Here is a 45,404-nt window from a genome sequence, read left to right as displayed (position 1 = left end):
ATAACAACGAAAGAATTAAATCAAATCTAAACAAAATGAGCCCGATAAAATATCGAGCTCATTATTATCAAAATTAAGTTTAAATTTGTCTAACTTTTTGGGTGCAGTCTAGATTAGGCTCTTTTTTTATGTAAAAATTAATTATAATCCATTATTCTACAACTAATTTAGCTGTATATAGCTTTCTTGAATGTATTTTTATGATATACACCCCTTTAGCCAAATCTTGAGTGATTAAAGAATATTTATTGTTGTTAATATTATGGGTTTTGTATAATAATTTTCCTTGTAAATCAAATAATTCGATAGCATCTATTGGATAATCACATTGTAAGATGGTTTTATTTTGGTTATTTGTTGGATTAGGAAACATACTAATCCCTTTATCAATAGCAAAAGCCTCTTTATCCAAAGTATCCATCATTTGAAAAGAAACACGATTAGAGACTTCGTTGTAAGAATCATTAGTAAACATTACTATATAATAATTACCTGCTGTAGAAGGCATATTTTCTGAAGTTATGGTTGCACTACCTTCAGCAACACCATTAAAATACTGATAACTTATTAAAGGATCACTATTGGGATCGTCTCCTTCATTATAAATACCCAACCAATCTTTTACAATTCCTGGAGCATCTGTCCAAGACGCATTAATTTGTTCTCCTAAATCATAGACAGGACTATCAATCCATAGTTCCGTTACCAAATCACCAACTTTAAAAAAGACTTTTTCTCCAATAGCATTATAGCTATCTTGAATATAATACTGAGCATAGTAGTATCCTTTAGGTAAATTACTAAAGGTTTTACTACCATTAATAGTTGTTACATATTGCCAAGCAGCAGCAGGTGCATCTCCTGCATCGATTCCCATCTTATAAATACCTATCCAGTCGTTTGAAAGGTTTGGCCCATTGGTAAACGAAATAACAACCTCTTCTCCTACAGCATATTCTTCTAGATTAGAAGTTAAAACAGGAATAGCACCCACATAGAAATAGACTCTATCAGCAACTTCTGTATACCCATCATTTTCAAAGACTGCTGCAAAATAACGACCACTTTGAGTTAATCCAGAAGTAAAGTTGGCCGTCCCTGTAGCCGTACCATTTGTATATTGCCACATTTGAGAAGCTGGTCCACCGGGTGTTTGACCCTCTTTATATATACCAATCCAAGTGTCATTTGCTGCTGGTACATTTACATAATTCACTGCGATGGCTTGGTTATTTGCATAAGTAAATGTTGGGCTGTCGATTGTAATTTCAGGGTTAGCAACATTACTATTAATGACATCAAAACGCACCACATCACTCCATTCTGACCATTCTAAATTTCGATCACGATAGCGAAGTCTGGCATAATGAGTACCATTATCTAACGAATTAGACAGAACATTAATTTTGGTTATATCCACTCCTAAATTAATATTTACGGTAGAATCGGTTTGCGTAGCATATTTACCGAATAGATTTTCATAATCGCGATAATATTCTTTCTCTAACGTATTGAAATCATTAAACTTAGAAATTTGAAATTGAGATGTATTTAAGAGTTCGTTTTCAGAAGTTGCAAAGTTGCTACCTTCTAGTACGATTGGCAATTCGATAGGTTGTGAAAAAACATTGGTTATACTTGGTTTTTCAGGAGCATTTTTATTTTTGTAGCGATGAAAAGTATCCATCAACTGGTTGTTTTTCCATCTAAAGATACTTCCGATGGAATAGCTTTCCACATCCATTTTCCCATTGATTACGTCGATATCAACAATTTGGTACATCCAATTACTGATTGTTTTTTGTACATCTTCAAAATCTTGTTCCGTAGACATTGACCAATATTGATCCCAAGCTGTTCCACCAGAGATAATTTGATAAGCTGGAGCATTTTTTAATTGCCCTCTATGATACAAATGATGGTGTGCTCCAATGTGCATAATATATTTATCTGAAGTAGTTAAAAGGGGTACAGCGGTTTGCCTTACCCAATTAGATATATCTCCTACATATTGCTCCGCTTGATAGGGACGATGGCTCAAAGAAAAAATCCAATCAACAGTTGGGTCATTTTCAGCTGCAGCAAGCACTTGTTGCAACCAAGCATATTGAGTGGCTCCTGTATGTTCTGAACTCATACTAATAAACAAAACATTCCCAGCTTGTTGGGCATAATAATTTTCGGTATTAGAAGAAATGCCTTGGTAAGACAGTTCACTCATAAAAAAATGACTGTAATACGAATTCATTCCAAGAGTACCATAGGTTTCGTGATTACCAACTGTAGTTTGAATTGGAATATTACCTGATAAACCCCTATTCTTTTTAAAATGTACATGCTCATAATGGTCTAAAGTACCAACATCTACTTGGTCACCCACCATAAAAGTCATGGCAATATTATCATCAGGAGATAGCGCATTTCCCCATTTTTCTTTAATCTTTCGCTTTGCAGCTGACACTAACGAATCATAACGTGGTTCATTTTTTAATTGATTATCACCCATAATTAAGAAACGAATATGACCATCAGCAGTAGCAGCTTCACCAGGATTTGGCAATGTCTTAAAAGAATACACTGCCGATTCGCTAGCACCCGTTCTGATTTTATAATAGTATTTTGTATTAGGCGTTAAATTAGTCAGTTTAGCAGAATGATAGTAGTAATTTCCAGGATAACCAGAATCGGTAAAAATATTGGTGTTACCCGTTAACGTTACATTTAAGTTTGCGGCATCTAAACCATATTCTACAATTGTTTCAGAATTAGCATCCGTTTTCCAACTTACATAAATTGAATTTGGAGTTACATTTTGCAGATAAGGATACACTATTTGAGAGAACCCTGAAAATGTGATAAAGAAAAAGAATAAGAAAGTAGTTTTTTTCATAATAGTTTGTTTATAAGCTATTGCAAAACTAAATCCATCCTTCTTCTTAGTTGTTTTTATAAAGTTATTTAATAATAAAGCTTATATTAGAAAATTGATAAGATTGTTAAGTATAGGTTAATCTTGAAATCAAAAGAACGATTTTATTTCATTGACAACCTTATCTAAAGCTGCATTAAGCGTATCATTTTTTCGAGACAACACATATACCGAAGTACTTGGCATTTTAGGACTATCCCAAAGCATTTGAATATTACCTTCGTTTATAAAAGCTTTGGCATTGATATTCCAAACGATTGCTAAACCCGTATTCCTAGATAATGCTGTAAGCAATTCGTTTTCAGAAGGAATGATATAATTTGAAATTAATGTGGGTCGTTTTTTATCAAAAACATGTAACCAAAATAATTTCACATGTGGAATACGTGCATCATAATTGTACCATTTTTGTTGGTTTAACCATTGCTCAATGACACTATAGTTTCCGACTTCTATTTCCTTTTTACAAAGAGTTATATCTAAATCAGGGCTTGCAACAATAATTTGTTTCATGGTACCCAATTCTTTTTGAATGGTATCGAAGGTGTCAAATTTCTTGGTAACTATTGCAAAATCCACCTTTTTTGCATCTACTAATTGAAATAATTCGTCATTTTCGGCAAATGTGAAATCGATAAATTCAAAATGCGACAATAATTGGTTCCCAATGCTTAAAAACAAATGTTTCGAGATACCAACAGAAACCAATTGATTGGAGTTGAAAGCCTTTTCACGAAATCCGTTTTCTACATTTTCCAATCGATCCAAAGCTTCAATAATGAGATTATTGAGTAGTTTGGCATATTCTGTAGGTTCCACTCCTTTGGATTTTCTGTTGAATAGTTTATACCCAACATGTGCTTCTAACATGGCGATTTGCTGACTTACTGCGGGTTGGCTAATAAAAAGTTCTTTGGCAGCGTTGGAAAAATTGCCATTTTTATATACTGATTTAAATGTGCGATACCATTCTAAGTTGACCATGATATAAAATTATTTATTACAAACATAATTTAAATTATTTTTACTAATACCATTTTAGTTGTAATTTTGATAAAAAATTTAAAAAACATGAAACATATACTTGCTACCTTATTGGTAATTTTAAGTTTGGGTTGTAAAGAAAAAGAAACAACAACTCAAGAAGAATCAACAGTACAAACAACAAAAAAAGAAACTATGAAAAAAGTATTATTTGTATTGACCAGTCATGATGATTTAGGCAATACTGGAGAAAAAACAGGATTTTGGATTGAAGAATTTGTTGCGCCTTATTATGAATTAGCCGATCAAGGAGTGGAAATTACTTTAGCTTCGCCAAAAGGAGGACAACCTCCAATTGACCCAAGAAGTTCGGATCCTTCAAATGCTACCGAAGACACCAAACGTTTTGATAATGACGAAGCCTTACAAGAAAAACTAGCACATACCCATAAATTGGAAGATGTAAATCAAGCTGATTATGACGCTGTTTTTTACCCAGGAGGCCATGGCCCGCTTTGGGATTTAGCGTCTAGTGAAACTTCTCAAAAATTGATTACTTCTTTTTATACCAATAATAAACCAATTGCTTTTGTTTGTCATGCTCCAGGGGTTTTAAAAGATGTAAAAGTTAATGGTGATTATTTAGTAAAGGATAAAAAAGTAACCGGGTTTACCAATGCTGAAGAAGAAGCTGTAGGTTTAACCGATGTAGTTCCTTTTCTTTTAGAAGATGCCTTACAAGCAGATGGTGCTATTTATAGTAAAGGAGACAATTGGGCACCTTATGCTGTGGAAGACGGCTTGTTAATTACAGGACAAAACCCAGCTTCATCAAAATTAGTCGCTCAAAAATTATTACATCAATTAAATTAAGTTACAAATGCAAAATTTTGAATTATATAACCCTGTAAATTATGTATTTGGTAAAGGCCAAATAGAAAAATTAAAAAATTTAGTTCCCGAAAACACCAAAATATTAATCGCCTATGGAGGGGGAAGTATTTTTAAAAACGGTGTTTATGATCAGGTAAAAGCTGCTTTATCCAAATCATTTAAAGCTAACCATATAGTAGAATTTGGAGGTATTGAACCCAATCCAAGATACGAAACCTTAATGAAAGCCGTTGCTGTTATTAGAGAAGAAAAAATTGGATTTATTCTGGCTGTAGGAGGGGGAAGTGTTATTGATGGCGTGAAATTTATTTCAGCAGCCGTACATTATGAAGGCGATGCAGCAGATATCTTAAGAAAACGCATTTTATTTAAAGACGTTTCACAAGTAATCCCTTTTGGAACTGTATTAACATTACCAGCTACTGGTTCCGAAATGAATTCAGGAGCCGTGGTTACGATTGAAGCCACACAAGAGAAATTGACATTGGGAGGAAGTGCTTTATTCCCGGTCTTTTCCATTGTTGACCCAACCGTTATTACCTCTTTACCAAAAAGACAATTACAAAACGGAGTCATTGATGCTTTTACACATGTAATGGAACAATACTTAACCTATCCTCATGATGCGATGCTTCAAGATCGAATTGCAGAAGGTATTTTACAAACCTTAATAGAAATTGGTCCAGATGTAGTAGAAAATCCATCCGATTATAAATTAGCCTCCAATTTTGTTTGGAGTGCCACTATGGCATTGAATGGATTGATTCAAAAAGGAGTGCCATCTGATTGGGCAACTCACATGATTGGACATGAATTGACAGCGTTGTATGAAATTGATCATGCTCGTACTTTGGCGATTATTGGTCCCAATTTATACCGTGTGATGTTTGACACCAAAAAAGAAAAATTAGCCCAATATGGTAAACGTGTATGGAATCTTACAGGAGATTCTACTGAAGCGATTGCAGAAGAAGCGATTGAAAAAACGGTAGCTTTTTTCCATACTATGGGAATGAAAACTAAGATTTCAGAAAACACCGATAATTATGAAAACACAGCCGACTTTATCGTGAATCGATTTGAAGAGAGAGGTTGGAAAGCTATGGGTGAAAAACAGAATATTACTCCAGAAAAAGTAAGAGAAATAGTAGAAATGAGTTACTAAACAATTTCATTTCTTTACAAAAAAAGCCAGATGTAAACCGTTCATCTGGCTTTTTTATCTTATCAACTGAAAAAAAGAAAATACTCATTTCTAAGTATTTTTAAATGACAGTCATTTTTTATATTTGTTTTAAGCTCTTGAATGCGAGTTATTTTAAAAAACAACAAACAAATAAATAATTATGACAAATTCATTAAGTTTTGACAAAACCTTGATGACTTCCTTAGAGACGAAGATAAAAGTCGAAAAATGGAAAGAATCATTAGATGCTTACAAAGCCGATCAGTACAAAGCGTCATTTTTAACTCTTTTAGATTATATCGACACCGATATAAGAAAGCAATATGGAAATGCTGGAGAGACTTCCTTTAAAATTCCACATGGATCTATTGTGGTTGAAATTGAAATAACCGACACTTTATTAAAAATTAAAGCCCCTTTTTTAAAAGTTGGGAACACACATAAAATACCTGTTTTCAGAAGAATTGCAGAGATTAACTTTTCACCCTTAAATTTAGCTCAAATCCGTTATAATAATGACGAATTAGATTTTTATTACGAAGCTCCTTTACATTTGTGTGAACCGTACAAAATCTATTATGTTTTAGAAGAAATTTGTCATAAAGCAGATAATTATGATGACGAATTTAAAGCTGCTTTTGATGTAGACTCTTTACATGAGCCTAAAATAACTCCTTATAGCTCAGAAGTATTAGAAACCATTTGGAGTACATTTAACCGATTAATTGCAGAAGCAGAGCACTATTTTGAATATTTTGATAGAGAGCGAATGAGTTATTTTAATTGGGATGTAATTAATATAACACTAAAAAAAATAGACTATTGTATGTCTCCTCAGGGGAAATTACGAACAGATGTAGAGCGAGAAATTGTTAATTTGAGCTCGCAAGACTCTATTACCATTAAAATTCAAAAAGGAAAACAGTTTTTACAAAGTTTAAAAGCCATTTCAAAAGAAGCCTTATTGGAAGATTTTTATATTGCCGAAACTTTTATTCCTATCAAATCGAGAAGTGAAATTGAGCATTTAAAGAAGAATTTAGAACATACTTTAAAAGTTGCTAGCGAAGAAATTCATAAAGGAGACCAAATTGGTGCAACCTTTACCTTACTTTTAAGTTTTTACGACATGTTGTATTACAATATGGTTCCTAAAGAAGTATCTACAAAAACACAAACTACTCTTGAACAAGCAGCGAATCAACCTTGGAAAGAAGCGGCAAGCATCTTATTTAAAGGGATGACCGCTATTATGAACGAACAAGAGTTGCCTTTTCAATCGGAACAACCTAAGAAAAAAGGCTTTTTTTCCAATTTATTTAACTAAGAAATTATGCAAACATTAGATAATCTTAAAAACGCTACTTTTAAAATTCTTACTTCATCTTCAACAGGAAGTGGTTTTTATTTTAAAAATGAAGATATTATTATTACCAATCATCATGTAGTACAAGGCTATAAAAAAGTAGCTATTGAAGATGCCAATCAAAATAGAACTTTGGCAAAAGTAATTCTTATTAATCCAGACATTGACATTGCCGTTCTTAAAACAGAAGCACCTCTAACTATTGAAGATTCTTTTTCAATCAACAGTTCCTTAACTTTAGCTACACGTCAAAAAGTATATGCTTTGGGGTATCCATTTGGAATGCCATTTACGATTACCGAAGGAATTATTTCCAATCCAGAACAACACATGAACGGAAAGCATTTTGTACAAACGGATGCCGCTATTAATCCTGGTAATAGTGGAGGCCCATTGGTTACAGAAGAAGGATTTTTAGTTGGAATTAATTCCTCCAAGTTCAACAATGCAGACAATATGGGTTTTGCTATCCCAGTAAAAGAAATTATTGCCGCAATTGAAAGCGTAAGTTCGAATACCAACCATCAGTTTTCGTTACAATGCCCTTCTTGTCATGCCTTAACTTATGAACCTGTTGATTATTGTAATAATTGTGGTTCTCAATTATTAAAAGATGAGTTTATGGAAGAAGAATTAGGAGATTTAAGTAATTTTATTGAGCAAGCAATTTCAGAATTAGGCATCAATCCTATACTAACAAGAGCGGGTTATGAATATTGGAATTACCATCAAGGAAGTTCTGAAATTCGTATTTTTATTTATAAGAGAGATTATCTGTATGTGACTTCACCTATTAATAGCATTCCAAAAGAAAATTTACTCGATTTATATACCTATTTAATTTCTAGTGATCACAAACCATTTAAACTTGGCATTTATCAAAATAACATTTTCATTTCTTATCGTGTTCATATATCTGATATTTTTAAAGATGAAGTAAGTCAGAATGATGTAAAAGACAAGATTAAAGAATTAGCTTTAAAAGCAGATGAAATGGACGATTATTTAGTAGATGAATTTAATTGTCCGATGTCTACCTACGCTAAAAAAGATTTAAGAAGATAACAGAATAACCTCATTCTTGTTTTACTACACGAATGGTACTATTTGTAAAATTTGATTCCAATTTAAGAATGTAAATACCTTTCTCAATTTCAGAGAAATTAATTTGAAACACCTCTTGATTTGGAATCATTTTTTGTATGAGTTGACCCAAAAGAGTGTAAATCTCAACCTTTGTTATGGTGCTTTTCGCTTTAACATTTAGAAAATCTTGTATTGGATTTGGATAAATTTGAATTATATTCTTTTGAAATTCAGTAGTACTTAAAGCACCTACTTCAATATTCAGTACAAAACTACTAGTTCCTTCTGTATTAGATATCGTAACCGTATAATCTGTGGGCGGACTAACAGTTGCAGGTGTTCCCGAAATGGCTCCCGTTGCGCTATTAAAAATTAACCCTGTAGGCAAACTAGGAGAAATGGTATAATTAAAATCATAATACGTGGTCTTTTTTATTTTATGATTCCCATAATCTGTTATATATAGGGTTCCAGTTTCGTCAATTGCAATACTAGAAGGGTTTTTTAATTTGGCTAAAAGCAACTCATCATCATGGTCACCTAATGCACCCGAACCGCAAAAAGTACTTACAGTTCCTGTTGTATCAATTATTTTGATTTTATTGTTGCCATAATCTGTTACAAAAAGAGTACCTGATACATCTATGGTAGAAATTGTTGGATTTTTAAATTTAGCAACAGCTACATCACCATTTATATCTCCTGAACCGTTACCCGCTATTGTAATAACTTGACCCGAAGGAAGTATTTTTTTAATCCTATGGTTTCCATAATCTGTAACAATGATATTGCCCAAACCATCTAAACAAACTCCAGTTGGACTATTAAATCTAGCTTGGCTACCTATTCCATCTAAATTTCCAATTACACTTCCGGCAAGTGTTGAAACTACTCCCAAAGGAGTAATTTTACGTATTCTATGATTATAATAATCTGCAACGTATATATTATCTTCACTATCAATGGTAATTTCATCTGGATAATAAAATTTTGCCGCAGTACCTACTCCATCTTGAAAACCACCCACACCACTTCCTGCAAAGGTAGAAACTATTCCATTTGTATCAACCTTTCTAATTTTGTGATTGCTTTGATCACATATAAATAAATTCCCATTGGAATCTTCTACAATACTTGAGGGGAAATTAAAAGTCGCTATTTCAGCGGGGCCATCTAATGAACCCATCACTCCACTCCCTACTAAATTAGAAACCAAGCCATTGGAATCAATTTTTTTTATTTTATGATTGCCTCTATCCACAACCAAAATCGCATTATTATGGTCTAAAATTGCAGTTGTAGGGAAATTAAATTGAGCCGTCGTTCTATCACCAACCGTGTCTCCTTGTAAACCAGTTCCTGCATAGGTTATAATTCCATAACCATTAGGAATTGATCCACCTGCATTAGTAGGTAAAAGAGGAGTAATTGTTTCATTAACAGAAAAAATATTAGGTGTAGGATAACTAATATTAGGTGCTTGAGCAATTGCAAGTAGACTTTTAAAAAAAATAAGAAATAAAATGTAATTTATTTTCATAACACCCTTGTAACTAAACAAAAGTAAAACAAAAAAGCGTTCAAAATACAATTTTGAACGCTTTTAACTAACCAACCAAAAACTAAATAATTTAACCCAAATTATTTAAAAATATATCTATAAAACGTACTCGGTCAAGATTAAATTGCATGGAAAAAATTAAAAAAATGTTAAAGTTACAAAGTCCTTATGTATTCTTAGTTTGTAAGGATTTTATATATTAAAAGGAATTCTTTACCTTTGGATTTCCTAAAATAATAATCAATGGAAAAACCAAAATTTGCTGTCATTGGAGGAGGAAGTTGGGCAACAGCTATTGCAAAGATGTTATGTGCAAATCAGGAAAAAATTGCATGGTACATGAGAAGTACTTATGCATTAGAATGTATAAAACATCAAAAACACAATCCAAACTATTTAAGTTCGGTAGAGTTTGACAATAATAAATTATTTCTAACCAATGATATTAATGAAGCAGTAGCATTTGCAGATTATATCATATTTGCCATTCCATCTGCTTTTTTGAGTGCTGAGTTAGAAAAATTAACTGTTTCCCTTTCAGATAAAATAATTTTTTCAGCTATCAAAGGTATTGTTCCTGAATCGAGTTTAATTGTTGGGGAACATTTTAATACAAAATACAATATCCCTTTTGATAATATTGGTGTCATTACAGGTCCTTGTCATGCTGAAGAGGTCGCTATGGAACGTTTATCGTATTTAACAATTGCGTGTAATGATCGCGCCAAGGCTAAATATGTAGCTAAAAATTTAAGTTCGTATTATATCAAAGCCAAAACAACTGATGATATTATTGGTACCGAATACGCTGCTGTGCTGAAAAATATTTATTCTATTGCTGCAGGAATTGCTCACGGTTTAGGATATGGAGATAATTTTCAAGCCGTTTTAATGAGTAATGCCATTCGAGAAATGAAAAAATTTATTCGAAAAGTACACCGAATGAAACGTAACATTAATAATTCGGCATATTTAGGAGATTTATTGGTAACTGGTTATTCTGTATTCTCTAGAAATAGAATGTTTGGGAACATGATTGGCAAAGGATATACTGTGAAATCGGCTCAAATGGAAATGAGTATGGTAGCAGAAGGATATTATGCAGCAAAAAGTGCCTATTTATTAAATAAAGAATACAAGGCAGATACACCTATTATTGATGCTGTTTATCGCGTTCTTTATGAAGGGAAAGAGGCAAAATCTGAATTTAGAAAATTAACTGAAAAATTAAATTAAATTTTAACTTTTCATTAGAATATTAAAAAAATAAACCTATATGCTTGATTTATAGTAATATAGGTTTTTTTGTTTTAAAAAACAGAACAAACAAAAAATTGATTATCAGATAGTTATCCCGATTTCCCTTGGAGTTAAAAATCAAACTTACATTCGCAAACCAAAATATAAAAACATGGATTCATTAATTCAACATCCCGTTATAATAGCTGTTTTTACCATTGTCATTTTAGCAATGTTAGTTTTAGATTTAGGAGTGTTGAACAAGAAAAGTCATGCCATAACCAGTCGAGAAGCTGCCTATTGGTCCATTTTATGGATTTCTTTATCCATGGGCTTCAGTGCTATCATTTATTACTATTTAGGTTTTGAAAAATTTTCCCAGTTTCAAGGAGCCTATTGGATTGAAAAGGCGTTATCTGTAGATAATTTATTTGTTTTTATTTTAGTATTTGGCTATTTTAATGTAGGCAAAGAGCTACAACATAAGGTTTTATTTTGGGGCGTAATTGGAGCATTAGTTTTTAGAGCTATTTTTATTTTTACAGGGGTTTGGCTTTTACATTATACTAATTTACCTGAAATGGAATTATTTGGCCAAACCGTTACTATAAATTATTTACTCACTATTTTTGGAATTGTACTTATAGTAGCCGGAATAAAATCTTGGTTTAGTACTAATTCTGATGATGGTGACCAAGATTTTTCAAAAAGCCCTGGAGCGCGCTTAGTACATCGCTTTTTTAAAGTGAGCCCAAAATTTGATAGCGACAAATTTTTTACAATTCAAAACGGTGTAAAAATGGCAACACCTTTATTAGTTGTTCTTGTAATTATAGAATTTACCGATTTATTATTTGCTGTAGATAGTATTCCTGCCATATTTGCCATTGCACCAGAGGATCCTTTTATATTATATACTTCCAATATTTTTGCCATTTTAGGATTGCGTTCGTTATACTTCCTACTCGCTAATTTTATGTATATGTTTAGTCGTTTACATTATGGATTGGCCATTATACTAGCTTTTATTGGAGTTAAAATGATTATCGCACCTTTTTATCACATCTCTTCTTTAGTTTCTTTAAGTGTAGTAGGTGGTATTTTATTAATTTCAGTGCTTTGGTCCCTATTATTTCCTAGTAAAGATTAGTTGATAACGTCACTTTTTTACACAGGTAACGGTTACATTTCAATGTTTTTACACAATTTCTTTTAAAGCTAAAAAATCATAACTATCTAAAAAACAAAAACTTAACATTTATAGATCTACTCTTTTTTGTATTGGCACACTTTTTTCAATTAGTTAAGCAACTAATAAATAATTAAATTTTAAAAAAGTAAGTTATGAAAAAAGTAGTTTTAACAGCCGTATTCGCATTCGCAACATTAACAACATTTGCAAACACAAACACAAATGTTATTCCCGTACAAAAAGTAATCCTTCAAGAAGAGTACAAAGAATTACCTGCTGAAGAATTACCAAATGCAGTACAAGAAGCTGTAAAAAGAGATTTTAAAGATGCTAAAATTCAAAAAGCATTTGTAAATGAAAGCAAAGAATTTAAGTTAGAGTTACTAGTTGGTCAAGCTACACAAACTGTTTATGCTGATGCTAACGGAAATTGGTTGAAAAAGGAGTAATATAATTTCACTTTCCTTTTACAAAAATGCTATCTCTTTTTGAGGTAGCATTTTTTATATTATTTTTAAGAAGAATATACCTAGAAAACGCTATTTTTATTTAAAAAAAGAATGCCAAAGATATTAATTGTTGAAGACGACACTACATTTAACCAAATGCTTTTACAGTTTTTAAAGCGAAATAATTATGACGCAACGCCTACTTTTTCTGTAAAAGAAGCACTTATACAATTAGAAAATCAAACATTCGACCTCATCCTCTCCGATTTACGTTTACCAGATCAAGATGGTTTGGCACTGCTTTCTATTATAAAAGCACAAAATAAAGATATCCCTTTTGTATTAATGACCGCCTATGCAGATGTAAAAACTGCAGTAAAAGCCATGAAAACAGGTGCAGCTGATTATATTTCAAAACCTTTCGTGCCAGAAGAAGCTTTATTGGTCTTGCAGAAAATTATATCTACTGATAAAAAACAAGTTGTAATTTCAAAAAAAGAGCTGGCAACCACTATGCCATCTGAATTTTATTGGGGAAAAGGAATTGCTTCCATAAAATTGAAAAAACATATCGATTTAGTGGCACCCACTCCTCTTTCTGTTTTAATTACAGGAGAAAACGGAACGGGTAAAGAAGTAGCTGCTAAAACGATACATGAAAGAAGTAATCGAAGCAATGCTCCATTTGTAGCCGTAGATTGTGGTGCTATTCCTAAAGATATTGCTGGCAGTGAATTTTTCGGACACATTAAAGGTTCGTTTACAGGAGCGATAAATGATAAAGTAGGCTGTTTTGAAGCGGCTTCAGGTGGTACCTTATTTTTGGATGAGATTGGAAATTTAACTTATGAAAATCAGGTATTATTACTTCGCGCTATTCAAGAACGCAAAATTAAACCCATTGGTTCTAACAAAGAAATTGAAATAAACATTCGATTGATATGTGCTACAAATGAAGATTTAAAAACAGCAGTAAGTAATGGTAGTTTTAGAGAAGATTTATACCATAGAATCAACGAATTTTCAATTGGAATTCCGTCTTTACGCGATCGAAAAGAAGATATTGAAGCATTTGCCTCACTATTTTTAGAAAAAGCTAGCAATCAATTGAATAAACCCGTAAGGACAATCTCTAAAGAAGCCTTACAAATACTACAACAATACAATTGGCCTGGAAATTTAAGAGAATTACAAAATTACATTAAAAGAGCTACTTTATTAGCTACTGACGGAACTATAACAATAGCCGATTTACCTGAAGAAGTAACGAGTGCTACAATTCCGTCTATTGATTTAGGTTTGCGAGATGAAGCAGAGAAAAAAGCCATTCTAGATGCCTTAGCCATGACCAATGGTAACAAAAGTAGGGCTGCTGAAATTTTAGGAATTTCTAGAAAAACAATGTATAACAAGATTACGCAATATGACTTGTAACCAGTTTCTCTTTAAACTGATTTAGTTTTTGGAGTAGGTTTTCAAAGGGAAGTAGAATTGCATTCTCTTTGGCTTGCATTTCCAAAGTTTGCAAACTCACAAACAATTCTTTTTCTTCCAATTGACCAATCATGGTTTGCATTTTATGGCTTATAATGGCCACTTGATTCCAGTCTTGATGGTTATATGCTTCGTTCAAACTATGAATATCTAAATTGAGGTCGTTTGTATATTTAGCTATAAATTTTTGAATTTCCTCTGGGTGGTTCCCAATGTACCGCTCTAAAATTTTCACATAGGATCCTTCTTCTTCGACAATAGGATTCATTTTATTACCACTTATTTTAGATAGAAGCGCTAAAAGTTGGTTCGGAGTGTATGGTTTTAATAAAAAATCGTGATAGAGTTTTGTAGTAAACTCTTTTTCATCTGGCACTTGTCCGCTGATAAACACAACAGGTAGCTTTTCTGTATTTGGTAATTCTTTCAATTGGGACACAAAAGTATACCCATCCATTTCAGGCATTTGAATATCAGTTAAAACAATTGAGGGCAGTTGTTTGCTACAGAAGTCTAATGCTTTTTTTCCAGAAGAAAAAGTATAGATTTCTTCAAAATAAGGCTCTAATAAGGATTTTGTTAAATCAATTTGAGACGCATCATCATCTAATAATACAATGCTTTTTAAATCAATGGCATCTTGTTGTTCTCTTTCAGGTTCAGATTGAAATGGTAAAGTAACTGTAAAAATTGCACCTTCGCCTAACTGACTTTCCACATGGATTTTCCCGTCTAATAATTGCACCAAACGCTTGCAAATAGACAACCCTAAGCCAGTTCCTCCATATAAGAGTTCAATGGTATCATTTTCTTGGGTAAAAGATTCAAATATTTTTTCAAAAGCATCCGAAGCAATACCTGCACCGGTGTCTTTTATGGCAATCGTAAGTGTTTCATTTTGAAGTTGGGTCTGAATCGTTACACTTCCTTCAGTTGTAAATTTAAAAGCGTTTCCAATTAAATTATACAAAATTTGCCTAATTTTATTGTAGTCACTATAATACAAAAGACCTTCTGTTTGCTGAATATCATAATGCAAAACAACAGGCTTCTCATGATGTAAATCGGCAATACTTTGAGCCGTTTCTTCTAATAATTCATTCAATTCAAACTCTTGAGAAAAGACTTTAATCTTTCCTTTTTCCATTCGTACATAATCCAATAAATCCAAAACCAACTGCTCGATGTAATGGGTGGCTGATTTAATCTTGATAAGTTTCTCCCTATTTTGTAACGTATTTTCCCTTTCTAACAATTGCGCACTATAGCCTATAACCGATTGCAAAGGCGTTCTAATATCATGACTTACAGCAGCCATTAATTGCTCTCTCGATTCTAATAAGACTTCTGTTTTTTGCTTTTGCAATTCCAATTCTTCTCTATAATTCTTATTTTTAAGAAAATCGGTTGATAATAAAACAAAAAAGAATACTACTAACAACAAACAAACAATTGCAGCTATAGTTAATAATTGCACTGATTTTTGCTGATTTTCGACCTTAGTCTTTCTAATTTTTTCTTGTTCGGCTGTTATTTTTTCTCTTAATTTCAGAATAATATCCGATAATTTTTGAGCGATAAACAACTCGTTTTTAAGCAACTCCACCTCCTTATTCTTAATTGCCATGGTTTGCGCGTTGCTTTTCTTTTGCGATTCTATCAAAATAATTTTGGAAGCGGTAAGGATAGAATCGGCTTCTTGAATAGAAATCGTATTGCTTCTGTCTTTTGGAACATTTTCATTCAAATAATCGACGTAATCTTGTGCGACTCTTTTTTCGTACGGACTTAAATCTTTAGCATTTTTAAATAAATGTTCGATTTTTAATTTCCCTTTGATTTTTTCAATATTTTCAATTTTAGAAACGATTTGCTCAATGGGTAAATCGGTATTGGTTTTGTTTTGAAGTTTTAAAAGACCTAAAACATTTTCCCTTTTATAGACTAAAAACTGTTTTAAACTATCAATAGTTTGGGTATCCAAAGTCAATACTTTAGTTTTTAAACTATCCAATTTCAAGATAATTTTATCATTTTTTTCTAAAAAGGCATTTACATTCTTTTTGCTTTTGGTTTGAAGCGCAATTCTGGAACGATTGTCAGTTTCGTATAAATCTCGAATTAATTCGGTGTACACCAACTGACTTTCATCATTGGTATCCGATTTAAACAATTGATTTAATTGCGATTGCTGATGCAACAAATACCAAACGGCAAAAGCCATTAAGCCCAGCAATAAAAAATAACTGAGCAAGAGCTTGAAAGAAGTATATTTTGATTCTTGTGCCAAAAAATGTTGGATTTAAAACCTACTATTGAAACGCAATTAATTGACGGTTATTTCATCAATAAAAATAAAAGCATCACCATCATAAGGGTGTCCTTGATGCCATTCGGGTAGTTTTCCAAAGTTTTTAGCAACCACTTTCAAATATTTAGCTTTGGTTTGAACCAAAGCCGTAAATTCTTTCAAAACCACTTCATATTCTTTTGGATCTACACTATTCTGTATTGTAGCCGCTTTTATAAAATTTTTACCATCATTTGAAGTGTAAAATTCCACTTCGGTTGGCATCAAAATCCATGCTCGAGTGTCTTGTAGAAAATGTGCACTTATTTTTTTGATTTTTGTTTCCTTTTGTAAGTCAATAACCGCTTCAAAATCCTGAGATTGATACCCTTGCCAATCACCTTTTCTCCAATTTTCGGAACCCAAAATACCGTCTAACAAACCTTCTGGTCCACCGGCGTGATATTGCGGATTGTATTTTGATTGTATATCGATAGTATAATTGTTTGGTTTTTTGAAGAAAGTTGCGGAAATAGTGTTGCTTTGTCCTTGATTCGTTTTTACATAAGCTTCTACAGTTGAAGTCTGCAATATTTCAAAAGGTTTTGTGTATTTAACGAACACTTTCTTTGCCAAATAGTCATCTTCATTATTAATTATAAAATAAATTTCATCATTTGAATTTTGAGATTTTATTTCAATCTTCAATTTGTCTTTAAAAGATTTACTTTCTGCTTGAATTACGGGAACTGGAATAATATTGTAATATTTAGAATAGTTACTGCTCTTAATTGCTTCTTCATAAAAACCACCAATTCTATTTAATTCTTGAGCTGTTGTTAGTTGACTAATTTCATTAATCTTTTCATTGTCAATATTGAATTTTATTCTTTTAAAATATGGAGTTGTTGTTTCCCATTTTGGAATTCCTGGTGTCACTTGATAAATACCCATTGAACTCAACACATACCAAGCACTCATTTGGCCGCAATCTTCATTTCCTATTAAACCATCGGGAGCATTTTTGTAAAAATTGTCTAAAATGTATTTGACTTTTTCTTTTGTTTTTTTGGGTTTCCCAATATAATTGTACAAATACGCCATATGATGACTCGGTTCGTTTCCATGCGCATATTGCCCTATTAAACCCGTAACATCCACTTGTTCGCGACCCGTGGTTTTGCTTTCGCTGTTGAACATTTTGTCTAATTTGGCTTCAAATTTTTCAGGTCCGCCATAAGCATGAATCATTCCTTGAATATCTTGTGGCACGAAAAACGTGTATTGCCAAGCATTACCTTCGGTAAAGTTATTATTCACTTCACGAGGGTCAAAAGGTTTGTCCCAACCTCCATTTTTCTTTGGTCGAATAAAGCCAATCTCCCAATCGAACAAATTTTTCCAGTTTTGAGAACGTTTCATGAAATACTGATACTCTTCTTTTTTATCTAAAAGCATAGCCATTTGTGCAATACACCAATCGTCATAAGCATATTCTACGGTTTTAGAAACACTTTCATGGTCATCATCTATCGAAATAAATCCGTTTTTTTTGTAGGCTTCTAAGCCCAAAACATCTCTCATAGCTGAAGCTTTACTGGCTTCAAAGGCTTTTTCGTAATCAAAACCTTCGATGCCTTTTACCATGGCATCCGCAATCACTGAAACCGAATGATAACCAATCATACAATCGGTTTCATTTGACGCCAATTCCCAAACCGGTAATCTACCACCTTGTTCATACTGCTTGATGAACGTATTAATGTAATCCGCAGTTCGTTTTTTATCAATTAAGGTGTACAATGGATGTGCGCCTCTAAAGGTATCCCAAAGAGAGAAAACCGTGTAGTAATCAAAACCTTCCGCTTGATGGATTTGGTTATCCCGACCGCGATATTTCCCATCAATATCTTGTGCAATATTCGGTTGCATCATGGTGTGATACAAAGCCGTGTAGAAAATGGCCAACTTATCTTTATCATCTGAAGTTACTTCAATTTTATATAATTCTTTGTTCCAAAGTAGTTCTGCGTCTTTCTTGACTTTTTCAAAATCCCAATGTTTGATTTCCGTACTGTTTAATTTTGCGCCTTCATATCCTGTTGGTGAAAGCGATACTTTTACTACTATTTTTTCTCCTTTTTTGACTTTTTTTGAGAAACTAGCTTTTGTAATATTTCCTAAATATTCTGAACTAGCAAAAGCTTTAATCATTTCTAAAGGCACATTAAATTCTATTCGAGCATACACATATTGATCTCGTGCCCATGCCTCACTTCTTCTTAAAATCTCAATAGTTTTATTATCGATAACACGAATTTTTCCATCTAATAATTTATCTCTATGATGTAAATCGAGAATAATATTGGCTTGACCTGCTTTGTTAAACGTATATTCATGAAAACCTACGCGTGTTGAAGCTGTTAATCGAACATCAATGTTGTGTTTGTCTAATTTTACGCTGTAAAAACCTGCGGAAGCTTTTTCATTCGCATGCGAAAAAGCCGAAGAATAGCTTTTATTATCAAAGGAAGGTTCGCCCATGGTTGGCATTAATAGGATATCACCATAATCGGAAACGCCTGTTCCATTCAAATGCGTGTGTGAAAATCCATAAATGATACTATCTGAATAATGATATCCTGAACAACCGTCCCAACTACCATCGATTCGAGTATCAGGAGATAATTGTACCATTCCATAAGGTGTTGTGGCTCCAGGAAAAGTATGTCCGTGACCTCCAGTTCCAATAAATGGATTAACATGTTTGGCATAATCTTGTGACCATGCAAGATTGACAAAGAAAAACAATGACAAAAGAAAATTCCTCATTTTAAAGCTAAAATTAGACTATAAAATTGAGGAATTTTTATGAAGATTGCAATACTTTAGTAGGAGTAATTCATTTGTTTTAGGTTCTCGACTCCACTCGAACCGACAATCTATTAAGCTATAGAATAGATAATTATATGTAAATTCTAAATTTATAATTTAGTCTTTTGTAAAAATAACTTCTATTATATACGTATAATTACTCAACATCTTTGTCAGGTCGAGCGGAGTCGAGACCCTTATTTCTGAAATGAGTTTCGTTTTTACATGTTGCTAATAAAGGTAATAAATCAAAATTATCATTAATTAAAGCTTCTTTCTTAGCTCTACTCCATTTTTTGATTTTCTTTTCAAAATATATTGCCTGATTAGGTTCTGAAAATTCTTGATACCAAGTTAATACAACTGGCCTCCTCTTAAATGTATATGAATCTCTATGAAAGCCTCCATTATGTTCCAAAAGTCTTTTATTCAGATTTGATGTAAAACCTACATAGTAAGAGTCATCTGAACATTTTAGAATATAAACATAATAAAATTTCATGTTTTTAGGCTCTATTTTTAAGGTAAATTATAAATAATCAAATTGCTTTTCATAAGGTTCTCGACTCCGCTCGAACTGACAAAGTCGATTAATTTTGAAATCACTATCTACTTTCTGTTCAAAGCAAAATATAATAAAAAGAGAATATTAAATAATAATTCTCAACTCCGCTAGAACTGACAGTAATCATTTAAAAGCAACTGGATTCTTTAACCTCAAAATCTTAATCTTTTTGAGAAGTAAAGAAACCTAGTAACAACTTAATACAAATAGCTTTTTTTATGTTCGCGACTCCGCACGAACCACTATAAAAACTAAACACCCATAACACCGCGTTTCCCTATTACAGGTAAATCAGTTTGAGCTCTTTCATTAATACTGTTTACTTTAAACATGAATTTTTTATCAAACATTTGGTTGCCAATAAAATAAGACAACATAAATTCGTTGTTCAATTGTAACACATTGTTTTCTAAAAATTCGATTTTTACAGCTGATTTTGGTTCTACTTTAGCAAATGCATGACGCAATTGCATGGTATTTCTGTTTTCTCCATTAATAAGTCCGTAAGCACGAGAAACAATCATTGCCATTTCTAGCGTTTCATTAGTAGCATTTAATAAATAGGCATACCAACAATTTTCTTGGAAATCGTCGCTCCATTCTTGAATAGCAACAATGTGTACATTTTCTACTTTTGGAATTACTATATCTTTTTTCATTACTAAGTCTTAAAGTTTGAAAGTCGAAAGTCTTAAAGCAAAAGAGTTCAACACTCCCAACTTTAAGACTTTCTAATTTTTTTATTTATTTTAAATCGATGATTTGAATTGCTCTAGGAAGCGCACATCATTTTCGTAAAACATGCGAATATCGCCAATTTGATACAACAACATGGCAATACGTTCGATTCCCATACCGAATGCAAAACCAGTATATTCATCAGGATTGATATTACAGTTTTTCAAAACATTTGGGTCTACCATTCCACAACCCATAATTTCTAACCATCCTGTACCTTTGGTAATACGGTAATCAATCTCATTATTCAATCCCCAATAAATATCTACCTCAGCACTTGGCTCGGTAAATGGAAAATAAGAAGGACGCAAACGAATTTTAGATTTCCCAAACATTTCCTTTGTGAAATACAACAACGTTTGTTTTAAATCAGCAAAAGAAACATCCTTGTCGATATATAAACCTTCTACTTGATGAAAAATACAGTGCGAACGAGAAGAAATGTCTTCATTACGGAAAACGCGACCAGGAGAAATTGTTCTGATAGGCGGTTGATTGTTTTCCATATAACGTACTTGCACAGAAGACGTGTGTGTACGCAGTAAAATATCCGGATTCGTCTGAATGAAAAAGGTATCCTGCATGTCTCTTGCAGGATGATATTCTGGTAAATTTAAAGCGGTAAAGTTGTGCCAATCGTCTTCGATTTCTGGACCTTCTGAAACATTAAACCCAACGTTAGAAAAGATATCAATAATTTGATTTTTTACAATTGAAATTGGATGACGAGAACCAATGTTGATTGCCTCACCGGGTCTTGTAACATCTCCGTAAATACCCTTCACCTCTTCTTTACTTTCTAAAAGGTCTTGAATACTCGCTACTTTTTCTTCGGCTGTAGTTTTCAACTGATTGATTACTTGTCCAAATTCTTTTTTCATTTCATTCGGAACGTTCTTAAAATCAGCAAATAAATCTTTTAATATACCTTTATTTCCTAAGTATTTAATACGGAATTCTTCTAATTTCTCTTTATTGTCAGCATGAAAAGCCTTTGCTTCTTCAATATGACCTTTAATCTTGTCTATCATTGCAAACTTAAAATGGTTCGCAAATTTACAAATTATATTTTTTTGTTCTAGTGTAATTCTAAAGTTTATCGGTGAAAGGAAAAAATCTCTTTTAACGAGACCCTTTTTCGTTACCTAATGTAGAAGCGATAAAGCTAATTATAAAAATTTGCATCGCATGGAACAACATGAGTGGTAATAAAATAATACCTGTTGCTACATTAGAAGGAAAAAGAATTTTAGAAAAAACGGTTCCGTGTACCAATGATTTTTTGGTACCGCAAAATTGTGCTGTAATTTGATCTTCTTTGCTAAATTGGAGTTTTTTAGAAACAAAACCTATGCATCCATAAATAAGAATAAAAAGCAACAAGTCAAAAATAAAGAGGTATGTCAAATCGATTAAGCTTACCGAAGCAAATACTTTTTCTTCAAAAGATTCTGAAAAACTTTTGTAAATGATGAGTAAAATAATCGATTTATCAAACAAGGTCAATTGCTTGTTGCATTGTGCTACATATTTCCCTAAAAAACGTTGCAACAAGATTCCAAGGAATACAGGTAATAAGATTTCAGTGCTTAATTTTATATAAATACTTCCTAAATCAAAAGCAACCTCATTTTGTTGTAAAAAAAGACCCATCCAAAGCGGTGTAATCAAAATACCAATTAAACCTGAAATACTGGCATTAAAAATCGCTGCAGGAATATTTCCATTAGCAATAGAAACCATAACAACCGAAGACGAAACAGTTGAAGGTAAGGCCGCTAAAAAAAGAAAAGCTAACCAAATTAATTCTTGTTCTTCAGAAACCAAAAAAGGTTTTGCTACCAAAACTATTATTGGAAAAAGTAAAAAAGTGGATAGTTGCACTAAAAGATGCAATTTCCAATTTTTGAGTCCGCTTTTAATTTTATCGGAATGTAATTTTAATCCATAAAAAAAGAATATCAAGGCTACTCCAATACTTCCTATTAAAGATAAAGGGATCGGACTATTTTTGGATCCAAATTGTGGAAAAAAATAAGCCAATAGGACCGTTCCTAAAATAGCTAAAAGAAACTTATCAACTTTCATACTCCAACCGACTAATCGATGAGTTCTTTTTCTAAAAAGTAGTTGACAATAGCATCTTTCATTAATACTGTTTGTTCTCCGGCTTTTAAAGAAGGTAACTCTTCTTTTACTTTGTAATGTGGCCAACCCTCATTATCGAAATATTCAAATTCGTAATATCCATAAGGTTCTAAGAGACGACAAATGGCAATATGCATCAAATTAACCTTCTCGTCTTTTTTAAATTCTTGTTTGAATTTTCCTAATTCTTGTATACCAATTAAATAGATGATAGATTCTAAATCGAGTTCATCTCCATCGGCAAATTTATCTGATATTATTTTAACCACGTTTTCCCAACGTGCTTTTAATTGTTCGTCTCTTGACATGATTCCAAGTTATAAGTTATAAATTGTAAGTAACCTGAACAGCTAACATAATTTTTTTACAAAGATATAGCTGAAATTTGGTTTTAAATAATTTCTAGTATCTTTATTCTTTGAACTATTGTATTCCAACATGAATTTTATCGATATTGTATTTGCCGTTTTATTGTGTTATGCTTTGTACAAAGGAATTAAGAACGGACTGTTTGTGGAATTGGCCTCCTTGGTTGCTTTAGTAGCTGGAATTTTTATCGCTATCAAATTTTCTTATGTGCTAAAAAACATTTTAGAAACCAAGGTGAGTTGGGAACCCAAATATATCGAAATAACGGCTTTTGCTTTAACTTTTTTACTTGTTGTGATAGCTATTCATCTTTCCGCTAAATTATTGACTAAAATTGCTGATTTTGCTTATTTAGGCTGGATGAATAAGTTGGCTGGAGCTGTTTTTAGTACGTTAAAAACCATTTTATTGTTAAGTATTGTGATTTTATTATTTGAAAAAGTAAACAGCAACAATATATTGGTTAAACAAGAAACTTTAGATGAATCTATATTTTATTCTCCTACCAAAGAGATTGCTGCTTTTATATATCCTAAAATTGAAGAGTGGTACACTGATTTTAGTGAAAAGGAAAAAGTGAAAAGTGAAAAGACTGAAAATGAAGAAAAAGAAGCTAATAATCAACCAACTGATACAGTGCAGGAATAATTATAATTTTTAACTTCCACATCCACCACAACCGCCTCCACAAGAACTTCCACAACTAGAGCCACAAGAACTTCCACAACTTGAACCACAACTTGTACCACATCCTGAAAAATAATTGGAACTCGTATATGTATTTGCTATTGGAATGAATGCGGCTGAAAGTAAGGCTATTCCATTTAAAAAATAATTCCATTCCCAATCGGAAAATTCAGCCTTTGATTTTGGAATAATTTCATTTTTAAAATAATCTGGAATTCCTTTGTAAATCATTATATTCCATGTTTTTTTTAAGAAAAGAAAAGACAAATATAAAGCCAACACTAATAGGAGCACTAAATACATCACGGGTTTATTTCTACCCAATCCAATTATCAATCTTGTCAATCCAATTGCTAGAAACAACACTGTAAACATGTAGTTAAAAAGGAATAACTTTATATTTTCTTTTGAGAAATTAATAGCTTCTTTAATTGTATTTGCTGCTTTGGGAATTTTTGAAAAAATAGGTTTACTCAATAATACCATCAATAAGTGACTATATTTTACACTACTTTTTGAATCAAAAGAATCTAAAATACAGTTTTCTAAAATACTATCTAATTTTTTACCTCTATTTGACTTTATTATTTCTTTAGAATCTGTAATTTTTAATTTTTTTTCTACTAAAAGGTAATTCACATAACCGTGAATAACAACTTTCAATTGATTCGTTTTCAAATAAATTAATTCACTTGCCGTTAGGTTTTTAATAATTTCATTACTTACAATTTGCTTTCGGTTTTTTCCAATTGTAATTTCATTATAAATGTTCAAAAAGAGATAAAATATTATTCCTAAAGAAACATACATTATTAAAAATATGGGATTGTCAATAGTTACAAATACATCGTAAAGAACAACTCGAAACAATACAACTAAAATGAGCAATGTTAGCAAACCAATAGCTATAATAGAACTAAAATGTATTTTTGATTTTTCAATTTCTAATGCTGCTGCAAAGGAATTGTATTCCCAAAATAGTTTAGGCTGTTTACCAAAATTACTTTCATAAATCGCAGTCGTGTGTGTTTTTGCGGTTAGAAATTTATCTTGTTCTTCTTTGTTATGTGTGGAAGGAATATGCTGAATTTTCTTACCTAAAAGCGCACAAAAATCAGTATATGATTGTGTAAAAATTAAGTGTTGGTGCCAAACTATGTCTACAATTTCAGAAGGGGAAACCATTTGATTAGAAGTTGTCGCTAAATACATAAACTTCTTGTATTCTTCAATGGCTTTTTTAGTAAAATATTCGGTCCATTCGTTTTCATAAGCCAAACGAGTAGAAAACCCATATTCGGAAACAGGAAAATCAAAATCAAATTTTTCGATGGTTTCCCAAAGTTCTTTATTCATGAAAAATAAATTTCTATTTACTCAAAAATAGAAAAAAAACTAATCTTTCAATTCTCTAATGGCCTCTTTTTTAATCCAACCTTCCGATTTGTCAGTAAGCTCAATACGTTTCCAGTTTTCTAGAGTTTCTTTTACAAAAACTTTAGTTCCCTCGTGTAGCATAAAAGCATTTTCCGAACTGGTTTTGGGTTCTGTTTTTACATTAACTAATTCCTCAAAAACAATAGCGGGTCGAATGACTTTATCTTGCCTGTTCAACACATAAGCAAACAACACACTACAAAATAGAAATGCTAAAATGAAAAACATCCCTACAAAAAATATTCTTTTGATTAAGGCAGTTGCAGAAAAATAGTAACCAATAAAAAACAATAGAAAAAAGACGGAAAAACCAACCGCTAACCACGCCCAAATTGTTACATTAAAAAAACCTATCGTTTTTAAAAAAAAGTTAGAAAAACCCACTTTAGGCGATACCTTAATATCATCTATGGCTCTATTTTGTGCAAAGGAAAGATTCGTTTTTATCGCTTCATCAGAAGGATTTAAAAGGAGTGCTTTTTCAAAATTATAAATCGAAGGTGCTATTTTACCTAACTTATAATAGCAATTCCCTAAATTAAAATACAATTCAGAAGATTCTAGTTGATTTTGATTGAGAATGCTTTCATATTTTTCAATTGCCTCTGTATATTTTTCTTTTCTATATAAATCATTTGCCGCGTCAAAAAGTGCCGTAGCATTATTTTGTCCAAAAAAGAATGGGCTTATTAATAAAAACAAATACACTATTTTCTTCATTTTCATTACAATTGTTTTTCAAGTTCGGAAATTAAGGTTACCGCTTTTTCAAAGTCTTGCTGCATCGCTACATCAGTAGAAGGTGCATAGCGAGCAAACTCACAATCATTCATCAATTGAATAAATTGTGCAATCGTTTCTCTCTGTGCTTGTTTATTCTCTAATATTTCTTGGATATTTTCTTTACTCATTTCGGAAGTCTCAATATGCAATTTTGCTTTCAAGAAATTATGTAACGCTTTTTCCATTGCCATGTAGAATGGAATTTTATTGCCCAATTGTTTTTTAGCTTCAGAAAGGTATTTTTTAGCCAGTTTATTATTTCTTCTGATTTTATTCCCAAATTCATCCGCATCAATCGCTTCTTTTTTCTTTCTACCCAATACAATTAATGGAATGAATAAAAAGGGAGCTATCACTAAACCATAGAATAATTGGGTTCCAAAAAAGGCTTCTTGATTTTTCGCAACAAAATCAGATTTCAATTTAATAAATTGAAAGGTATTATTTTTAACTACTTTTTGCTTATTTTCATCCGTAGAAGCTACATCTTGTTTAGAAGAGGTAAAGTTTGGATTATCCAAAACATTGATTGTAATTGCTTCAGAAGAAATGGTTTTGTAAGATTTCGAACTCAAATCGAAATACGAAAATTCTATAGGTTTTAAAGTGTATTTCCCTTTAAATTGAGGAATAATGGTGTACTTGTCTGAAATAGTACCGTTCATTCCAGATAAAGGCGTGTTTACTTCTTCTTTATGTTCTGGATCGAAAACTTCAAAGGCACTTGGAAATTCAGTTTTAGGCAAAGTAAATAACTTTAAATTACCTGTACCCGTTACCTTAATTTCTAAATCTAAAGATTCTCCTGCTCTAAGTTCTGTTTTAGAAGGTTGTACTTCAAAATTAAATTTACCAACCGCTCCGCTAAAACTAAGTGGTTTTCCAGCATCAGGTAGCGGTTTCACATTTATAGTTTTGGCACCTGCAGAAATTGTTTTGGTTACCGATTGATATTCTGGTTCCATGAAGAAATTTCTTCTTCCAGTTGGCACATCTATATCTAAATTAATAGTCAAGGGTTCAAGTGGTTTTGCGCCTGATTCTTGAGGATAAAGAATTACTTTTCTCCAAACTACCAAAGCATAATCTTGACCTTCATATTTTCCTTGAACGGCTTCTAATTTATCAATATTAATTTGTTGGCTCCAAAACCCATTGTATTTTGGATTGTCTACTTCTTGTACATTTCGAACTTGAAATCGAGGATTAAAGTACAGTTTATAGATAACAGTAACAGGTTCGTTTAAATACGGGTTTCCATTTGAAACCTCAGCTACTAAATGAACGCCCTCACCTACTTTATAATCTGGATCATTTGGATCTTTAGGTAATTCCACTGCATCTGTTACGGTAACTTTTACAGGTAAGGTTTTGTAGGTTTGTCCTTCAAATTCAATAATACCTTGTTTGATAGTTAGCGTACCCTTTTGAGTAGGCTGTAAGACATAAGCATAACTTCTACTAAATGATTTCACACCATTTACCCAAGAAAAATTGGTAGATTGAAATGGGCCACCCACAACTCTGAATCCTTCAAAATTAGGTGCTTGAAAGTTATCACCATCTTCATTTATTGCAAATGTTACTTGCAAACGTTCATTCAAACCAATAGTAGACTTACTCACTTTAGCTTCAAATTTAATTTCTTGAGCTAAAAGAGCTGTTTGTATAAAAAGTAATAGTATAATAAAAACTCTTTTCATTTTACCAATCTTTTTCATTTGTTGCTGGAACGGCTTTTACTTTTTTTGCATTTAATTTATCTTGAATTTTCTTTTCTGCATTGTTAACTGCGTCCAATAAATTTTCGATTTGTTGTTTGTTTACACCAGAAGGTTTTGGATTTCCTTTCTCATCTTCTTTTTTGTCTCCATTTTGATTGTCTTTTTTATCATCTCCTTCTTTATTTTTATCTTCTGGATCACCCTTGTCAGAATCTTTTTTATCTTTATCCTGACCCTTATCTTGTTTGTCTTTTTTATCTTGATTATCTCCCTTATTGTCTTTTTGGTCTTGTTTTTTATCTTTGTCCTTATCTTTGTCTTTATCTTTTTTAGGCGGATTTTCTTTTTGCTTTTTCTTTGCTAAAGCATAATTATAACGTGTTTCTTCATCATAAGGATTATTTCTCAAAGCATTTTTATAGGCTTCTGCTGCTGCTGAATAGTTTTCTTCTAACATGAATGCATTTCCTAAATTATGGAAAGCCTTGTGTTTTTCTTCTTTAGTTTTCGCACTTTCAATGGCATTTAAAAACTTATATTTTGCTTCACTTGGCTGATTTTGTCTATAAATACTATTTCCAAGATTATAATTTGCGACTGCTTTTTTGGATTCGTTTGTTGCTTGTGAAACTCTAAAATCACTTTCAGCAGCTATGAAATTTTTATTGCTAAAAAGTTCCGTTCCTTCGTATAAATTTTTGTCTTTGTTCTGACTAAAAAGCAACGACGTAATACATAATGCGATTCCAATAATTATCCTTTGCATACTATCTTTCATTAAATAAGTTCAACTTTTGCAACCATGCTGTTTTTCGTTCTAAAAAGAAAACATCTATTAACAATAGGAAAAACGCAACTCCTAGAAACCATTGGAATTGTGTTTGATATTCCGCTATTTCTTGGGATTCAAATTCTGTTTTCTCTATAGTATCTAGTACTTGTTTTATTTCTTCTACTACTTGTTTTGTATTCTTTCCTTCAATATAAGCAGATTTGGTATTTTGAGCAATATTTTGAAGCGTCTCAGGGTTAAGTTTTGTAATTACAACCTGACCTTCATTGTCTTTTTTATATTCTGAAATTACACCATTATCTCCTTTAATTGGGATTGGTCCGCCATCTAATGTACCTACACCAATTGTAGTAATTTTAATTCCTTTTTCTTTCGCTATTTCACTTGCTTCTGCAGCTCCATCACCATGGTCTTCACCATCGGATACTAAAATTATTAATTTACTAGTATCCACAGCATCAAAATAAGTGGTCGCTAAATTAATAGCGTCATTAAGAGCTGTACCTTGAGAAGAAACCATATTGGTATTCATGTTTTGCAAATACATTTTAGCAATACTGTAATCGGTTGTCATAGGTAAAACGGGATAAGCACTTCCTGCATAACCTACGATACCAATTCGATCATTCCCTAAGCTATTGATTATCTGATTAATTAATTGTTTTGACTTTTCAAGGCGGCTTGGAGCAATATCTTCTGCTAACATACTTTTTGAAATATCTAAAGCAAAAACGATATCAATACCTTGTCTTTTAACCGTTTCCATTTTGGTTCCAATTTTGGGATTTACCAAAGCCAAAATTATACCTGTTAAAGCCAATACAACAGTTGCAAATTTTAGAGCAGGTTTAAATGTAGATTTTTCAGGACTTAGTTTTTTTACCAATTCCAAATCACCAAATTCTTTTTGCTTTTTCTTTTTCCAATATACCTGAAACAAGAATAACACTACTAAAAGGGGAAGTATTAGTAATAAATATAACAATATTGGTTCTTCTAATTTATGATACATTATATATTTTTTTAAACAAAACCTTTAAAAACAGTATTTTTCAAACCGATTTCTATTAAAACAAGCGCAAAAGCCAACCAAACTAAAGGTTTAAATTTTTCATCATAATTGAAATATTTTTTTTCTTCAATTTCAGTGGTTTCAAGCTTATTAATTTCAGCATAGATTTCTTCTAGCTTTTTATTATTCGTTGCCCTAAAATATTTTCCGTCAGTCGTTTTAGCAATTTCTTTCATTAAATCCTCATCTATTTCTACTTTCATGTTACGAAATAAAAATTGCCCGTTTGCTGTTTTTGTATAAGGAAAAGGAGCCATCCCATTGGTACCAATACCGATAGTGTATACTTTTATACCATATTGTTTTGCAATATCTGCAGCCATTCTTGGGTCAATCGTTCCCGCATTATTCACTCCATCAGTCAAAAGGATAATAATTCTACTTTTTGCTTTACTATCTTTTAAACGGTTAATTGCCGTGGCCAATCCTACTCCAATTCCGGTTCCATCAGCAATGATAGAATCATCATAATTTACAGTTCTTAAGGATTGCAAAACTACCGTTTTATCTGAAGTAACAGGAGTACGTGTATAGCTTTCTCCTGCATATACCACTAAACCTATTCTGTCATTTACTCTGTCTTCAATAAATTTTGCTGCCACTCTCTTTAATGCATCTAAACGATTGGGCTTTAAATCTTTGGCCAACATACTTCCAGAAACATCTATTGCCATGACGATATCAATACCTCGAGTAGTTCTTGATTTTTGGGTTACATCAACGCTTCTTGGTCGTGCTAAAGCTACAATAATGGAAGCAAGAGCCAAAATTCGCAATCCAAAAAGCAGCGGTTTTATTCTAGATAAAAGGGTTCTACTATTCGCAAATGGAGCTAAAGAACTCATTTTAATCGTCGCTGTTTGTTTTCTTATAGAATAGAAATACCAAGCAATTGCAATGGGCAAGGCTAAAAATAACCAGAAAAACTCAGGGTTTAAAAAAGTCACATTTTTCATTTTTCGGTTGCTTTTCTAAGTTCGACAGATGCAATCACACGTTCCATAATTTGTTTCGCATATTCATCCTCATTTCTGTAAATTAAGAACAATTCTTGTGCGCCTCCTGGTTGAGAAAACACATACAGTTCATAATTCATGAGTTGATTTTCTTTTTCCAATGGGTTTTGAACTGAAAAACTACCATATGCTTTTTTCCCAGTTAAACCTTTTGGATCTTCATAGTCTTCTTCCTTAACCGTAATGTTTTTTGCTCCTAATAATTCCATATTCTTCAAATCATATTCCACGACCTGATTCAAATCTACATTGGTAGTATCTTTGAAAGCTGTAGTGTTTAGAATTATTGAAAAATTATCCAATAGACTTCCATACATAAATTTTGCATTGGCTTTTACATGTGCTGGTAAGTTGTTTTGAATACGTTCATCAGAAACGCGTTTTAAAACTTTTGGAGTTGCTATAACAATGGCAGGATCTCCGTATTCAGAAGTAATCCATTCTTCATTTAGTAAAGATTTCGCACTATGTCCTATCCAATTGTTTCTAATATAATCGGTTCCTTTGGTTATCCCAATGAAAACACCTCCAATTAACAACAAAAAGAGTACTAAGGTTATCGGTATACCAATACGTTTTAATTTTTGTGAACGATTTCTTTTGCGTTTTAATTCTTCTGTAAATAAATTCTCTTTTTCTTCATCTGTTCTTGGAATCGCCTTATCAATTGAAATTAGAAATGAATCAATCATTTTTTTATCATTTTCAATTTCAAAATCCAATGGTTTTGATTTCGCAAATTTTACTAAATCAGCATTAGCCATTACTTTTTTGAATTTATCTAAAATGTCTTGACTTAGTTTAATTTTTTTCTTTTGAATGGTTGTTTTTAAAGTATCAAACAATTCATTTGAAGTACTTTCCATCGCTGGAATTTCAACCGCTTCTTCCAAATAATATCTCGTAATATCCGTCAATTCGGAATAATAGGCTTTGGTTTCACCTTTTTGCCAAAGTTCTTTTCCTTCTAAATTTTGTAATTGAGATAATGCTTTTTCAATTGGTGATGCAAAAAGAATTTCATCCGCTTCGTTCTTTTTAATTTGCTTCTTTTTGATCAAATAATACACTAGAAACCCAATAATAAGAATACCAACAATTCCTAATAGAACATATAACCAAAAATAATTGGTGGGCTGCTCTACCGTAATAATTGACTTAATATCATACATTTGTTGTTTTAGCGTATCTACAATTACTGGATTCACTGTTATTGCAAAAGAGTCCGTTTGAACCGCTTTATTATTGATAATAACTTGTAAAGCTGGAATTACATATCGTCCTGAATCAAATTGGGTTAGCCCATATTTTTTAATTAATTCTAGTTTATCATTATTTTTTATAGAATCTACAGCATAGGATTCTAAAACTTCAACTGGTCCAAAAAATTGTGCTTCTGGAAAAACGACTTTATCTTTTGAAGTAACGTTCGCTTTAATCGTCAAATTAAATTGAGAACCTATTTTAATTTGAGTAGAATCTATAGTAGATTGAATCGTTTGAGAAAAAACGATTGAAGTAAATAAAAAACAAAGGAGTATTTTTAAATTCTTTACCATTTTAATTTCTTGCTTTAAAATAACCCAGCAATTTGGTTACATAACTTTCATCCACCCTTGCGCTCACTGTTCCTGCTCCACATTTTGAAAAAGTATCTGTAAAATATTTTACATTGTCTTTATAGTATTTTTCGTAATTCATTCGCACACTTTTGGAATTCGTATCTACCAAAAATGATTCCCCTGTTTCTGCATCTAACATATTCACCATACCCAAATTTGGTATTGTTTCTTCCCTTTGATCATATACTCTTATTCCAGTAACATCATGTTTTTTGGAAGCAATTTTTAAGGTTTGTTCGTACTCTTTTACCATAAAATCGGAAATTAGAAATACGATTGCTTTTTTCTTCATTACACCCGATAAAAATTTTAATGCTTGGGCTAAATCAGTTTTTTTACTTTTCGGTTTAAACTCAATTAATTCTCTGATGATTCGTAAAACGTGAGATTTTCCTTTTTTAGGAGGAATAAATAATTCAATTTCGTCTGAAAAGAGAATTAGACCTACTTTATCATTATTTTGAGTTGAAGAAAAGGCTAATGTGGCGGCAATTTCTGTTACAATTTCATTTTTAAATTGATTTTTAGAGCCAAACGATTCCGAACCACTACAATCTACCATAAGCATCATGGTCAATTCCCGTTCTTCTTCAAAAACTTTAACATAAGGCTCATTATATCTTGCCGTAACATTCCAGTCTATGGCACGTACATCATCTCCATATTGATATTGACGCACTTCAGAAAAAGTCATCCCTCTTCCTTTAAAAGATGTATGATATTCACCAGAAAAGATATGATCGCTCAATCTTCTGGTTTTAATTTCAATTTTTCTTACTTTTTTGAGTATTTCTTTCGTTTCCATTTTTTTAGTATTCAGTGATCAGTTAAAAGTTTTCAGCAAAATTCAAAAATGACTTACTGCTACTGTTTACTGCCTACTAATTTTAAGGCACCTCTACTTCGTTCACAATTTTGTTAATGATATCGACTGAAGTGATGTTTTCAGCTTCAGCTTCATATGTAATTCCAATTCTATGACGTAATACATCGTGAACCACAGCTCTAACATCTTCTGGAATTACATAACCTCTTCGTTTAATAAAAGCATAACATTTTGCTGCAGTAGCTAAATTAATGCTTCCACGAGGTGAAGAACCAAAACTAATTAATGGTTTTAAACTTTCTAATTTGTATTTTTCTGGAAAACGAGTAGCGAAAATAATATCTAGTATATATTTTTCAATCTTTTCGTCCATGTATACTTCTCGAACCGCTTGCTGTGCTCTCAAAATTTGTTCTAAAGAAACCACTTGATTAACCTTTTCAAAAGTCCCGGATAGGTTTTGACGAATGACCATTCTTTCATCTTCCATCTTAGGGTAATCGATAACAGTTTTTAGCATAAAACGGTCAACTTGTGCTTCTGGTAAAGGATATGTTCCTTCTTGTTCTACTGGATTTTGGGTAGCCATTACTAAAAAAGGCTTGTCTAGTTTAAAAGTGGAATCACCAATAGTGACTTGTTTTTCTTGCATCGCTTCTAAGAGTGCTGATTGCACTTTAGCAGGAGCACGGTTAATCTCATCAGCAAGTACGAAATTGGCAAAAATTGGCCCTTTTTTAATGGTAAAATCGTTTTCTTTAATATTATAAATCATTGTTCCAACAACATCTGCTGGCAACAAATCTGGTGTAAACTGAATTCTGCTAAAACTACCATGCACCGCTTGAGAAAGCGTATTAATTGCTAATGTTTTTGCCAATCCAGGAACACCTTCTAACAAAATGTGACCTTGTCCTAAAAGTCCAATTAAGAGTCTTTCAATCATGTGTTTTTGTCCAACAATCACTTTGTTCATTTCCATAGTCAACAAATCAACAAAAGCACTTTCTCTTTCTATTTTTTCATTAATTGCTCTAATATCTAATGTTGCAGTATTTTCTTCCATTTTCAATTTATTTTGGTTCAAATTTTCAAAAAAATTTTAACAATTCAAAATTGAAAATTTATTTAGGACTACGATGTTAATATACCGTTAAAAAAATTAAGCTTAAGCATTATTTAAGCCTAATTTATGATTTTGTTTTTATTGTTTTAAGAATTTATATTAAAAAAGTGTTTTTAAATAATAATTCATTACAAATCAATAGTTTCTGTTTTTTTAATATACAACTAATAAAAAAAGCACATCGTCAAATGTGCTTTTCAAAAAATTTAAATTTATTTTTTTATAAGGTTTCAAAAGAATAAGTCATAGCAGCATTATTACTAGCACCACTTCGCAATTGCGTTATATTTTGCTTTCGAATGATATAATACTGATCAATTTCATCGTCAGAATCAGTAGACCAACTTCCTTTAATTTCATCTAAAACAGCCGTAATTGTATTTACTACAAAAGGTGTCCAAACAGCATCTCCTGTTCCTAAAGTTACACCCGTTCCTATTGCTTGTACAACAATATTAATTACACCTGCATAATCAAAGCCTGAATCCTCTTCCATGATAATCATGGTAGCCGCATTTCGAGTATGTTCATTCCAAAAAACAAAAGGCTGTTCTGGCGTATATAAAACATTTTTCTTTTTGATGTATGGCATTTGTAACACTCTTAACGGCGGTACATTGGGTTCGTTAAAGTTTTGATCAAAATTGAATACAATAGCATAAATTTCTGGATTTCCTTTAAACCAAGGCTCTTGAACATCCGATAATTTTATAGCATCTATTTTATTAAAATCAACAGCTGTTGCTCTTCCTGAAACAACTGGTGCATTTATTTGAGTATCAAAACCTCTTTTGGTTAATTCTTCATTTAACGAATTCATGCTTTTTTGAAATTCATATTTCCCATGTTGATCGATAAAAAGGATTGGTTTATTGCTGGGTTGAGAGGCGTCAACAAAAACAATTTCTCCATTTATATCAACTCCTTCTAGTGTTTTGGTGTTATCATCTACAGGAGCAAAAAGGATTTGCAAATCACTCAATGTCTTAGTATTTATGACTTCTTGATTATATATAAAACATTCTAAAACACCTTCTTTTTCGATTTCTGGAGTAATAAATTCTTTACTACTGGTTATTTTTAATTCGTTAAAAACTTCAGAAAGAAGGATTTCATTAAGGCTTTTAAATTTACTACTGCTTAATAATGCTGCTCCATTGTTTGTTTTTAATGCATTAGCAACCTGTTTTGCCAATTCAATTTTATCAGTAGTAACATACGTAAGCGTTTGATTTTCGACTTCAAGGGAAGTGTCATTACTACAAGAAAAAAACAGGCTTGAAAGGACGAAAAGCGATGTGATTTTTCTGAAATTAGTTTTCATAATTTTCATGTTTTAATTAAATATTACTGTTTGTTTGATTTTATATCGAAGTAAAGCTACAACAGATGTATAGCTTATGCTTACATGTTTTTTACCATTAATGTTAAAATTTTACCTTCCTTTTTCTTGAAATATTTATTTATATTTAACAGATTATCAACAAACTAATTTAATTGCAAAACATTTTGAATCCGCTCAAATAAAACAGTAAATTAGTGGCAAATTATTTCAGGAGATGCTAAATAAAAGATTACTTATAAAAAATTTATTGGCTCATAATGATGAAAGTAGTTTTTACGATAAGAAAAGGCAATTAAATTTACATACAAAAGAAGGTAAGGCTAAATTTTTAAAACATATTTGTGCTCTATCAAACTCCAATCCAGCTAATAATTCTTATATTATTGTTGGTGTAGAAGATGAAAACAATGAGATTGTTGGAGATGATTTTTTTGATGATAGTAAAATACAAAATTTAGTAAATGCTTACATAGACAACCCTCCAAAAATCCAATACGAAAATGTTCCTTTTCCGAATTTAGCCAAAGACAAAGTCATTGGTTTGGTTACGATAAAACCCAAAAGTAAAATTTCTTCTTTTAAAAAAGGCATACATACCATACTTGCGAATACTGTTTTTGTAAGAAGAGGAAGTAATTCCATTCCTACAGAAGAAAAAATACCTTTTTCTAAAATAAACACCGAAACTGTAATTAGTATTGAAAACAATTCTAGAAACAGCATAGAGCACACCTTAGATGGTGTTCAAGATTTCATCAATGTAAGGCATAAAGACCTATATTGTAAGTATAAAGTCTTCAAGGAATTATTTGTAGTTTGCTGGGCAGGAGTTAAAAAAAATGTGCGCAATACTATTTTTTATTCCAGAGTAGATATTGAACTAATCAACGAACAAGTCAAATTGTTTTATTCCGCTCAAGATGATGTAACTATTACCTATGATGCATCTTCATTTATTATTACCGAACATATTGCTTTAGGCATTAATGATAAAACAAGTTACTACCCTTTGGAAAGGTTGACAATTACCTTTTTTGATAATGGTTATTATAAAATGGATACAGAGATGTTATTTGTACCTCCTCAGTACAATAGAAAAATGCTACATCATATTTATAATTCCAATATTAGCTTATTAAAAAAACTAGAAAAAGGAATTACTTTAACCGAACGAGAAAACAAAGAAGTTTTATCCATTCCATCTACGCTCATGATTTGTTATCTCAATGGTTTTGAGGATGCCAAACAAAAGTTAATAGATAGCAAAACGCACTTTAAACAATTTGAAAACATAAAAGTTTACTCTGAATTTAAAGAAGTGATGCGCGTTCTTAGAAAAATGAAGTACAATTAAATTTTAAACAAAGCCTTGTTTTTTTGCTTCTCTAACAATGTCTTCGTCTGTACCTCCTTTAACACAAAAATAATCTTTAATTTGAGCTTTTCTTTTATCAATAGAACTTTGCGCTAAATTGATATAATTGGGAAGATTCTTAGATAAAACGCCTTGCGCAAGTAAAGAAATAATAGTACGATTGTTTTCATCTAGAAAAACATTGTTTTTTACTTCCAGCATTTCTTGTATACTCTCTTTTACCGTCTTACTAACGTATTTTTCTTTATTAATGATTACTTCAAAAGCTCTCAAAAATTCTTCAGCAGTAAAGTCGCTTTTTACAAGTAAACCATCTGGTTCAATATTTGTTTGAATATCATATAAAATAAAAGCTTCCGCATGAGACGTTAGAATTACAATTTTTGCAAAAGGAAACTTTTTCTTAGCAAGAATAGCTAAATCTTGTCCAGAATTGATGTTTTTTTCTTCATAAGGAGGGAGACTTAAATCTAGGAAGACCATGTCAAATTCATATAAATCTTCCGATTTCATCATTCTTTTGTATGCAGATTCGCAGTCAAATGCTGAAGTAACATTAATTTCATATCCTAAATCGTTATAAGACAAAATGCTCTTATAACCCTCAATCATGGATGGATGATCGTCAATCATAAAAATGTTTACTTTCTTAGAACTCATTATTTTATTATTTTAATTGATTGGTAATTTGATTATTATTTTTGTGCCTTTGCCGATTTCAGAAGTAATATCAAAATCTCCTTTCACAGATTCTGTTCTTTGGAACATGTTTTTCATTCCTATTCCTTTCTTCGCTTTATTGGTATTGAAGCCTTCTCCATCGTCTATTATTTGTAAAGTTACAATTTTTTCTTGTTTATCTATGTTTATATAAATATTTTCTGCGTTGGCATATTTGTTACAATTATTTAATGCTTCTTGTAATATTCGATATAAATTCATTTTAATTTCTATATCAATATTTTCCCAAACAATATCTTTGTCTATTTCATAAATACAATTCGCAGGATAAAGTTCATTTTGTTCCGTTAATAATTCGGTAAGAATGGTTTTAAAGTTTCCTTTTTCAGAAAATGTATCATTGCTTAATTCATGTGCGATGACTCTAACTTCCTTTTCAATATTTTGAATTTCATTAATATGCCCAATACATTTTTTTATTGTTTCTTCATCATTTCTTTTGGTAAGAACGAATAAATTCAATCTTGTACTGGCTAATTTATTCATAATTCCATCATGAAGTTCTCTCGCAATTCTATTTTTCTCAATGTTTTTTACCTCATCAATCTTTGTTTGTTGATCGAGCATTAGTTGGTATATTTCTTCATTGGCTTTTTGCTGTTCTTGTGTAAACAATAATTCTTTTTGTTTCGCTCTTTGAAAAAGAATTACAAATAATAATGCGCCAATGAAGGCAACTAAGATGGATACTGTTAATATCGTTTTCTTTTCACTAGAAATTTCCAAGTTTTCATGAATAATTTCATCCGTTTCATATTCTATACGCGCTAATTTATTTCGGGTTGCTCTTTCTAAATCATTGAGGCTATCACTAAGTTTTATGTATTTTTGGGCATACTTTAGACCATTAGAAGGGTCTATTTTAGTGTATAAATCTAAGGTTTTGAGTATTTCTTTATTATAATTAGATTTATCCGCAAGAGTATATGCTTCGTTATTGAGCTGTAACGCTTTCGTTTTATTAGCTTTTGACAGGTAATATTCGGTTAAATGAATTTTACTTTTTATAATTCCAGCAATATTATTGATACTATCTCTTAAAAATAAAGCACGATTCAACTCATCATAACCTTCATCATTATTTAATTTAAATTTACAATAGGCATAATTATCAAGTAATGCCGAATATAATACAGGTTGTTTTTTAAGTAAATTTTCAATTTTTAAACCTTCTGAAAAATTTTCTAAGGCTTTTTTGTATTGGTTATTATTCTGATACACTAAACCAATGTTGTGAAACGTTTGCGCTTTAAAGTCTTCGTACAAATAATTGTCTTTCAATTTTTCAATTTGCGACAAGGCTTTTTCATGATAATAAAGTGCTTTTTCATAATTGCCTAATCCAGATAAGGCACTCCCCAAATTACCATAACATTGATATACTAGTAATTTATCTGAAATATTCAATGAAATATCCAACGCTTTAATCGTCGCTGTTTCACTTCCTAAAAAATCCTTTTCATAAAGTAAAACGTAGGCTTTGTGTAGGATTGTATTGGCTAAATTTTCTTTATCATCGATTTTATTATAAATTTTTTCAGCGTTGTTATAATACCAATAAGCACTATCATTTTTTGCATTTTCAAAAAAATAGTCGCCTAAGTAATATAATGCTTTTGCTACAGTTGCAGAATCTTTACTTGCTCTACCTAAAGCTAAAACTTCATTGGTAACCTTTTTATATTTTTCCAATTCATAAAGAGGAAAATAACGATTGGCTACTTTAAAATAATTTCTTCTTGTAATAGAATCATTTTTTTGCCCTTTAATAGCTTGATAGGCTAAGTCTCCAAAGCGAATTCGCATTTCTTTCGAAATAGTTTCTTTTTGAGCTAGAGAAAGATAATTATTAATTTTTTGATTTTGAGCATCAAGTATCAACTCTTGATTTTTACCATCAGAGCAACTTATAAACTGTAAAAAAAGAAGTATTAAAATAATTTTTTTCAAGCACTAAAATATTAATTTATGTACAAACACAAATTTAATGATTTTCTTACACGCATTAATCGTTTTTAATAATTAGTATTGGATTATATGAATTTCCTTCTCCTAGAAGTACAATTTGATTGGTTCTATTTTCCTGAGCAACTTCTTTATTACTTGAATTAATAGTTACCGTTAAATAGGATATTATTGAAGAAGATATTACTAAAAGAATGCTTAACGAATAGATTACTTTTTTCATGAGATACTTTTTAAAATTATATATAGATAGCTTTTTTAGTCTTTTTTAGGGATGATGATAGGGTCTGTTTCAACCGTTTCGTTGTTATCATCAGCGTGAATATTAGCTGTGTTTTGTTCCATATCAGCATCATAGGAATCTGTAGTGCAAGAAATCGTAGATAGAGATACTAATAAAACAACTACTAAAGGGAAGAATATTTTTTTCATAAGAATTAAGTTTTAAAATAATTAGGATTAGGTTTGGGGTTAATCTTTTTTGGGAATGATAATTGGATCGGTTTCAACAGTAACTGTTGTATCATCAGCATGAACTGTTGATGCATTTTTTTCCAAATCTGCATCATAGGAATCCGTTGTACAAGAAATACTTAATAAACAAACCATGAATATAAATACTAGTGTAAAAATTGATTTTTTCATAAAAATAAGTTTTAAAAATATAAAATTCAAGCTTAGTCTTTTTTAGGAATAATAATAGGATCAGTTTCTACAGTTGTTACTGTATCATCTGCATGAATATTAGAAGTATTATTTTCCATATCAGCATCATAAGAATCAGTTGTACAAGAAACAAGGAATAAAGTCATTGTTAAAGCAACTACTAGGGTAAGAATTGTGTTTTTCATAAGTATTACGTTTTAAATGTTAAAATTGGGATTTGGGGGATTAATCTTTTTTAGGAATAATAATAGGATCTGTTTGTACAGTTGTTCCTGTATCATCTGCATGAATATTAGAAGCGTTATTTTCCATATCAGCATCATAAGAGTCTGTTGTACAAGAAACAATGGATAAAGACATTGTTAAAGCTACTACTAGGGTAAGAATTGTGTTTTTCATAAGTAATACGTTTTAAAATTAAAAATGGGGATTGGGGGATTAATCTTTTTTAGGAATAATAATAGGATCTGTTTGTACTGTTTCTCCAGTATCATCTGCATGAATATTAGAAGCATTATTTTCCATATCAGCATCATATGAATCGGTTGTACAAGAAACACTTGAAAAAGAAGCAATTAAAACAACAACCAGTGTAAGGAATATTTTTTTCATAAGTAATATGTTTTAAAAAATGAATTAGGAGTTAGATTAGTCTTTTTTAGGGATAATAATAGGATCTGTTTGTACTATTTCTCCAGTATCATCTGCATGAATATTAGAAGCATTATTTTCCATATCAGCATCATATGAATCGGTTGTACAAGAAACACTTGAAAAAGAAGCAATTAAAACAACAGCCAGTGTAAGAAATATTTTTTTCATAAGTAATACGTTTTAAAAAATGAATTAGGAGTTAGATTAGTCTTTTTTAGGAATAATAATAGGATCTGTTTGTACTGTTTCTCCAGTATCATCTGCATGAATGTTTGCCGCATTGTTTTCCATATCAGCATCATAAGAGTCTGTTGTACAAGAAACAACGAATAGAGATGCAATTAAAATAAGCGCTAGAGTAAAGATTGATTTTTTCATACTTCTAAAATTTAAATTTGATTATATTGTTATTTTTAATTATTTTAACAAACTATAGTGTTATCAATGCATTTTTGTAACACCTTATTTTTGTCGATTCAAAAATAAGGTGTTACAAAATTTTAATTTTACAAGTTTTCTGCCGATTTTGTTAAAGTTTTAGCACATAGCGCTCTGTTTATTAATTATTTAGTTAAAAATGAGAAGATTTGTAATTGGAGATATACATGGTGGCTTAAAAGGGTTACAACAAGTTTTAAATCGTTGTAATCTCAAAGAGGAAGATAAAGTAATTTTTTTAGGAGATTATGTCGATGGCTGGAGTGAATCAGAGAAAGTTATCGATTATCTTATAACGCTAAATGGTAATCAAAATTGTGTGTTTTTAAGAGGGAATCATGACGATTTATTATTAAATTATCTGAAAACCAACCAATTTAACAAGGAGTGGTTTCAGCATGGAGGCGAATCGACCATTGAAGCGTATCAAAAAGTAGATTCCAAAACCATACAAAACCATATTGAATTTTTAGAATCCCTTCAAGACTATTATATAGATGAAGCAAACAGGTTGTTTATACATGCTGGTTTTACCAATTTAAAAGGGGTTGAATTTGAGTATTTTAAACCTTTGTTTTATTGGGACAGAACATTATGGGAATGCGCGTTGGCTTTAAATTTAAACTTAAATAGAGATAGTGTGTATTATCCCAATCGCTTAAAATTATATCAAGAAATTTATATTGGGCATACCCCAGTTACAAGAATAGGTATAACTATTCCTCATAATATAGCCAACGTTTGGAACTTAGATACTGGTGCAGCCTTTAAAGGTCCTCTAACAATTTTAGATATTGATAGTAAAGAATTTTGGCAAAGCGACCCACTACATACGCTTTATCCAAATGAAAGAGGGAGAAATTAACTAATATTTTTATCTTTGTACAAAATAAAACACAATGAAAAAAGTATTACTTATATTGGCTTTAGGTACGTTTGCTTTATCTAATGCACAGGTTTTCTCAGGTAAAGGAGACAAAAAATTTCAAGTAGGTGCCAATTTCCAAGAAAAAGGAACTGGAATAATTGCTACCTATGATAATGGATTAGGCAAAAATATGTCTTTCGGTTTTACCGCTGCTTATTTATTAGGTATCGAAGAGATTTTAGGAGAGAAACCAAACTTTGATGATCGTTTTGATATTCGCGCAAGGTTTAGTGCTAATATTGCAGATATCTTTAATATTGAAGAAAAAATAGATGTCTATCCAGGTTTGAATATTGGTGTAAAAAACTTTGGAGCTCATTTAGGGGCTCGTTATTTCTTTTCAGAAGGATTTGGTATTTATTCTGAAGTACAATTTCCTATTGCCATGTATGATAATGATCCTGTAGGGTTTGAAAAATACAACAACCAATTCAATTTTTCTATTGGAGCCAGCTTTAATTTATAAGAATGAGTGTAATTGAAAAAAAACTAAAGGACAGAAGTAACGCACAATGTGAATTATGTGGTAACGAACATGATTTACAAGTTTTTAACGTTGCACCATATACAGATGAAAGTTTAGAACATTCTATTTTAGCTTGTAAAACGTGTATTGCTCAAATAGAAAATCCAGAAGAAATCGATTTAAATCATTGGAGGTGTTTGAATGAATCAATGTGGAATGAAAATCTACCCGTTCAAATTGTTTCTTGGAGAATGCATGCTCGATTAAAAAATATTGACATGCTTGAAATGATGTATTTAGATGAAGAAGCTTTAGAATGGGCAAAAGCAACAGGAGAAGGTGACGATGATGAAGGTAAAATTATTCATAAAGATTCTAATGGCAATATCCTTGAAGATGGAGATTCAGTTGTACTTATTAAAGATTTGGATGTAAAAGGAGCTAATTTCACAGCAAAAAGAGGTGCTGCAGTGCACAATATTAAATTAGTTTGGGATAATGCGGAGCAAATTGAAGGCCGTGTTGAAAACCAACACATAGTGATATTAACACAATATGTGAAGAAAACGAAATAATGTTGACTTCAATACACAACAAAAAAGGAATTCTTCAATAAGAATTCCTTTTTTGTTTATAATACATAGTGTGATAATTGTACGATTTACTGACAATATAAAATTTGAAGCAATCGCCTCATAACGGGTTTATGTTGTAGCTTTTGTCTTACAAATAGAAAACTTTAAAACTTTTTATATTGAAACTCATAAGTATCAAAGTGGATTGTTTTATCTTTCGAAACATACCATAATCCCGATAACACGGATTTACATCATCAGTATGTTCTAGAACTTCTTGTGCACTTTTGCGTAGGTAGCGGTTAATTCTCCAGTCAAAAATAAGATTTGAAGGGCTAATTATAAAGCATAAAAAAACCACCCGAAGGTGGTTAAGAATTATATTAGAAGTATTTACTTTTGAGGTGAAATAGGTTCGTAATAATTTCCTCTTTCATGGTCTCCATAATACTTTTCTTCATCTTCTTGAGTGGCTGGAACCAAATACAATGGGTAATTATAATCATAAAACCGTTTAATTTTTTCATAAAACTCATAAAAGTAACGTAAGGCTTTGTCCTCGTAATTCCTACCATTAATTACATATTTTTCACCAAAATATTCTATTTCTTCGTCATATCTGTAGTTGATGTGGTCTAAAAATTCTCTACATTGGGTTTTTAATAAATCCTTTAACTTCAACTCCATTTCTGTTAGCAATGCTAAAAACAATGTGCTTTTGGGTTCTAAAATAATGGCTTCATGTCCAAATTTTTCTCCTAATACTTTTTCAAACACTATTCTTCTATAATTTGTTAGATTATGAGGTGCTTCTTTACCACCAGGATAATCTTCTGCAACAATAAGGTATCCTTTATCTGTATGTAGAGTATTAGAATACCCACATTCTCTGTAATCTTGCACCGCAACAATTACATATTTTAATCTTTTATCTTCCATTTTATTATTTTATAAAAATTAATTCTAATTCTTTTAATAGATTTATATTGTCATCAACAGCCTCAGAAACTTTTGGGTAAGAAACCCTACTGTGCAAAGTCTCCTGACTTTGAGCTACTACAAATAAACCTATTTTTCCAAAATGAACTTATTAGATTTCGAATAAAAATGCCACAATGTAAATAACTGTGGCATTTAATTATCTTAATTCAAAGTCAGGAGACTTTTCGCAACGGGGGCAAAACACTCTTAAGGAACTTAAAGAAATCATCTAATAAAAATAAAAAACGCCTTAATTTCTTAAGACGTTTTTAAAATTAACTGTTTTCAGCTACAAACTTTTTGAAATTCTCCATAAAATCTATAAATTCTTCATGATTTAGTAGCAAATTCGTTTTTTCAGTATCATCTATACCCGATTTTTGAGATAACACATCGATAAGTAATATTCCATTTACATTAGAATAAAGTGTAAGGTTTTCGTTTGCCCATATATATTCTTGCCCTTTAGGTTTAGTTTTGTTGTTCTCAACATTATTAATAATTTCTTGAATCATATTAATAGTCCAACCACTGTCACCAAATCTAGTTAAAACACTACTTTTTGATTCAATTAAAAAATAGACACTTCCAGTGGTCTCAATCTCTTTTTTGTAAAATTTATATTCCATTTTTCTAATATATTTTTGGATGTGAATTTATAATTTTTCCATTTTTTATTTGTATAATTATTTTAAAACCAACCCGATATCGCATTCTATGATAAAAAACAAGTAAAAATATAAAATAATCAACAGGCAAACTTATACGTGTTTATGTATGGAGTTTGTCTGTTAATTACAGCAAATACTCTGCTTAAGAT

General features: G+C 31.3%; 45 protein-coding genes. 13 read left to right on the top strand and 32 right to left on the bottom strand.

Features of this window, described 5'->3' with window-relative positions:
- Nucleotides 1-151: 151 nt before the first annotated feature.
- Nucleotides 152-2,890 (bottom strand): fibronectin type III domain-containing protein, encoded by a 2,739-nt coding sequence (locus tag FHG05_RS17705; protein ID WP_140999450.1) that lies wholly within the window; start codon nt 2,888-2,890, stop codon nt 152-154.
- A 129-nt stretch (nt 2,891-3,019) separates the two neighbouring features.
- Entirely contained in the window at nt 3,020-3,913 is an 894-nt protein-coding gene (locus FHG05_RS17700; protein WP_140999449.1) for a LysR family transcriptional regulator, read from the bottom strand.
- An 87-nt stretch (nt 3,914-4,000) separates the two neighbouring features.
- On the opposite strand from FHG05_RS17700, the gene FHG05_RS17695 reads away from it, so the two are divergent.
- The 4 genes from FHG05_RS17695 to FHG05_RS17680 all read left to right on the top strand — a co-directional run bounded on the left by FHG05_RS17695 (nt 4,001) and on the right by FHG05_RS17680 (nt 8,424).
- Nucleotides 4,001-4,786 carry a type 1 glutamine amidotransferase domain-containing protein gene (locus FHG05_RS17695; protein ID WP_181369194.1) on the top strand — a complete coding sequence of 262 codons (786 nt, stop codon included), beginning with the start codon at nt 4,001-4,003 and terminating at the stop codon, nt 4,784-4,786.
- Nucleotides 4,787-4,793: 7 nt separating this feature from the next.
- Nucleotides 4,794-5,972, top strand: a complete 1,179-nt coding sequence (locus tag FHG05_RS17690) for an iron-containing alcohol dehydrogenase (protein ID WP_140999448.1) — start codon at nt 4,794-4,796, stop codon at nt 5,970-5,972.
- 181 nt (nt 5,973-6,153) lie between these two features.
- Nucleotides 6,154-7,320, top strand: coding sequence for a hypothetical protein (locus FHG05_RS17685; protein WP_140999447.1), 1,167 nt, complete (start codon nt 6,154-6,156; stop codon nt 7,318-7,320).
- A gap of 6 nt (nt 7,321-7,326) precedes the next feature.
- Nucleotides 7,327-8,424 (top strand): trypsin-like peptidase domain-containing protein, encoded by a 1,098-nt coding sequence (locus FHG05_RS17680; protein WP_140999446.1) that lies wholly within the window; start codon nt 7,327-7,329, stop codon nt 8,422-8,424.
- A gap of 10 nt (nt 8,425-8,434) precedes the next feature.
- On the opposite strand, the gene FHG05_RS17675 is transcribed toward FHG05_RS17680, so the two are convergent.
- Complete coding sequence (locus FHG05_RS17675; RefSeq protein ID WP_140999444.1) at nt 8,435-9,985, bottom strand: T9SS type A sorting domain-containing protein; 1,551 nt, start codon at nt 9,983-9,985, stop codon at nt 8,435-8,437.
- Nucleotides 9,986-10,249: 264 nt separating this feature from the next.
- On the opposite strand from FHG05_RS17675, the gene FHG05_RS17670 reads away from it, so the two are divergent.
- The 4 genes from FHG05_RS17670 (at nt 10,250) to FHG05_RS17655 (ending at nt 14,320) form a co-directional block, all read left to right on the top strand.
- On the top strand, nt 10,250-11,242 hold the full coding sequence (locus FHG05_RS17670) for an NAD(P)H-dependent glycerol-3-phosphate dehydrogenase (RefSeq protein ID WP_140999443.1): 993 nt from the start codon (nt 10,250-10,252) through the stop codon (nt 11,240-11,242).
- Between the two features lie 175 nt (nt 11,243-11,417).
- The gene (locus FHG05_RS17665; RefSeq protein WP_140999442.1) at nt 11,418-12,395 is read left to right on the top strand and encodes a TerC/Alx family metal homeostasis membrane protein; all 978 of its coding nucleotides are present in this window, start codon (nt 11,418-11,420) and stop codon (nt 12,393-12,395) included.
- A gap of 194 nt (nt 12,396-12,589) precedes the next feature.
- The gene (locus FHG05_RS17660) at nt 12,590-12,886 is read left to right on the top strand and encodes a hypothetical protein (RefSeq protein ID WP_140999440.1); all 297 of its coding nucleotides are present in this window, start codon (nt 12,590-12,592) and stop codon (nt 12,884-12,886) included.
- A gap of 111 nt (nt 12,887-12,997) precedes the next feature.
- Complete coding sequence (locus tag FHG05_RS17655; RefSeq protein WP_140999439.1) at nt 12,998-14,320, top strand: sigma-54-dependent transcriptional regulator; 1,323 nt, start codon at nt 12,998-13,000, stop codon at nt 14,318-14,320.
- On the opposite strand, the gene FHG05_RS17650 is transcribed toward FHG05_RS17655, so the two are convergent.
- The 7 genes from FHG05_RS17650 to FHG05_RS17620 form a co-directional block, all read right to left on the bottom strand.
- Nucleotides 14,301-16,670, bottom strand: coding sequence for an ATP-binding protein (locus FHG05_RS17650; protein ID WP_140999438.1), 2,370 nt, complete (start codon nt 16,668-16,670; stop codon nt 14,301-14,303). The two genes, FHG05_RS17655 and FHG05_RS17650, sit on opposite strands and share 20 nt — an antisense overlap.
- Nucleotides 16,671-16,706: 36 nt before the next feature.
- Nucleotides 16,707-19,502, bottom strand: a complete 2,796-nt coding sequence (locus FHG05_RS17645; RefSeq protein WP_140999437.1) for a GH92 family glycosyl hydrolase — start codon at nt 19,500-19,502, stop codon at nt 16,707-16,709.
- 199 nt (nt 19,503-19,701) lie between these two features.
- The gene (locus FHG05_RS17640) at nt 19,702-20,046 is read right to left on the bottom strand and encodes a GIY-YIG nuclease family protein (RefSeq protein ID WP_140999436.1); all 345 of its coding nucleotides are present in this window, start codon (nt 20,044-20,046) and stop codon (nt 19,702-19,704) included.
- 314 nt (nt 20,047-20,360) lie between these two features.
- Nucleotides 20,361-20,768 (bottom strand): hypothetical protein, encoded by a 408-nt coding sequence (locus tag FHG05_RS17635; protein ID WP_140999435.1) that lies wholly within the window; start codon nt 20,766-20,768, stop codon nt 20,361-20,363.
- Nucleotides 20,769-20,858: 90 nt separating this feature from the next.
- A complete protein-coding gene (pheS, locus tag FHG05_RS17630; protein ID WP_140999434.1) occupies nt 20,859-21,878 on the bottom strand; it encodes a phenylalanine--tRNA ligase subunit alpha in 1,020 nt (339 codons plus the stop codon).
- 91 nt (nt 21,879-21,969) lie between these two features.
- Nucleotides 21,970-22,935: a bile acid:sodium symporter family protein gene (locus FHG05_RS17625; protein ID WP_140999432.1), complete on the bottom strand. Its 966-nt coding sequence runs from the start codon at nt 22,933-22,935 to the stop codon at nt 21,970-21,972.
- A gap of 11 nt (nt 22,936-22,946) precedes the next feature.
- A complete protein-coding gene (locus FHG05_RS17620; RefSeq protein WP_140999431.1) occupies nt 22,947-23,303 on the bottom strand; it encodes a hypothetical protein in 357 nt (118 codons plus the stop codon).
- 130 nt (nt 23,304-23,433) lie between these two features.
- Here FHG05_RS17620 and FHG05_RS17615 point away from each other — a divergent pair, with 130 nt between their 5' ends.
- Nucleotides 23,434-24,012, top strand: coding sequence for a CvpA family protein (locus tag FHG05_RS17615; RefSeq protein WP_140999430.1), 579 nt, complete (start codon nt 23,434-23,436; stop codon nt 24,010-24,012).
- Between the two features lie 9 nt (nt 24,013-24,021).
- Here the strand turns inward: FHG05_RS17615 and FHG05_RS17610 are convergent, their stop codons facing one another.
- From FHG05_RS17610 to FHG05_RS17565, 10 genes are all read right to left on the bottom strand, one after another.
- A complete protein-coding gene (locus FHG05_RS17610; RefSeq protein ID WP_140999428.1) occupies nt 24,022-25,407 on the bottom strand; it encodes a glycine-rich domain-containing protein in 1,386 nt (461 codons plus the stop codon).
- Between the two features lie 39 nt (nt 25,408-25,446).
- Nucleotides 25,447-26,214, bottom strand: a complete 768-nt coding sequence (locus FHG05_RS17605) for a tetratricopeptide repeat protein (protein ID WP_317130155.1) — start codon at nt 26,212-26,214, stop codon at nt 25,447-25,449.
- A complete protein-coding gene (locus tag FHG05_RS17600; protein ID WP_140999426.1) occupies nt 26,214-27,974 on the bottom strand; it encodes a BatD family protein in 1,761 nt (586 codons plus the stop codon). Before FHG05_RS17600 ends, FHG05_RS17605 begins: the two co-directional genes overlap by 1 nt.
- A gap of 1 nt (nt 27,975) precedes the next feature.
- Complete coding sequence (locus FHG05_RS17595) at nt 27,976-28,761, bottom strand: tetratricopeptide repeat protein (RefSeq protein WP_140999452.1); 786 nt, start codon at nt 28,759-28,761, stop codon at nt 27,976-27,978.
- 1 nt (nt 28,762) lies between these two features.
- Nucleotides 28,763-29,800 (bottom strand): VWA domain-containing protein, encoded by a 1,038-nt coding sequence (locus FHG05_RS17590; protein ID WP_140999425.1) that lies wholly within the window; start codon nt 29,798-29,800, stop codon nt 28,763-28,765.
- Between the two features lie 11 nt (nt 29,801-29,811).
- Complete coding sequence (locus FHG05_RS17585) at nt 29,812-30,816, bottom strand: vWA domain-containing protein (protein WP_140999424.1); 1,005 nt, start codon at nt 30,814-30,816, stop codon at nt 29,812-29,814.
- Nucleotides 30,813-32,435, bottom strand: a complete 1,623-nt coding sequence (locus FHG05_RS17580; RefSeq protein WP_140999423.1) for a BatD family protein — start codon at nt 32,433-32,435, stop codon at nt 30,813-30,815. Before FHG05_RS17580 ends, FHG05_RS17585 begins: the two co-directional genes overlap by 4 nt.
- 1 nt (nt 32,436) lies before the next feature.
- Nucleotides 32,437-33,303, bottom strand: a complete 867-nt coding sequence (locus FHG05_RS17575) for a DUF58 domain-containing protein (RefSeq protein WP_140999421.1) — start codon at nt 33,301-33,303, stop codon at nt 32,437-32,439.
- Nucleotides 33,304-33,385: 82 nt separating this feature from the next.
- Complete coding sequence (locus FHG05_RS17570) at nt 33,386-34,390, bottom strand: AAA family ATPase (protein ID WP_140999420.1); 1,005 nt, start codon at nt 34,388-34,390, stop codon at nt 33,386-33,388.
- Between the two features lie 280 nt (nt 34,391-34,670).
- A complete protein-coding gene (locus FHG05_RS17565) occupies nt 34,671-35,774 on the bottom strand; it encodes a DUF3103 family protein (RefSeq protein ID WP_181369193.1) in 1,104 nt (367 codons plus the stop codon).
- Nucleotides 35,775-36,009: 235 nt separating this feature from the next.
- On the opposite strand from FHG05_RS17565, the gene FHG05_RS17560 reads away from it, so the two are divergent.
- A complete protein-coding gene (locus tag FHG05_RS17560; protein ID WP_140999418.1) occupies nt 36,010-37,149 on the top strand; it encodes an ATP-binding protein in 1,140 nt (379 codons plus the stop codon).
- Nucleotides 37,150-37,152: 3 nt separating this feature from the next.
- Here the strand turns inward: FHG05_RS17560 and FHG05_RS17555 are convergent, their stop codons facing one another.
- Genes FHG05_RS17555 through FHG05_RS18475 form a run of 10 tightly spaced genes read right to left on the bottom strand, consistent with a single transcriptional unit; the run spans nt 37,153 to nt 41,574 of the window.
- Nucleotides 37,153-37,830, bottom strand: coding sequence for a response regulator (locus FHG05_RS17555; protein ID WP_140999417.1), 678 nt, complete (start codon nt 37,828-37,830; stop codon nt 37,153-37,155).
- Between the two features lie 12 nt (nt 37,831-37,842).
- On the bottom strand, nt 37,843-39,861 hold the full coding sequence (locus tag FHG05_RS17550) for a tetratricopeptide repeat-containing sensor histidine kinase (protein ID WP_140999416.1): 2,019 nt from the start codon (nt 39,859-39,861) through the stop codon (nt 37,843-37,845).
- 55 nt (nt 39,862-39,916) lie between these two features.
- Nucleotides 39,917-40,099 (bottom strand): hypothetical protein, encoded by a 183-nt coding sequence (locus FHG05_RS17545; protein WP_140999415.1) that lies wholly within the window; start codon nt 40,097-40,099, stop codon nt 39,917-39,919.
- A gap of 35 nt (nt 40,100-40,134) precedes the next feature.
- Nucleotides 40,135-40,308: a hypothetical protein gene (locus FHG05_RS18505; protein ID WP_157504315.1), complete on the bottom strand. Its 174-nt coding sequence runs from the start codon at nt 40,306-40,308 to the stop codon at nt 40,135-40,137.
- Between the two features lie 39 nt (nt 40,309-40,347).
- Nucleotides 40,348-40,521, bottom strand: a complete 174-nt coding sequence (locus FHG05_RS18500) for a hypothetical protein (protein WP_157504313.1) — start codon at nt 40,519-40,521, stop codon at nt 40,348-40,350.
- Nucleotides 40,522-40,553: 32 nt separating this feature from the next.
- Nucleotides 40,554-40,727, bottom strand: coding sequence for a hypothetical protein (locus FHG05_RS18495; protein ID WP_157504311.1), 174 nt, complete (start codon nt 40,725-40,727; stop codon nt 40,554-40,556).
- Between the two features lie 40 nt (nt 40,728-40,767).
- Nucleotides 40,768-40,941, bottom strand: a complete 174-nt coding sequence (locus FHG05_RS18490) for a hypothetical protein (protein WP_157504309.1) — start codon at nt 40,939-40,941, stop codon at nt 40,768-40,770.
- 39 nt (nt 40,942-40,980) lie between these two features.
- Complete coding sequence (locus FHG05_RS18485; RefSeq protein ID WP_157504307.1) at nt 40,981-41,154, bottom strand: hypothetical protein; 174 nt, start codon at nt 41,152-41,154, stop codon at nt 40,981-40,983.
- 36 nt (nt 41,155-41,190) lie between these two features.
- Nucleotides 41,191-41,364: a hypothetical protein gene (locus tag FHG05_RS18480; protein WP_157504305.1), complete on the bottom strand. Its 174-nt coding sequence runs from the start codon at nt 41,362-41,364 to the stop codon at nt 41,191-41,193.
- A 36-nt stretch (nt 41,365-41,400) separates the two neighbouring features.
- Nucleotides 41,401-41,574, bottom strand: a complete 174-nt coding sequence (locus FHG05_RS18475) for a hypothetical protein (protein WP_157504303.1) — start codon at nt 41,572-41,574, stop codon at nt 41,401-41,403.
- A gap of 199 nt (nt 41,575-41,773) precedes the next feature.
- Between FHG05_RS18475 and FHG05_RS17540 the strand changes: the two genes are divergently transcribed.
- From FHG05_RS17540 to FHG05_RS17530, 3 genes are read left to right on the top strand one after another with little or no spacing between them, the layout of a single operon-like run.
- A complete protein-coding gene (locus FHG05_RS17540) occupies nt 41,774-42,499 on the top strand; it encodes a metallophosphoesterase (RefSeq protein ID WP_140999414.1) in 726 nt (241 codons plus the stop codon).
- Nucleotides 42,500-42,533: 34 nt separating this feature from the next.
- Entirely contained in the window at nt 42,534-43,028 is a 495-nt protein-coding gene (locus tag FHG05_RS17535) for a DUF6646 family protein (protein ID WP_140999413.1), read from the top strand.
- Between the two features lie 2 nt (nt 43,029-43,030).
- Complete coding sequence (locus FHG05_RS17530; RefSeq protein WP_140999412.1) at nt 43,031-43,603, top strand: PhnA domain-containing protein; 573 nt, start codon at nt 43,031-43,033, stop codon at nt 43,601-43,603.
- 393 nt (nt 43,604-43,996) lie between these two features.
- Here FHG05_RS17530 and FHG05_RS17525 read toward each other — a convergent pair whose 3' ends face one another.
- Both FHG05_RS17525 and FHG05_RS17520 read right to left on the bottom strand, forming a co-directional pair.
- Complete coding sequence (locus FHG05_RS17525; RefSeq protein WP_140999411.1) at nt 43,997-44,542, bottom strand: hypothetical protein; 546 nt, start codon at nt 44,540-44,542, stop codon at nt 43,997-43,999.
- A 317-nt stretch (nt 44,543-44,859) separates the two neighbouring features.
- Nucleotides 44,860-45,213 carry a hypothetical protein gene (locus FHG05_RS17520; protein ID WP_140999410.1) on the bottom strand — a complete coding sequence of 118 codons (354 nt, stop codon included), beginning with the start codon at nt 45,211-45,213 and terminating at the stop codon, nt 44,860-44,862.
- Nucleotides 45,214-45,404 lie beyond the last annotated feature (191 nt).

The sequence above is a fragment of the Flavobacterium profundi genome, assembly GCF_006491645.1.
Taxonomy (GTDB): Bacteria; Bacteroidota; Bacteroidia; order Flavobacteriales; family Flavobacteriaceae; genus Flavobacterium; species Flavobacterium profundi.
Note: the sequence above shows the minus strand (reverse complement) of the source record. Positions and strands in the feature narration are given on the sequence as shown.

Excerpts from the sequence above, each read along its gene's own strand:
- FHG05_RS17705 (WP_140999450.1), bottom strand. The coding sequence starts at position 2,890 with ATGAAAAAAACTACTTTCTTATTCTTTTTCTTTATCACATTTTCAGGG.
- FHG05_RS17700 (WP_140999449.1), bottom strand. The coding sequence starts at position 3,913 with ATGGTCAACTTAGAATGGTATCGCACATTTAAATCAGTATATAAAAAT.
- FHG05_RS17695 (WP_181369194.1), top strand. The coding sequence starts at position 4,001 with ATGAAACATATACTTGCTACCTTATTGGTAATTTTAAGTTTGGGTTGT.
- FHG05_RS17690 (WP_140999448.1), top strand. The coding sequence starts at position 4,794 with ATGCAAAATTTTGAATTATATAACCCTGTAAATTATGTATTTGGTAAA.
- FHG05_RS17685 (WP_140999447.1), top strand. The coding sequence starts at position 6,154 with ATGACAAATTCATTAAGTTTTGACAAAACCTTGATGACTTCCTTAGAG.
- FHG05_RS17680 (WP_140999446.1), top strand. The coding sequence starts at position 7,327 with ATGCAAACATTAGATAATCTTAAAAACGCTACTTTTAAAATTCTTACT.
- FHG05_RS17675 (WP_140999444.1), bottom strand. The coding sequence starts at position 9,985 with ATGAAAATAAATTACATTTTATTTCTTATTTTTTTTAAAAGTCTACTT.
- FHG05_RS17670 (WP_140999443.1), top strand. The coding sequence starts at position 10,250 with ATGGAAAAACCAAAATTTGCTGTCATTGGAGGAGGAAGTTGGGCAACA.
- FHG05_RS17665 (WP_140999442.1), top strand. The coding sequence starts at position 11,418 with ATGGATTCATTAATTCAACATCCCGTTATAATAGCTGTTTTTACCATT.
- FHG05_RS17660 (WP_140999440.1), top strand. The coding sequence starts at position 12,590 with ATGAAAAAAGTAGTTTTAACAGCCGTATTCGCATTCGCAACATTAACA.
- FHG05_RS17655 (WP_140999439.1), top strand. The coding sequence starts at position 12,998 with ATGCCAAAGATATTAATTGTTGAAGACGACACTACATTTAACCAAATG.
- FHG05_RS17645 (WP_140999437.1), bottom strand. The coding sequence starts at position 19,502 with ATGAGGAATTTTCTTTTGTCATTGTTTTTCTTTGTCAATCTTGCATGG.
- FHG05_RS17640 (WP_140999436.1), bottom strand. The coding sequence starts at position 20,046 with ATGAAATTTTATTATGTTTATATTCTAAAATGTTCAGATGACTCTTAC.
- FHG05_RS17635 (WP_140999435.1), bottom strand. The coding sequence starts at position 20,768 with ATGAAAAAAGATATAGTAATTCCAAAAGTAGAAAATGTACACATTGTT.
- pheS (WP_140999434.1), bottom strand. The coding sequence starts at position 21,878 with ATGATAGACAAGATTAAAGGTCATATTGAAGAAGCAAAGGCTTTTCAT.
- FHG05_RS17625 (WP_140999432.1), bottom strand. The coding sequence starts at position 22,935 with ATGAAAGTTGATAAGTTTCTTTTAGCTATTTTAGGAACGGTCCTATTG.
- FHG05_RS17620 (WP_140999431.1), bottom strand. The coding sequence starts at position 23,303 with ATGTCAAGAGACGAACAATTAAAAGCACGTTGGGAAAACGTGGTTAAA.
- FHG05_RS17615 (WP_140999430.1), top strand. The coding sequence starts at position 23,434 with ATGAATTTTATCGATATTGTATTTGCCGTTTTATTGTGTTATGCTTTG.
- FHG05_RS17610 (WP_140999428.1), bottom strand. The coding sequence starts at position 25,407 with ATGAATAAAGAACTTTGGGAAACCATCGAAAAATTTGATTTTGATTTT.
- FHG05_RS17605 (WP_317130155.1), bottom strand. The coding sequence starts at position 26,214 with ATGAAAATGAAGAAAATAGTGTATTTGTTTTTATTAATAAGCCCATTC.
- FHG05_RS17600 (WP_140999426.1), bottom strand. The coding sequence starts at position 27,974 with ATGAAAAGAGTTTTTATTATACTATTACTTTTTATACAAACAGCTCTT.
- FHG05_RS17595 (WP_140999452.1), bottom strand. The coding sequence starts at position 28,761 with ATGCAAAGGATAATTATTGGAATCGCATTATGTATTACGTCGTTGCTT.
- FHG05_RS17590 (WP_140999425.1), bottom strand. The coding sequence starts at position 29,800 with ATGTATCATAAATTAGAAGAACCAATATTGTTATATTTATTACTAATA.
- FHG05_RS17585 (WP_140999424.1), bottom strand. The coding sequence starts at position 30,816 with ATGAAAAATGTGACTTTTTTAAACCCTGAGTTTTTCTGGTTATTTTTA.
- FHG05_RS17580 (WP_140999423.1), bottom strand. The coding sequence starts at position 32,435 with ATGGTAAAGAATTTAAAAATACTCCTTTGTTTTTTATTTACTTCAATC.
- FHG05_RS17575 (WP_140999421.1), bottom strand. The coding sequence starts at position 33,303 with ATGGAAACGAAAGAAATACTCAAAAAAGTAAGAAAAATTGAAATTAAA.
- FHG05_RS17570 (WP_140999420.1), bottom strand. The coding sequence starts at position 34,390 with ATGGAAGAAAATACTGCAACATTAGATATTAGAGCAATTAATGAAAAA.
- FHG05_RS17565 (WP_181369193.1), bottom strand. The coding sequence starts at position 35,774 with ATGAAAACTAATTTCAGAAAAATCACATCGCTTTTCGTCCTTTCAAGC.
- FHG05_RS17560 (WP_140999418.1), top strand. The coding sequence starts at position 36,010 with ATGCTAAATAAAAGATTACTTATAAAAAATTTATTGGCTCATAATGAT.
- FHG05_RS17555 (WP_140999417.1), bottom strand. The coding sequence starts at position 37,830 with ATGAGTTCTAAGAAAGTAAACATTTTTATGATTGACGATCATCCATCC.
- FHG05_RS17545 (WP_140999415.1), bottom strand. The coding sequence starts at position 40,099 with ATGAAAAAAGTAATCTATTCGTTAAGCATTCTTTTAGTAATATCTTCT.
- FHG05_RS18505 (WP_157504315.1), bottom strand. The coding sequence starts at position 40,308 with ATGAAAAAAATATTCTTCCCTTTAGTAGTTGTTTTATTAGTATCTCTA.
- FHG05_RS18500 (WP_157504313.1), bottom strand. The coding sequence starts at position 40,521 with ATGAAAAAATCAATTTTTACACTAGTATTTATATTCATGGTTTGTTTA.
- FHG05_RS18495 (WP_157504311.1), bottom strand. The coding sequence starts at position 40,727 with ATGAAAAACACAATTCTTACCCTAGTAGTTGCTTTAACAATGACTTTA.
- FHG05_RS18490 (WP_157504309.1), bottom strand. The coding sequence starts at position 40,941 with ATGAAAAACACAATTCTTACCCTAGTAGTAGCTTTAACAATGTCTTTA.
- FHG05_RS18485 (WP_157504307.1), bottom strand. The coding sequence starts at position 41,154 with ATGAAAAAAATATTCCTTACACTGGTTGTTGTTTTAATTGCTTCTTTT.
- FHG05_RS18480 (WP_157504305.1), bottom strand. The coding sequence starts at position 41,364 with ATGAAAAAAATATTTCTTACACTGGCTGTTGTTTTAATTGCTTCTTTT.
- FHG05_RS18475 (WP_157504303.1), bottom strand. The coding sequence starts at position 41,574 with ATGAAAAAATCAATCTTTACTCTAGCGCTTATTTTAATTGCATCTCTA.
- FHG05_RS17540 (WP_140999414.1), top strand. The coding sequence starts at position 41,774 with ATGAGAAGATTTGTAATTGGAGATATACATGGTGGCTTAAAAGGGTTA.
- FHG05_RS17535 (WP_140999413.1), top strand. The coding sequence starts at position 42,534 with ATGAAAAAAGTATTACTTATATTGGCTTTAGGTACGTTTGCTTTATCT.
- FHG05_RS17530 (WP_140999412.1), top strand. The coding sequence starts at position 43,031 with ATGAGTGTAATTGAAAAAAAACTAAAGGACAGAAGTAACGCACAATGT.
- FHG05_RS17525 (WP_140999411.1), bottom strand. The coding sequence starts at position 44,542 with ATGGAAGATAAAAGATTAAAATATGTAATTGTTGCGGTGCAAGATTAC.
- FHG05_RS17520 (WP_140999410.1), bottom strand. The coding sequence starts at position 45,213 with ATGGAATATAAATTTTACAAAAAAGAGATTGAGACCACTGGAAGTGTC.